The following is a 57,215-nucleotide window of genomic DNA, read 5'->3' as shown; positions in this document are numbered from 1 at the left end:
ATCGCGGCCGAGATCGACAGGAACCGCGCGGAGCAGGACGTCGTCGTCGAGCAGGAGCGCACCCGCATCGCCCGCGACATGCACGACGTCGTCGCGCACTCGCTCGCCGTCGTCATCGCACAGGCCGACGGCGCCCGCTACGCACGCCACGGCGACCCAGAGGCCGTCGACGAGGCGCTGAAGACCATCGCCTCCACCGCCCGCTCCGCCCTCGGTGACGTCCGCGTGCTGCTGGCCGAGCTGCGGCAGTCGCAGCCGGAGGGCCCGCAGCCGAGTCTGGCCGACATCGAGCAGACCGTGGAGCAGATCCGCGCCGCGGGCCTCGACGTCGTGCTCGAGCGCTCCGGCGAGTTCGCCGGCCTCGGCTCCGCCCAGCAGATCGCCGGGTACCGCATCGTGCAGGAGGCGCTCACCAACGCGCTCCGGCACGGGGACACCTCGCTCCCCGCCACCGTCGGCCTGGCCGAGGTGGGCAGGGACGCGGGCGGCCCCGGCATCCACATCACCGTGAGGAACACCATGAAGACCCAGCCCCAAGAACCCTCGTCCACCGGCTCCGTGCCGCGGATCGGGCACGGCCTGCCCGGGATGCGCGAGCGCGCGGCGCTGGCCGGCGGCACGCTCTCCGCCGGGGCGACGGGAGGCGAGTTCCTCGTCTCCGCCTTCCTCCCCGCCGGTGCGGGAGCGGCCGCGTGAGCGGCCCGATCCGCGTCGCGCTCGTCGACGACCAGGCCCTGTTCCGCGCCGGCGTGCGGATGCTCGTCGGCTCGCAGCCCGATCTGGAGTTCGCCGGCGAGGCCGCAGACGGCAGGGAGGGCGTGGAGCTCGCACGCACGGCGCGGCCGGACGTCGTGCTGATGGACATCCGGATGCCCGTGATGGACGGCATCGCCGCCACGAGCACCATCGTCGCGGAGGCCGAGCGCGAGGGGCGAACGCCGCCGCGCATCGTCGTGCTCACCACCTTCGACCTCGACGAGGCCGCGGCGCGGGCGATCCGGGGCGGGGCGAGCGGGTTCGTGCTGAAGGACGCCGAGCCCGAGTTCCTGCTCGCGGCCATCCGCACGGTGCACGCCGGCAACGCGGTCATCGCCGCCGGCGCCACGCGCGAGCTGTTCGAGCACTTCTCCAACGACCACCGGACGAAGCCCGAGCCGCCCGAGTTCGGCACGCTGACGACCCGGGAGCGCGAGATCTTCGTGCTGGCCGCGCGCGGGCTCAGCAACGCCGAGATCGCCGGGTCGGAGTTCCTCAGCGAGGCGACCGTCAAGACGCACATCAGCCGCATCCTGGCGAAGCTCGGGCTGCGGGACCGCGTCCAGATGGTGGTGTACGCGTTCGAGCACGGGCTCACCGGCAACGCCTGACGCCGGGCCCATCGGCGAATCATCCTCCGGAGTGACGCGGGAAGGACCTGAGACCGATTCGCCGGCACCTCCGCGCTTCCTAGCGTTGAGGCATGGAAACTCCTGCGTTCGTGGCCCGCGTCGAGGCCGCCACCAAGACCTACGGAACCGGCGCCGGGCGCGTCAACGCGCTGGACGGGGTGAGCCTCGGGATCGAGGCCGGCCGGTTCACCGCGATCATGGGCCCGAGCGGCTCGGGCAAGTCGACGCTCATGCACGTGATGGCGGGGCTGGACACCGTCACCAGCGGCCGCGTCTTCCTCGGCGACACCGAGATCACCTCGCTCGGCGACGCGGAGCTGACCGTATTGCGCCGCCGGCGGATCGGCTTCGTCTTCCAGTCGTTCAACCTGGTGCCGACGCTCGACGTGCGGGCGAACATCCGGCTGCCGTTCGAGATCGACGGGCGGAAGCCCACGGTCGAGCAGCAGGACTGGATCGACCGGCTCGTCGACTCGCTCGGCCTCGCCGGGCGGCTGACCCACCGGCCGCACGAGCTCTCCGGCGGCCAGCAGCAGCGCGTCGCCATCGCGCGGGCGCTCGCGACGCGTCCCGACCTGATCTTCGCCGACGAGCCGACGGGCAACCTCGACTCGCGGACCGGCCGCGAGGTGCTGACCATCCTGCGGGAGGCCGCCGCCGGATACGGCCAGAGCATCGCGATGGTCACCCACGACCCGGTCGCCGCCAGCTTCGCCGACACCACCGTGTTCCTCGCCGACGGCCGCATCGCCGCGCAGCGCGACCGCGCCAGCGCCGAGGACATCTCCGCGTTCATGCTCGGGATGGAGGCGCACGCGTGATCACCGCGTTCCGCGCCAATGCGCGCGACCACCGCGCCAGCGTCCTGGTCGCCGCGCTCAGCTCCGCGTTCGGGGTCGCGCTGCTGGCGACGACGAACATCCTCTCCGCGTACATCTCGTCCACCGAGCTCGGCGAGAGCACGACGGTGCAGATCGTGCTCGCGATCGTGGCGGGGATCTTCTTCGTGATCGCGGTCTACGTCGGCGCGATCGTCACGACGAACACCTTCGCCACGGTGATCGCCGGCAGGACGCGCACGATCGCGCTGCTGCGCCTGATCGGGTCGAGCGCGACGGCGCAGCGCCGGTCGGTCGCCGGGGAGGGTCTCGCCGTCGGTGCGATCGGCTCGCTCGCGGGAGGCGCATCCGCCGCGGTGCTCGCCCTTGTCGCCGTGCGGGTGTTCACCGCGGTCGGCGTGCTGCCGGACCTGTCGTATCCGGTGCTGACGCCGGGCCTGCTCGTGCCCGTCGTCGCGGTTCTCCTGACCACCTGGCTCGCGTCCTGGATCGGGAGCAGGCGCGTGCTCTCGGTGACGCCGATCCAGGCCCTCGGCGCCGCCCAGGAGCGGCCGGCGGAAGCCGTCCGGAGCCGCGGGCGACTGGCGGTCTCGCTCATCCTGCTGGTGCCGGGGATCGTGCTGCTCGTGGCCGGTGTCCTGCTCGGCCTCGGCGCCTTCAACGGGACAGGCGTCGCGTTCCTCATCGAGCTCGGACCGTACGGCGTGCTGGTGTCGATGGTGGGCGGCATCCTGTCGTTCACCGGGATCATCCAGGCGGCGCCGCTGTTCCTGCCCGCGGTGCTGCGCGCCGTCGGTGCCCTGTTCGGTCGGGACGCCGCAGGCAGGCTCGCGGCGGCGAACGCGGTCCGCAACCCGGAACGCAGCTCCCGGACGGCGATCGGCCTGGTGATCGGCGTCACGCTGGTCACGATGTTCGTCGTGGCCATCCAGTCGTGGCTGGACATGATCCACAGCGCGGCGAAGAAGGAGCCGGGTCTGTACGAAGGCACTGAGAATATCCTCATCGTGACGATGGTGGTCTTCAGCGTGCTCGTCGGCTTCTCCGCCCTGATCGCCGCCGTCGGCGTCGTCAACAGCCTCTCGCTCAGCGTGATGCAGCGCAGGCGCGAACTGGGACTGCTGCGAGCGCTCGGTCTGAGCGCCGCGCAGGTGCGCCGGATGATCCTCGCCGAGAGCGTTCAGCTCACCGTCGCCGCCGTGCTGACGGGGCTGGTGCTCGGCGCCGCCTACGGCTGGATCGGGGCCCAGGCGCTGCTCGGCCAGATCCCGGGAGGCGGCCTCGTGGTCCCGGCGGTGCCGTGGCCGTTCCTGGCGCTCATCGTGGTCGCCGCCGCGGCTCTCGCGGTGACCGCGTCGGTCGCGCCCACCCGCAGGGCCACGCGCGTCTCGCCGGTGGAGGCCCTCGCCGTCGAGTGAGTGCGCTCCAAGTTTCCTGGACGCTCATCAAGCCTCAGCTCTCCGCAGGCTGTGTGACCCATACTGTCTCTCCGGAGGCTAGAGAGAGGACCCGCCCTGAACTGGCTCATGACCCTGAGGATCGACAAGCCGCCGTTCCTCATCGCGGTGTACAGCATCACGGCGGTGCTGGCGCTCTACCTCGTGATCCGACCGACATGGCGCCGCACGCTGGCGGGGCTGATCGCCGCCGTCGCCGGCGGCCTGCTCGGCTGGCTGATCGTCTGGTTCACCGACGACGTCATGAACATCTTCGGGGTCGGGCTCACGCCGGTGACCACGATGTGGGTCGCGCTGGGATTCGCCGGAGTCTGTCTCGCGGTCGCGAACCTGTTCCGTTCGCGCTGGTGGCGGAAGCTGGTCGCGGCGATCAGCATCCCGGTGTTCCTGCTCGCCGCGTTCGCGGGGGTGAACGTCGACTTCGGCGCCTACCGGAACCTCGATGACGCCCTCGGCGTCGTGCCCTACAAGGCGCTGGACCTGCGTGCCGAGCACGGCGAGGTCGTCGCCGGGGTGGACTACCGGGCGACCACTCCGCAGACCGACCCGCCGGCGAAGGGGGAGATCGGCACCGTCCGAATCCCCGCGACGCACTCCGGTTTCCCCGCGCGGCGCGCCGTCGTCTACCTGCCGCCGATCGCGCTCGGCCCCACGCCGCCCGCGCTTCCTGTGCTCTACGCGCTCTCCGGGCAGCCCGGCGCACCGGCGGACATGTTCACCGCGGGCCGCGTCGCCACCGTCATGGACTCCTTCGCCGCGAAGCACGGCGGCTACGCGCCGATCGTGGTCGCCCCCGACCAGCTCGGCGGACCGGGGAGGAACCCGATGTGCGTCGACTCGCGGGCGTACGGGAACTCGGCAACCTACCTGCTCACCGACGTGCGGGACTGGATCACCTCGCACCTCCGGGTCAGCAGCGACCCGCGCGCCTGGGGGATCCTCGGCTACTCGCAGGGGGCGACCTGCGCGACGCAGATCGCCACCGGGCATCCCGAGCTGTTCGGCTCGGCGATCGCCTCCTCCAGCGAGCTCGGACCGACCTTGGGGGATGAGAACCTCACCATCCAGACCGGGTTCGAGGGCTCGAAGGCCGCCTACGAGCGCGCCCAGCCGGCGGCGATGATGGCGGCGCACACGCCATACCGGGACTCCCTGATCGTCTTCGGGGCCGGACAGAACGATGCGAAGTACACCGCCTTCGCGAAGACGCTGCACGGGGAGGCGCTGAAGGCCGGGATGAGGAGCGACCTGCTGATCTCCCCGGGGACGGCCCACGACTGGAACACCGTGCGGCACACGATCGTGGCCGGCCTCCCGGCGATGGCCGCGCAGATGGGACTGCTCCCATGACGAACCCGACCCCGACCCCTTCGACCCCTTCGACCTCTTCCACTCCCGCCACCCCCTCGGATCCCTCCGCCGAAGGGCACGTCGTTGTCGCTTCCGTGCCCGAGAAGCGACAACAACGTGCCCCTCGGCGCCCGAAGGGACTGCTCGTGCGCGCGGGCCGGGTCGTGGCGCGGCACCCGTTCACCACGGGCATCACGCTGCTCGTCCTGGTGCTGGCACTCTCGACCGGTCCGCTGCACGGACCGCACCGGCCGCTGCGCGGCTGGCTGGGCACCGGAGCCGATCAGCTCGTCGCTGGGCACTGGTGGTCTCCGGTCACGGCAGTGCTGTTCACCGACGACCTCGCCGAGCTGATCGTCGCGCTCACGCTCACGGTGGTGCTCGTCGGCGCGGCGGAGCGACTGATGGGCACCTGGCGGACGGCCGTCGCGTTCTTCGGCACCGCCATCGCAGGAATCGTCGTCGGCGCCGGACTCCAGATGCTCGGCTCGCGCGCGGGAGAGCTCTGGTCGCGCAACGTGCACCACCTCGTCGTGCTCGACGTGTTCACGGCGCTCGGCGGCACCATCATGGCCGCCAGTGCCTTCGCGGGGACGCTGTGGCGCCGCCGCATCCGGGTCGTGACGCTGCTCGTCGCGATCATGTACGTGCTCTACTCCGGGCTGCCCTCCGACCTGTACCGGCTGCTGGCCGTCCTCGCCGGTCTCGCGCTCGGCATCCTGCTGCGCCCGAGCGCGCGCGTCGCCGGCTGGCGGCGCAGCTCGCACCACGAGGTCAGGGTGCTGCTGGCCTCCGCCGTCACGATCTCGGCGCTCGGCCCGGTGATCGGCCTGCTCACCAAGTCCCGCTACGGGATGCTCTCGCCGATCGGCCTCCTGTTCACTTCCGGCGCTCCCGACACCGGCAGCGTGCTGGAGCGCTGCCAGGCCTGGGCGGTCACCCGCGACTGCGTGCAGGACCTCACCCTGGTCCGCATCAGCGGGCTCGGGCCGGTGCTGCTCTCGGTGCTCCCGTTGCTGGTGCTCCTCGTCGCCGCCTACGGTCTTCTGCGCGGCCGCCGGTTCGCGGTGTGGCTCGGTGTCGCGGTGAACGGGCTGCTCGCCGTCCTCTCCGCCCTGTACTTCGGCATCCTGCCGCTGGCGAACGCGCATCCCGGCTTCTCGCCGCGCTACTGGGAGGTGACGGCGATGCTCTCGCTGTCTGCGCTGGTGCCGCTGGCGATGGCCGTCCTCCTCGTGGTCTTCCGGCGGCACTTCACGGTGCTGCCCTCGGCGCGTGCGGTTCGCAGGTACGTGCTCACGGTGGTGCTGACGGGCGTCGGGCTCGTCGTCGCGTACGTGCTCATCGGCTGGCTGCAGAAGGACACCGGCTTCACTCGGCCGATCGAGCTCAGCGACCTGTTCGACGACGTGCTGGAGCGATTCGTCCCGGTCAGCTTTCTGCGACGGGAGCCGGTGCAGTACCTGCCGACCACACCGCTCGCCACCTTCGTCTACCACAACATCGGTACGGTCTTCTGGCTGGTCGTGATCGTCGCGGCGATCCCGCTGATGATGGGCGGCGGCGCCGGCCGGCGCGCGACCGGAGACGCCGGACGCGCCAGGGCGCTGCTCGAACGCGGCGGGGGAGACGCGATCTCGTTCATGTCCACCTGGCCGGGCAACAGCTACTGGTTCGACCCGGTCGACGGCCGCGCCATCGCCTACCGCGTGGTCGGCCGCGTCGCGCTGACCACCGGAGGCCCGTTCGGCGGTCCGCCACCGCACGACGCGGCGATCGAGCACTTCGCGCGGTACTGCGACGACCGCGGCTGGATCCCGGTGTTCTACAGCGTGGAGGCGACCTACGAGCCGCTGTTCCACCGGATGGGATGGTCGACGATGACGGTCGCGGAGGAGACCGTCATCCGCCCGCAGCAGTGGGCGACGACGGGGAAGAAGTGGCAGGACGTCCGCAGCTCGATCAACCGGGCGCAGCGGGCGGGCATCCGCGCCGAGTGGACGACGTACGCCGCTCTGCCGTTGAGCGCCGCGGTCCAGCTCTCCGACATCTCCGAGCAGTGGGTCGCGGAGAAGGACCTGCCCGAGATGGGCTTCACCCTCGGCGGCCTCGACGAGTTGCGCGACCCGGCCGTCCGGCTGATGCTGGCCGTCGGCGAGGACGGCCGCATCGAGGGCGTCACCAGCTGGCTGCCGAGCTACCGGGAGGGCATCGTGATCGGCTGGACGCTGGACTTCATGCGCCGGCGCCCGGGCAGCATCAACGGCGTGATGGAGTTCCTGATCGCGGAGGCGGCGACGCGGATGAAGGAGGAGGGCGTCGAGTTCATGAGCCTCTCGGCCGCCCCGCTCGCGCACACAGCGGGTGCCGCCGAGGGCGACCGCAGCGGGATGGACCGCATCCTCGACTACCTGAGCAGCTCGCTGGAGCCGGTGTACGGCTTCCGCTCCCTGCTGAAGTTCAAGCAGAAGTTCCAGCCCGAGCTGCACCCCGTGATCATGGCCTATCCGGACCCGGTCGCGCTCCCGACGATCGGCGTCGCCCTGGTCCGCGCCTACCTGCCGGAGCTCTCCGTGGCCCAGGCCGCGTCGCTGGCGGTGGGGCGCGGGTGATGAACCGCCGTGGTACCGTTGTTTCTGTGTACGGTCTGCTCCTTCTTAGCTGCCGCGACGAGTCCTAGTTCCGGGCCTCCCTCGTCGCGGAGTTCGTCGTCGGCTCTCCACACCACACCGCGAGGAGAAAACAGACCATGAAGAACACCCAGGCGCCGAGCGCCATGCCGATCCACAAGTACCGGCCCTTCCACGAGCAGATCCGCGTCGACCTGCCCGACCGCACCTGGCCCTCCGCCCGCATCACCGAGGCGCCGCGCTGGTGCGCCGTCGATCTGCGTGACGGCAACCAGGCGCTGATCGACCCGATGAGCCCCGAGCGCAAGCGCATCATGTTCGACCTGCTGGTGCGGATGGGCTACAAGGAGATCGAGGTCGGCTTCCCGTCGGCCAGCCAGACCGACTTCGACTTCGTCCGCAGCCTCATCGAGGAGGACGCGATCCCGGACGACGTCACCATCCAGGTGCTGACCCAGTCGCGCGAGCACCTGATCAAGCGCACGTACGAGTCGCTGGTCGGCGCCAAGCAGGCGATCGTCCACCTGTACAACTCCACGAGCATCCTGCAGCGGGAAGTGGTCTTCCGCACCGACAAGCAGGGCATCATCGACATCGCCCTCTCCGGCGCGCGGCTGTGCAAGCAGTTCGAGTCGACCGTTCCCGGCACCGAGATCTACTACGAGTACTCGCCCGAGTCGTACACCGGCACCGAGCTGGAGTTCGCGGCGGACATCTGCAACCAGGTGCTCGAGATCTTCGAGCCGACGCCGGAGCGGAAGGTCATCATCAACCTGCCCGCCACGGTCGAGATGGCGACGCCGAACGTCTACGCCGACTCGATCGAGTGGATGTCGCGGCACCTGAACCACCGTGAGAACGTCATCCTGTCGCTGCACCCGCACAACGACCGCGGCACCGCGGTCGCCGCGGCGGAGCTCGGCTACATGGCCGGCGCCGACCGCATCGAGGGCTGCCTGTTCGGCAACGGTGAGCGCACCGGCAACGTCGACCTGGTCACGCTGGGCGTCAACCTGTTCACGCAGGGCATCGACCCGCAGATCGACTTCAGCGACATCGACCAGATCAAGCGCACCGTCGAGCACTGCAACCAGCTGCCGGTCGGCGAGCGCAGCCCGTGGGGCGGCGACCTGGTCTTCACCGCGTTCAGCGGCTCGCACCAGGACGCCATCAAGAAGGGCTTCGAGGCGATGGCCGCGCAGGCCGAGCGCGAGGGCAAGAGCGTGGACGACCTGGTCTGGGCCGTGCCCTACCTGCCGGTCGACCCGAAAGATCTGGGCCGCAGCTACGAGGCGGTCATCCGCGTCAACTCGCAGTCCGGCAAGGGCGGCGTCGCCTACCTGCTGAAGAACGACCACGCGCTCGACCTGCCGCGGAAGCTGCAGATCGAGTTCTCCGGCGTCGTGCAGGCGAAGACGGACGCGGAGGGCGGCGAGGTCACCAGCGACCAGATCTGGGCGATCTTCCAGGACGAGTACCTGCCGGCTCCCGCCGCGGACGCCGACGCGAAGTGGGGACGCTTCGAGCTCGGCAGCACCAGCACGACCAACGAGTCCGGCGAGCATGTCACCCTCACGGTCACGCTCCGCGACGGCGACTCGGTGGCGAAGGCGACGGGGGAGGGCAACGGCCCGATCGCCGCGTTCTTCGACATCCTGAACGCCCGCGGCATCAACGCCCACCTCTACGACTACTCGCAGCACACGCTCTCGGCGAGCGAGTCGGCATCCGCCGCGGCGTACGTCGAGCTGGATGTGGACGGCGTGCGGCTCTGGGGCGTCGGAATCGACGCGGACACCACGACGGCCTCGTTCAAGGCGGTCGTCTCGGCCGTCAACCGAGCGGTGCGCGCGTCCGCCGAGCAGGCCTCCGAGGCGGAGCTGGTCGGCGCGTAAGCGCCGCGGCCTCGACGCGGCGTCGACCTCGCTTCGACGCGGTTTAAACGCGGCCTAGACGCGGGAAGGGAGGAGTTCCCCGGCCAGCCGGCCCGGAACTCCTCCCTTCCCCGCGTTCTCGGCCGTTTCCGGCCCCGCATCCTCCCGTCCCGGCGCGGTCAGGCGTCCGGCTTGTCGATGCGGTAGCGCGGGATGGCGCCGGTGTCGGTGCGCTCGAACGTCCGCTCGTCGCTCGGGCGGCGGCCGAACGCCATCCACCGGGGCGTGCGGATGCGGCCGAGCTCCCGCTGCTCCGGCAGGCTCCAGCCGAACCGGACAGCCAGCAGCCGGATGATCAGGGTCACCACGACGCAGACGACCGCCGCGATGCTCGCCGGGACGCCGAGGTCGACCAGCACGACGAGCACCACCGTGCCAGCGCCCGCCGCCACCGCGTACAGCGACCCGACGTGCATCAGCGCGATGGGCAGGTTGAGCAGCACGTCGCGGAGGATGGATCCGCCGACAGCGGAGACGACGCCGACGAACACGGCGGGCACCTCCGGCATCCCGAGCGCGAGGGCCTTGGTCGCCCCGATCGCGCCGAACAGGCCGATCGTGAGCGCATCCAGGAAGGTGATGATCGGGTCGAGCCTGCGGAACAGCCGGATCAGCAGCATGCCGATGAGCGCGGAGACGACCGTCGCCGGCAGATACCAGTTGGACTGAAGGGCGACCGGGGTCACGTTCAGCATCAGGTCGCGGAGCAGACCGCCGCCGACCCCGGTCGCGACGCCGATGATCGCGACGCCGAGCAGGTCGAGCCGGCGGTCACGGAAGCCGGAGGCGAACATGGCGCCCTGCAGGCTGCCGACGCCGACGGCCACCAGGTCGCCCCAGAGGGGGATCGAGAAGGCGGCGGTTGTCACCTGACACTTGTATCACGCGGGATACTGGAGTCGTGCCTGTCTACCGTGATGAAGCCGTCGTGCTGCGCACCCACAAGCTGGGGGAAGCCGACCGCATCGTCACCATGCTCAGCAGGCAGCACGGCAAGATCCGCGCGGTCGCCAAGGGCGTGCGGCGCACAGCGTCCAAGTTCGGCTCGCGCCTGGAGCCGTTCATGGTCGCCGACGTGCAGCTGTACGAGGGCCGCAGCCTCGATGTGATCACCCAGGCGGAGTCGCTGGGGGCGTACGGCGCGCTGATCGCCGACGACTACGCGAGTTACACGGCGGCGAACGCCATGGTCGAGGCGGCGGACCGGCTCACCGACGCCGAGGCGTCCCTCCAGCAGTACCTGCTGCTCGTCGGCGCGCTGCGCTCGCTCTCCCGGCGCGAGCACGGGCCCGGGCTGACGCTCGACTCCTACCTGTTGCGCGCGCTCTCGCTCGCCGGCTGGGCGCCGAGCTTCCTCGACTGCTCCCGCTGCGGGACGCCGGGGCCGCACGACCAGGTGGTCGTCCAGCTCGGCGGCGTCGTCTGCCCGGACTGCGCGCCGCAGGGCGCACCGCGGGTGGATGCGCTGACCATCGGCCTGCTCGGCGCCCTCCTCACCGGCGACTGGGAGACGGCGGAGGCGGCCGACGACGCGACCCGTTCGAAGGCGAACGGGATCGTCGCCGCGTACACCCAGTGGCACCTCGAACGCGGACTCCGCTCGTTGCAGCACGTCCAGCACGATCAGAAGGCGAGTGGATGAGCCCCAAGCCGTACACCCACAAGGATGCGGTCGCGTACCGTCCGGTCGACTGGACGGGGGTCTACCCACCCGCGTTCCCGCCGGGCGCCGTCCCCGAGCACGTCGCGATCGTGATGGACGGCAACGGCCGCTGGGCCAACCGGCAGGGTCTGACCCGCATCGAGGGTCACCGGGCCGGGGAGGCGTCGCTGCTCGACGTCGTGGCCGGCGCCATCCAGGTCGGCGTCAAGCACCTCAGCGTGTACGCGTTCTCCACGGAGAACTGGAAGCGCTCGCCCGACGAGGTCCGCTTCCTGATGGGCTTCAACCGGGAGGTGCTGCACCGCCGCCGCGACCAGCTGAACGAGTGGGGCGTGCGTGTGCGCTGGGCCGGGCGCAAGCCGCGGCTGTGGTCGTCGGTCATCAAGGAGCTCCAGTACGCCGAGCGGCTGACCGCGGGCAACGACGTCCTCACTCTCACGATGTGCGTCAACTACGGCGGACGGACCGAGATCGCGGACGCGGTCCGCGGCATCGCCGAGGAGGTGGCGGCGGGCCGCCTCAAGCCGTCGGCGGTGGGCGAGAAGACCATCCAGCGCCATCTGTACCTGCCGGACATGCCCGACGTCGACCTGTTCGTCCGGAGTTCGGGAGAGCAGCGTACAAGCAACTTCCTGCTCTGGCAGAGCGCGTACGCGGAGATGGTCTTCCTCGACCGGCTGTGGCCGGATTTCAGCCGCACAGACCTCTGGGAGGCGATCGACATCTTCGCGCGCCGGAACCGCCGCTTCGGCGGAGCGGTGGATGCGCCGAGCGCGTCGGAATAGTTGCAGCACTGCACGACGTTGTCCCCGTCGTGAGCGAACCCATCAAGATCGACATCTGGTCCGACATCGCCTGCCCCTGGTGCTACATCGGCAAGCGCAAGTTCGAGGCGGGCAGCGGCCTGTTCGCGGGCGCGGGCGACGGCAGGGCCGTCGAGGTCGAGTACCACTCCTTCGAGCTCTCGCCCGACACCCCGGTCGACTTCCAGGGGAGCGAGGTCGACTATCTCGCGGGCCACAAGGGCATCCCGGCAGAGCAGGCGCGTCAGATGATCGAGCGGGTGACCGGCATCGCCTCGTCGGTCGGGCTCGACTACGACTACGACAACCTCCAGCACACCAACACGGTGAAGGCGCACGAGCTGCTGCACTTCGCGAAGGCGCACGGAAAGCAGCTGGAGCTCGCGGAGCGGCTGTTCCGCGCCTACTTCATCGAGGGCGGTCATGTCGGCCGCACCGAGGATCTCGCCGACCTGGCCGCCGAGGTCGGCCTCGATCGTGCCGCCGCACTCGCAGCGCTCGAGTCCGGCGAGTACGTCGACGCCGTGCGCGACGACCAGCGCACCGCGGGGGAGTTCGGCATCAACGGCGTCCCCTTCTTCGTGATCGAGGGCAAGTACGGCGTCTCCGGCGCCCAGGACGCCCAGACCTTCGCCCAGGTGCTGGAGCAGGTCTGGTCCGAGCGCGAGCAGGTGTCAGCATGACCGGCGGCCCCTCCCTGATCCCGCTCGGCGACCCGTCCGCCGTCGTCTGCGACGGCGACACCTGCGAGCTGCCCCCGGCAGCCCCGGCGGAGTAGCCGACGATCGGTCGCGACACGCCGCGTCATCCGCGCAACAACGGCGCGTCGCGACCGCTCGCGCCCAGCGCGGCCCGGATTCGAGCAACCGCGATCGCGAAGTCGTCGGCCGTGTGGGAGCGGTTGACGCGGAGTACGCGCCAGCCGGCGGACTCGAGCTGCCAGAGCCGGTCGACGTCCGAGGATTACTGGCGGGCATCCGCGCGGTGATGGTCGCCGTCGTATTCGATGACGAGCCGAGCCCGCGGGTAGACGAGGTCGCCGTGCAGCGTGCGGCCGGCCGTCTGGATCGGCCGGTTGACGATCGGCTCCGGCAGGCCTGCGCCGACGATAGCGAGCCGCAGCAGCGTTTCCATCGCTGAGTCGGTGCGCTCACGCGCGAGCGGGATCGCCGCTCGCAGACGATCAACACCGCGCCTGCCCCGCCAACGGGCGACCGCGAGACGCAGTTCCCCGAGGGTGCTGAGCGGTCCCGCGCGTCGCAGGCACGAATCCGCTGCGACCACCAGTTCCGCGACGGTGAGTCGAGCGCCGAGTTGGCACCACACTTCGGACGGCGCGAACACGGCAAGTCCGTCCACTGAGGCGATCGAATTCTCGTGCAGGGAGATCGTGTGCCCGATCACTCCCGGCCCGCGCGGCGCCCGGCCTCCGCGAAGGTTCGAGACATGCAGGGCCCGGTCGTCGACCTCCCGCGACGGCAGAACGATCCCGTGCAGTCGCGCCGCGGTCGCGTGGCTGAAGCATCGTGACGGCGGCATGTCGGCAGCGTACGTCCGGCAGCGCGCGAGAAGGCTGCCGTCGAACGAGGCGGCGTGCGCGCGAGTGCCTCGATAGGGCGCGACGAGGTCGCTTCGACGGAGGCGGCTGCGCACGACCGCGGCGGCAGCGGCGTCCGATGTCGAGAAGGGTGCCGAACGGAGACCGGTCGGAAGCGGCAGGGGAGCTTTCATGCCGCCACCCTGACAGTCTCGCGCCGACCGGCCGCGTTATCCACAGCCCGGCTCCCGACGATCGGTCGCGACGTGCCGTCACGAGTCCGGCGAGGCGGCGTGTCGCGACCGATCGAGGCCCGGGCAGGGGGCCGGGCGAGGCGCTACTCGGGGTCGGTGATGTCGGCGACGGTCGCGTCGAAGGCGGCGATGAGGGCGTCTGCGTCGACGAAGAGGGAGTAGCCGTGGGCCCCGGCGCCCATCGAGACCGTGCGGCCGGGGATCGACGCGTCGGCGACGATGGGCCACGCCGTCGTGCTGCCGAACGGGGTGATCGTACCGCGCTCGTAGCCGGTGGCGGCGAGGGCGACGGATGCGTCCGGCAGCTGGAGCTTGTTCACGTGCAGGATGCCGCGCAGCTTGGGCCAGGAGATCTTCCGGCCCCCTGGCACCAGCGCGAAGACGAAGGTGTCGTCGCTGCGCTTGACGACGAGCGTCTTGACGATGTCGGAAGGCTCGATGCCCAGCAGAGCCGCCGCCTCCTGGAGGCTCCGCGCGGCGGGACGCTCGACGACCCGGATCGGCACGCCCCTGGCCTCCGCATCGGCCTCGACACGGGCGCGGCCCGCGCCGCCGTCGGCGTCGGCCGTCGGAGGAATGGGCGCGGTGGAGTCCTCCACCGCCGCGTTCCCGCGGACGTCATCCACAGATTCCGGGCTCTCAGTCATGCTCCAGCACGCTTTCTGGGAGAATCGAATCAGATGTCTACTACCGCCACCCTCACTCCCGGTGCCACTCTAACCGGCGCCACGCCGTCGTCGCGGCTGTCCATCGGACCGCTCCGGCTCGATGTGCCCGTCGTCCTCGCGCCGATGGCGGGCATCACGAACACCGCGTTCCGGCGGCTCTGCCGCGAATTCGGCGCCGGTCTGTACGTCAGCGAGATGATCACCTCGCGGGCGCTGGTCGAGCGCACCCCCGAGTCGCTGCGGCTGATCACCCACCACGAGTCGGAGACGCCGCGCAGCATCCAGCTCTACGGTGTCGACCCGAAGACCGTCCGCGAGGCCGTGACGATGCTCGTCGCCGAGGACCGTGCCGATCACATCGACCTCAACTTCGGCTGCCCCGTGCCCAAGGTCACGCGCAAGGGCGGGGGAGCGGCGTTGCCGTGGAAGCTCACGCACTTCCGCGAGATCGTCGAAGGCGCCGTCGAGGCGGCCGGGAGCATCCCGTTGACCGTCAAGATGCGCAAGGGCATCGACAGCGACCACCTCACCTATCTCGAGGCGGCGAAGGCGGCCGAGGGCGCAGGGGTCGCGTCGATCGCGCTGCACGCCCGCACCGCAGCCGAGTTCTACTCGGGCCACGCCGACTGGTCGGCGATCGCGAAGCTGAAGGAGACCATCACCGGCACGCCGGTGCTCGGCAACGGCGACATCTGGTCGGCGGCGGACGCCATCCGGATGGTCGAGGAGACCGGCTGCGACGGCGTCGTCGTGGGGCGCGGCTGCCTCGGCCGCCCGTGGCTGTTCGGCGACCTGGCCGCCGCGTTCCGCGCCCGGGCGGGCGAGATCAGCGCCGAGGAGGCGCAGCGTGCGCAGGCGCATCCGACGCTCGGCCAGGTGGCCGCCACGTTCCGTCGGCACGCGGAGCTCCTGGTGGAGTTCTTCGAGAGCGAGGAACGCGGCTGCCGCGACATCCGCAAGCACGTCGCGTGGTACTTCAAGGGCTACCCGGTCGGTGGCGACCTGCGCGCGAGCCTCGCGACGGTCGACACCCTCGCCCACCTCGACGACCTGCTGGCGACGCTCGACTGGGACCAGGAGTACCCGGGCGAGGCCGCGGAGGGTCAGCGCGGACGCGCCGGGTCCCCGAAGAAGCCGGCGCTCCCCGAGGGCTGGCTCAACAGTCGCGAGCTGGACGGCGTCGGCCGCGCCGAGGTCGCCGAGGCGGAGGTGCACAACAGTGGCGGATGAGGCGACGGCGGCGGTCGGAACGACCGCCAGGACGGCCAGGGTGCAGGCCGCGCCTTCGCCCGAGTACACCGATCGCGACCGCGAGCGCTGGCTGCCGGAGCAGCACTCGAACCGGCGAAGCGACTTCGCGCGCGATCGCGCCCGGCTGCTGCACTCCAGCGCGCTGCGGCGGCTCGCGGCGAAGACCCAGGTGCTGAGCCCGACCGCGGGGCTCGATTTCGCCCGGAACCGCCTCACGCACTCGCTGGAGGTCGCCCAGGTCGGGCGTGAACTCGCCAACAGCCTCGGGCTGGACCCCGACATCGTCGACACCGCCTGCCTCGCCCACGACATCGGGCATCCACCCTTCGGTCACAACGGCGAACGGGCCCTCAACAGCTGGTCGGAGGACATCGGCGGGTTCGAGGGCAACGCCCAGACGCTGCGACTGCTCACCCGGTTGGAGCCGAAGGTCTTCGGCAGGGACGGTCATCCCTACGGTCTCAACCTGACCAGGGCGAGCCTCGACGCGAGCTGCAAGTACCCCTGGCCGGAGTCCAGCTCGGTCGCCGACCCGAGCGGCCGCGCGAAGTTCGGCTTCTACGCCGACGACAACGCCGTCTTCGAGTGGATGCGCGCCGGCGCCCCCGACCGCCAGCGCTGCATCGAGGCGCAGGTGATGGACCTCTCCGATGACATCGCCTACTCCGTGCACGACTTCGAGGACGCGGTCGTGAACGGCTACATCGACGTGGCGGCCCTCGGCACCCGGGTCGACCACGACGACCTCGTGCGCTCGATGTACGAGTGGGTCGGCGGCGAGTTCAGCCACGACGAGCTGATCGCCGCGTTCGACCGCCTCGACAGCCTCGACATCTGGCTGGACACCTGGGACGGCAGCCGACGCGCCCAGGCCCATCTGAAGAACCTCACGAGCCAACTCATCGGGCGCTTCGCCCACGCGGCCGTGCACGCCACGAAGGAGACCTCCGGCCGTACGGCGCTGCTGCGGTTCGGCGCCGACGTGGTCGTCCCTGCGGAGATCCGTGCGGAGATCGCGGTGCTCAAGGGAATCGTCGCGACCTTCGTGATGTCCAGGAACACCCGGCAGCCGATTTACGCGCAGCAGCGCCAGATCCTGACCACGCTCGCGGACCTGCTGCTCTCGCGAGGGCCGGACGAGCTCGACCCCGGCTTCCAGGAGGACTGGCGGCTCGCCAAGGACGACGCCGCGCGCAAGCGGGTCGTCGTCGACCAGGTCGCGAGCCTCACCGACCAGTCGGCGCTCAGCTGGTACGAGCGGCTCGTGCAGCACTGAGCACGACGGCACGGCGCGGAGCGCGGCGCGCGGGCTTGTATCCCGGGGCCGCGTGCAGAATGCTTGAGGAACGGCATCGGAGGGAGACGCATGAGCACCGCACAGCCACCGTCGGACGGCGACCGGCCCGCTGAGGGTCAGGAGGCTGCACCGGAGACGGCGGCGTCCGAGGCCGCGACCCCACCCGCGCCCAAGCGGGCCCCCGCCAAGCGCGCACCGCGCACGCCTGCGGCGGGTTCCGGTACGGCGGGTGCCGGTACCGGAACCGCGCGCTCCGGCGCCGCGCGGACCGGGACCGCCCGCGCCGGGACAACGCGCAGCGCGGCCGCCAGGAAGCCGGAGGATGCGGAGCTGCCCGCGAAGCGCACCCCCGCGCCGCGCAAGCGTTCCACCGTGAAGACCACGCCGATCTCGCCGGCGGGCGAGGCGCCCGAGATCCTGGACGCGATGCTGGGCAAGACCACGCCGACCGCGGACCCCGCGTCGCCGACCCCGGACACCTCCTCGTCGCCGGCGGAGCCGGTGCAGACCGAGGAAACGGGCGCGGCAGACGCCACGGACGCCGTGGACGCCCCCGACACCGGGGCGGAGACGGCCGTTCTACCGACCGCCAGCGAGTTCTACGCGGCCGGAGCGGCAGCGGAGCAGCCCGCCGAGCCCCCTGCCGCCCCGGTCGACGCGTCCCCGGCGGAGGCCCCGGCGACCTCCACCACGACCGCTGAGACCACGGTCCTCGAGGCTCCGCCCGCCGCAGGGGGCCAGGCCGCAGGAGCGGCCGCCGGTCCCGCGCAGCCCGCGGCCGCGAGCGCGACGCCGAGCGACGACGACGCCGACGGTGCGCACGGTGCCGCCGGATATCGCAGCGTCAACGACATCGCCGACCGGCTCGACGATTCGCGGTTCTTCTCGTCCCTGTTCGACTTCACGTTCACGAGCTATGTGACCCGGAAGCTGGCGGGTCCCGTCTACGTCGTCGGGCTGGTGCTCATCGGCCTGGGCATCGTCGTCGGCTTCGCCAACAGCCTCGGCATCGCCGTTGCCACGAACTCGCCCGTCGGCGCCTTCGTGTTCCTGCTCGGTGTGCTCGTGACGCTCGTGGCGGCGGTCCTCAGCGTCCTGCTGCTGCGGGTCACGATCGAGGTATTCTGCGCGATCATCGAGATCGCGCAGAACACGAGAGGCCGCCGCCGGCCGCCGCGATGATGGACGTCGGCCCGGCTCACTAGAATCGAGTCATGGCCGGCCGGATTCGACAAAGCGACATCGAAGAGGTCAAGGCACGCACTAACATCGCCGACATCATCGGCGACTACGTCAGCCTGAAGCCGGGCGGCGTCGGATCGCTGAAGGGCCTGTGCCCGTTCCACGACGAGAAGAGCCCGAGCTTCAACGTCCGCCCCGGCGTCGGCCGGTACCACTGCTTCGGCTGCGGCGAGGGCGGCGACGTCTACGAATTCCTGGTCAAGCTCGACCACGTCTCCTTCACCGAGGCCGTCGAGCGGCTTGCGGCGCGCATCGGCTACCAGCTGCGCTACGAGGAGGGCGGCGGAGGTCCGAGCGAGTCAAGCGGGAACCGCGCACGCCTCCTCGCCGCCAACTCGGCCGCCGAGGAGTACTTCCGCGACCAGCTGGGCACCGCGGGCGCGGACCCCGGCCGCCGGTTCCTGGGCGAGCGCGGCTTCGATGCTGCGGCCGCCGCCCACTTCGGCGTGGGGTACGCCCCGAAAAGCTGGGATGAGCTCACCAAGCACCTCCGCTCGAAGGGCTTCACGCCCGAAGAGCTGCTCGCCGCCGGACTGGTCTCCCAGCGCGACCGCGGCGTCTACGACCGCTTCCGCGGCCGGCTGGTGTGGCCGATCCGGGACGTGACCGGCCAGACCATCGGGTTCGGCGCGCGCCGGCTGCTGGAGGACGACAACGGCCCCAAGTACCTGAACACCCCGGAGACGCCGGTCTATAAGAAGGCCCAGGTGCTCTACGGTCTCGATCTCGCCAAGCGCGACATCTCCCGCAACGACCAGGTCGTCGTCGTCGAGGGGTACACGGACGTCATGGCCTGCCACCTCGCCGGCATCACCACGGCGGTCGCGACCTGCGGCACCGCCTTCGGCGTCGACCACATCAAGGTGATCCGCCGGATCATGGGTGACGACAGCAGCACCGGCTCGGTGATCTTCACCTTCGACCCGGACGCCGCCGGCCAGAAGGCGGCCGCGCGCGCGTTCGGCGAGGAGCAGCGCTTCTCCGCCCAGACGTACGTGGCCGTCGGCCCGGACGGGCTCGACCCGTGCGACCTGCGGCTCGCGAAGGGCGACGACGCGGTGCGCCGGATGATCGACGCGAAGAAGCCGATGTTCGAGTTCATGCTGCGCCAGGTCGTCGAGCGTTACGACCTCGACTCGGTGGAGGGCCGCACGGCCGCCCTCCGCGCCGGCGCCCCGATCGTCGCGACGATCCGCGACCCGGCATCCCAGAACGGCTACACACGCGAGCTCGCCCGCCTCTCCGGCGCCGACCTGCAGGATGCGACACGGGCCGTGCGGTCCGCCCAGCGCGGCTCGCGGTCGGAGGGTCCTGGACAGGGCCGCGGACAGGGCCAGCGCGGACAGGACCAGGCGCCCTACGGCCGGCCGGGCGGGGACGCCGTCGCACCCGAGGCGGCGGTCGCCCACATCCGCCCCGCCGACCTCACCGACCCGACCCAGCGCACCGAGCGCGAGAGCCTCATGGTGCTGCTTCAGCTCCCGGGTGAGGTCGGCCGGGAGCGGGCGGCCCGCGCCGTCCAGGTGCCCTTCGTGAACCCGACGCACGCCGTGGTCAAGGACGCGATCGCCAGCCAGCTCGCCACGATGGACCAGCCCGGCTGGGTCGACCGCGTGCTGGCCGAGGTGCCCTCCGCCTACGCGCCGACCGTGAACGGCCTCGCGGTTGCGGCGCTGCCGCAGGCGGCGGGGGAGGCAGGGCGATACGCCCGCTCGATCCTCGACGGTCTGATCGATCGCGACCTCTTGCGGGAGAAGGCGGAGCTGACCGGCCGGCTCGCCCGAACCGACCCCGCGGAGACCGACCTGCGCCGCTCGCTGCAGACGGCGCTGGCGTCGATCGACCGCGAGCGGATGCGCCTGCGGGGCGAGTAGCACGCTGCGCCTCCGGAGCACGCCCGCCACGACGGATTTCGCACCGATCTGCGCGGACGAGCGCGGATCTGTTGCGCCGATGTAAAGATCTCGGCTCGATTCGTATCCGAATGCATGTAATACGTGCGTTTCATGCTAGGACAGTTCTACGCGATTCGGCGATGGCGCTTCTCCGTGCGCCCATGCCGGCTCAGTGTCCCCACACCAGGAAGAGGTACTCGGATATGAGATCCGTATCACAAGGCGGACGGCGCCTGCTCGCCGTGTCGGCCGCGTTCGCGGCCGCGGCGCTGGTGCTCGCCGGCTGCTCCGGGAGCAACAACAACTCCGGTGGAGGCGGCGGAGGCACCCTCACCATCGGCACGACAGACAAGATCACCTCGATCGACCCGGCTGGTTCGTACGACAACGGCTCGTTCGCCGTGATGAACCAGGTCTACCCGTTCCTCATGAACAGCCCGTACGGCAGCCCGGACGTGAAGCCGGACATCGCCCAGAGCGCCGACTTCACCTCGCCGACCGAGTACACGGTCAAGCTCAAGCCGAACCTGAAGTTCGCGAACGGTCACCCGCTGACCTCCGAGGACGTGAAGTTCACGTTCGACCGCCAGCTGAAGATCAATGACCCGAACGGTCCCGCGTCGCTGCTCGGCAACCTGGACAGCGTGAGCACGCCGGACAAGACCACCGCCGTCTTCAAGCTGAAGGTGCCGAACGACCAGACCTTCGCGCAGGTGCTCTCCAGCCCCGCCGGCCCGATCGTGGACCACCAGGTCTTCTCGGCCGACAAGGTCACCGACGACAAGACCATCGTCAAGGGTCACCCGTTCGCCGGCCAGTACGACATCACCAGCTACGACTTCAACAACCTCATCGCGTACAAGGCGAACCCGAACTACGAGGGCCTGCTGGGCAAGCCCGCCACCGAGAAGGTCAACGTCAAGTACTACGCCGAGTCGTCGAACCTGAAGCTTGACATCCAGAAGAACGCCATCGACGTCGCCTTCCGCAGCCTCACGGCCACGGACATCGACAGCCTGTCCTCCGACAAGAGCGTCAAGGTCGTCAAGGGCCCGGGCGGTGAGACCCGTTACATCGTCTGGAACTTCAACACGATGCCGTACGGGGCCACCACGCCGCAGGCCGACGCGAAGAAGGCACTCGCCGTGCGCCAGGCCGCGGCCGACCTCGTCGACCGCGCGACCATCGCCAAGCAGGTCTACAAGGACACCTACACCCCGCTGTACTCGTTCGTCCCCGAGGGCCTGACCGGCGCGACCACCGTGCTGAAGGACCTCTACGGCGACGGCAACGGCGGCCCGAGCCTGGACAAGGCGAAGGCCGCGCTGCAGGCCGCCGGCGTCACCACCCCGGTCGCGCTCAACCTGCAGTACAACCCCGACCACTACGGCCCGTCGTCCGGCGACGAGTACGCGCTGGTCAAGGAGCAGCTGGAGAACGGCGGTCTGTTCAAGGTCAACCTGCAGTCCACCGAGTGGGTGCAGTACTCGAAGGACCGCGTGAAGGACCTCTACCCGGCGTACCAGCTGGGCTGGTTCCCCGACTACTCCGACGCGGACAACTACCTGTCGCCGTTCTTCGTCAAGGACAACTTCCTGGCGAACCACTACGACAACCCCCAGGTGCAGCAGCTGATCACCCAGCAGCTCGGCACCACCGACAAGGCCGCCCGAACCAAGCTGATCGAGGAGATCCAGGCGAAGGTGGGCGCGGACCTGTCCACCCTGCCGCTGCTGCAGGGCGCCCAGGTCGCCGTGGTGGGCAAGGACGTCTCCGGCACCGACAAGACGCTGGACGCCTCGTTCAAGTTCCGCTACGCCGCCCTGTCGAAGGGCTAGGCCGCACAGCACGGCCGAACGGGGGCGGTTCGCATCGGCGAGCCGCCCCCTCCCACGAACCACCCACGATTGGCTTCCATGACAGCGACGGTCACCGGGCAGGCGGCGCCGACGGCGCCCGGCCCCGAACGAACCAAGGCGCGACGCTCGGGAGGCGGCCTCGGCCGCTACATCGTCGTCCGCGCCCTCCTCATCATCCCGACGATCTTCATCCTGGTGACGGTCGTCTTCTTCCTGATGCGCTCCACCGGAGACCCCATCACCGCGGCCCTCGGCGGCAAGCTGCCGCCCGCGCAGCTGCAGCAGCGCATCCACGAGGCCGGCTACGACCGGCCGCTCATCGTCCAGTACGTCGAGTACCTCGGTCAGATCCTCCGCGGCGATTTCGGCACCACCTTCACCGACCACCAGCCGGTGACGCAGGTGCTGCTGACCTACGGCGCGGCGACCCTGGAGCTCGCGATCTACGCGCTCATCGTCGCCTTCATCGTCGGCATCCCGCTCGGCATGGTCGCCGCGTACTACCGCGACCGGTTCGGTGACGCCACGCTGCGCGTGTTCGCGATCCTCTGCTACGCAACGCCGGTGTTCTTCGCCGGCATGGTGCTGAAGCTGATCTTCTCGGTCTGGCTGGACTGGCTCCCGGTCGCGGGGCGCGCATCCACCAGCTCCGAGATCGAGATGCAGACGCTGGAGAACAAGACCGGGATCTACCTGATCGACGCCTTCCAGACCGGGGACCCCGCCGTCATCGGCGACGTGCTGCTCCACGCGGTCCTGCCCGCGGTCACCCTCGGCCTCCTCACGGCGGGCATCTTCCTGCGCCTGGTGCGCACGAACGTCATCGGGACTCTGTCCACCGACTACGTGGATGCTGCCCGTTCGCGCGGTGTCCGGGAGAGCCGACTGGTTCGCAAGCACGCGTACCGCCCCGCGCTCATCCCGATCATCACCGTCATCGGACTGCAGATCGCCCTGCTGCTCGGCGGCGCGATCCTCACGGAGACGACGTTCGAGTGGAAGGGCCTGGGCTTCCAGCTCTCGCACTACCTGCAGTCGCGCGACTTCGTCGCCGTGCAGGGACTCGTCGTCCTGCTCGCCGTGATCGTCGCCGTGACGAACTTCATCGTCGACATCATCGCGGCGCTCATCGACCCGAGAGTGAGGTACTGAGATGGCCTCGGGCACACGAAGCTTCTGGCGTCGCCTCCCCGTCGTCCACCAGCTGCGCCAGTCCGTCGGGCTGCAGCGCGGGATGCTGATCGCGGGTCTCGTCCTGACCGGCGTATTCATCCTCGTCGCGGTGTTCGCCCCGCTGATCGCGCCGTACGGCTTCGCTCAGCTGAAGGACGCGAACGGCCAGTTCGGCTCCCAGCAGCCGCCGAGCGCCGCGCACATCTGGGGCACAACGGTCGGCGGCTACGACGTCTTCTCCCGGGTCATCTGGGGCGCGCAGACGGCGATCCTCGTCATCGTCGTCGCGGTGATCCTCTCGATCTTCGCCGGCGTCGTCCTCGGCCTCATCTCCGGCTACTTCGGCGGCTGGGTCGACCGGGTGCTCGTCGTGATCGCGGACGCGATCTACGCGTTCCCGTCGCTGCTGCTGGCGATCGTGATGGCGATCGTCATCTCGGGCGGCCAGTCCAGCCTGTGGGGCGGGATCTTCGCGGCGGCGATCTCGATCACCGTCGTCTTCATCCCGCAGTACTTCCGGGTGATCCGCTCCGAGGTGGTGCGCATCAAGTCGGAGGCGTACGTCGAGGCGGCCAAGGTGATCGGCGCGAGCAACGGACGCATCATGTTCCGGCACGTGCTGCGCAACTCCACCCGCACGCTCCCGCTGATCTTCACGCTGAACTCGTCGGAGGCGATCCTGACGCTCGCGGCGCTGGGCTTCCTCGGCTTCGGCATCGAGCCGACGGCCGCGGCCGAGTGGGGCTACGACCTGAACAAGGCGCTCTCGGACGTCACCAGCGGGATCTGGTGGACGGCCATCTTCCCCGGCCTCGCGATCGTGCTCGTGGTGCTCGGCATCACCCTCGTGGGCGAGAGTCTGAACGACCTGGCGGATCCCCGTCTGCGCGGGCGCCGTCGCGCCGCGGAGGCGTCCGGTGAGGTGGCGGAGACCTCGGTCGTCCCCGGCGGCCCCCTGCTCGCCGGCCCCGGCGGCCTGGACGGCCTGGAGGGCGGAGAGTCCTTCGACGAACACGGAATCGAGGTCAAGCCATGAGCGATGTCGTGCAGATCGACAACCTGTCGGTGTCCTTCGCCACCGACGCCGGGGCAGTCAAGGCCGTCGATGACGTGAGCCTGCGGGTCGCGCCCGGCGAGGTGCTGGCCATCGTCGGCGAGTCCGGGTCCGGCAAGACCGTGACCGCCAAGACCATCCTGGGACTGCTCCCGGAGACCGCGACCGCGTCCGGCGCCGTCGTCCTGCGCAGCAAGGACGGCCAGAGCGAGGCGGATGTCGTCACGCTCTCCAAGAAGCAGCTGCGGGATGTGCGCGGCACCGACGTCGCGATGGTCTTCCAGGAGCCGTCCACCGCGCTGAACCCGGTGTACACCGTCGGCTGGCAGATCGCGGAGGGCCTGCGCGCCCACGGTTCCCTGTCCAAGAAGGAGGCGATGGCCCAGGCTGTCGAGATCCTCGGCCGGGTCGGCATCCCGGAGCCGGAGAAGCGGGTGAAGTACTACCCGCACCAGTTCTCCGGCGGCCAGAAGCAGCGCGTCGTTATCGCGATGGCGCTGGTGCTGAACCCCGGGCTCATCGTCGCCGACGAGCCGACGACCGCACTGGACGTGACGGTCCAGGCGGAGATCCTCGACCTCCTGCGGCGCTGCCGCGACGAGTTCGGCGCGGCGATCGTGCTGATCACCCACAACATGGGCGTCGTCGCCGACCTCGCGGACCGGGTCGCGGTGATGTACCAGGGCAAGCTCGTGGAGGAGGCGGACGCTCGCACGCTGTTCGCCGCCCCGCAGGCGGAGTACACGAAGAAGCTCCTCGCCTCCGTGCCCAAGATCGGGCAGGGCCGCATCGCCACAGAGGAGCGGGCGATCGCCCGCGCCGAGCGCCCGGAGGAGTCCGCGGTCGTGCGGGCACGAGACTTGCGCATCCAGTACCCGGGCCGCCTCGGCCGTCCCGGCTTCGTCGCGGTGGACGGCGTCTCCTTCGACATCCGCCCCGGCGAGGTGCTGGGCCTGGTCGGCGAGTCCGGCTCGGGCAAGACCACCATCGGCCGTGCGATTGCCGGGCTGAACAGGGTCACCGACGGCTCGCTCCAGGTGCTCGGCATCGAGATGAACGGCGTCCGCGAACGCCAGTTCCGGAAGGTGCGCGAGCGGATCGGCTTCGTGTTCCAGGACCCCGCGTCCAGCTTCAACCCGCTGCTGACGATCGCGGACTGCGTCGCGGAGCCGCTGGTCGTGCACGGGAAGGCGTCGTCGCCCTCTGCGGCGCGCTCGCGGGTCGACGAGCTGCTGGAGGCGGTGCAGCTGCCGCGCAGCTACGGCGACAGGTTCCCGCACGAGCTCTCCGGCGGCCAGCGTCAGCGGGCGAGCCTCGCCCGCGCGCTCGCGCTGGAGCCGACGCTGCTCATCGCCGACGAGCCGACCTCGGCGCTGGACGTCTCGGTGCAGGCGCGCGTGCTCGAGCTGTTCGCCGACCTGCAGCGCGAGTTCGGCTTCGCGGCGCTGTTCATCAGCCACGACCTCGCGGTCGTCGACCTGCTGGCGGACCGGATCGCGGTGCTGCACCGCGGGAAGCTGGTCGAGGAGGGGACCGGCGCCGAGGTGCTCGGCAACCCGCGCGAGGCGTACACCCAGCGCCTGCTCGCCTCCCTGCCCGTGCCCGACCCGATCGAGCAGGCCGACCGCCGAGAGGCCCTCCGCGCCATCCAGACGACCTCCGCCTGAAGGCACGCCCTCGGCCCCGGCAGGTCGCGACACGCCGCGTCGTCCGTCGACGCGCGGCGTGTCGCGACCGATCGCCCGCATGGCGCGATCACCCCGTATGGTCGAAGGGTGAGTTCCGAGCCCGCGATCAGCGTCAGCGATCTGTCCGTCGAGTACCCCGCGCGGGGGCCGAGCCCGTCGTGCGTCGCGCTGCGGGGCGTCTCCTTCCGCCTGGAGCCCGGCCAGTCCCTCGGCGTGCTCGGGGAGACCGGCTCGGGAAAGAGCACCCTGGCAGCGGTGCTCGCGGGACGCGCGCTGCCGGTGCGCTCCGGTGAGCCGGGCCCGCGGATCAGCGGGGGAGAGGCGACGGTGCTCGGCCACTCGCTCCGCAAGGCGCGCAAGCGCGACATCGCCGAGGTGACCTTCCACGTCGGCTACCTGCCTCAGGAGGCCGCGGCGACGCTGGAGCCGTCGCTGACCGTGCAGGACAACGTCTCGCTGCCGATCTTCGAACGCGACGAGCACTATCCCCGGCGCGCGGCGGGTGAGCGCGCGGCGCTGATGCTGGACACCGTGCACCTCCCGCTCAGCGTCCTCGGCAAGTACCCCTACGAGCTGAGCGCGGGCCAGCGCCAGCGCGTCGCGCTCGCGCGGGCCCTGGTGCTCGGCCCGCGCATCCTGATCGCCGACGAGCCGACCGCGGGCATCGACGCCACCGTGCGCGACGCCGTCATCGACCTGCTCGGCCAGCTGCGTGCGCACGAGGGCTTCAGCGCCGTGGTCGTCAGCCACGACCTCGCCGTGCTGCGACGCGCCACGGACGCCTCCCTCGTGCTGCAGAACGGCCGGCCGGTCGGCTACGGGCCGATCGAGGAGGTGCTGGCGGATCCCGCGCATCCGTTCGTGAAGGGCCTCGCGGAGGCTCTCGGGCCGACGCAGCGCCGCACGGCCCGCCGTCCCCAGTCCGCCCACTGAACCCCGACAGACACGGGACACACGAGAGGTCCGATATGCCAGAGACTCCCTCCTCCCAGCACCGCGCCGTCCTCGCCGTCGACGCCGAAGCGATCCCGGCCGAACAGCGTCCCGAGCCGGGCCCGATCGCGGTGCTCCCACAGCCGGAACCGGCGTTCGTCGCCGCGGTCCAGGAGGCCGGCGGCACCGTCGAGCCGCTCTCCGACCGCACCCGCGGGGTGGTGTGGCTCTCGTACAAGGATGCGAAGGACTTCCCGCCGGTGCTCGAGGAGCACCCCGGCATCGGCTGGGTGCAGCTCCCGTTCGCCGGGGTCGACGCGTTCGCGGACATCCTCGCCGCTGAGGATCGGCCTGGGCTGGTCTGGACCAGCGCTAAGGGGGCGTACGCGCAGCCCGTCGCCGAGCACGCCCTGGCGCTGACGCTCGCGCTGCTCCGCGTGCTGCCCAAGCGGGTGCGGGCCCGCAGCTGGGCGACCGAGCAGGAGGGCACGTCGCTCTACGGGCTCGACGTGGTGATCGTCGGCGCCGGCGGCATCGCGCTCGAACTGATGCGGTTGCTGGAGCCGTTCGACGCCAGGGTGACGATCGTCCGTCGCTCGGAGGATCCGGTTCCCGGGGCCAGGCGCACGGTCACCGCGGAGCGCCTGCACGAGGTGCTGCCGACCGCGGACGTCGTGGTGATCGCGGCCGCGCTCACCGGCGGCACGCGGCACCTGTTCGGTGCGCCCGAGTTCGCGCTGATGAAGCCGACCGCCCGGCTGGTCAACATCGCGCGCGGCGGCCTGGTCGACACCGACGCGCTCTTGGAGGCGCTGCGCGATGGCTCGATCGCCGGCGCCGGCATCGACGTGACCGACCCGGAGCCGCTGCCGGACGGTCATCCGCTCTGGGACGAGCCGAACTGCCTCATCACGCCGCACCAGGCCGACACACCGGAGATGGTCGCGCCGCTGCTGGCCGAACGCATCCGTCTGAACGTCGCCGCGTTTCTCGGGGACGGCCGGTTCGTCGGCCGCGTCGACCCCGGCGCCGGGTACTGATCGCCGACGCGCGCGGGATGCGCGGCCGATTTCTCGCGGGGCCAGAATCCTTGCTAGAGTAGCTTCGCTGATCAAGCATTCCTCGATAGCTCAATTGGCAGAGCAGCCGGCTGTTAACCGGCAGGTTCTTGGTTCGAGTCCAAGTCGGGGAGCCACGGAAGAGGCCCCGGTCACCGCGAAAGCGGGGCCGGGGCCTCTTCGCGTCGCTCCCATGCCCGCTGCGGAATACATCCGCTGTTCACCTCACGCCGGTGCCAGAGCGGGCCACCATGGGTACCATCCGGCTATGGACGAGAGGGAGCGCGGGCGCGAGGAGCCCGACGAGACCGAGGACGAGTACGAGAACGACACGGACGAGGTGCGGGAGTCGCTGGAGCGGGAGGCCGGACTCACTGCGTTCGGCGGCCCGGCGTTCGGCCGGATCTTCGACAACCCGGACGACGACGGCGGTTTCGACGCCCAGCACAACCCCTGAGCGCCCCGAACAGCTGAGCGCCCCGAACCGCTGAGCGCGCTGAGCGCCCGCTTCGTACTCCCCGGGGAGCAGCCGGAAGACTCCCCGGGGCGCACGAGTCCGCCGTGGGCGCTCGTTAGCATGGGAGGATGCCCCGGAACCCGTCGGACGACAGCCGTCTCCGCGGTGCGCCCTGGCACGCGCAGACCGGCTCTGGGCCGCGCATCCCGGCCTGGTCGGACGGTCGTGCGCCGCGCGGCGCCGGCTGGTTCCCTGCCGCGCTGGCCGCGCTCATCCAACTGCCCGGCGTCGTCATCGCCGCGCACGACGCCGCCACCGACCCGCTGACCATCGCCGCCGTGCTGGTGGCGTTCGCGTCCTCGTTCCTGCTGCTGCTCGGCCGCACGCATCCCGGGGTCACGCTGGTCGCGGTCGCGGTGCTCTGCGCCCCGGCGATCGCCATCACGGTCGGGCCGCCGTTCGCGGCCGTCCCCCTGGCGTTCGCGATCGTCGGCGCGGTGGTCCGCGGTGCACGGGTGTGGGCGTGGTGGACGGTCGCGGGGCTCGCGATCGTCGGGCCCGTCGGCGCGTATCTGCTCGTGGCGCGGCCGGAGGCCGTGATCCGGCCGCTCATCATCGCGCTCGTGCTCACGCTGCTCGTCGGCGTCGGCGAGGCGATCCGCGGGCGCAGGGAGCGCTACCGCGAGCTGTCCCGCCAGATCGCGGCGCGCAGAGAGGCAGCGGCGGAGGCGGAGCGGCTGCGCATCGCGCGCGAGCTGCACGACGTCCTCGCGCACTCGCTGTCGCAGATCAGCGTGCAGGCGGGCGTCGGCCTGCACCTGTTCGACAGCCGACCGGACAAGGCCCGGGAGAGTCTCGAGTCGATCAAGACGGTCAGCAGCCAGGCGCTCGAGGAGGTGCGCGGCGTTCTCGGCTTCCTGCGCGCGGACGGCCCCGCCTCCTCCCGTGCGCCGGAGCCGGACCTCGCCCGCATCCCCGTGCTCGCCGACACCTACCGCAGGGCGGGGCTGGACGTCCGGCTGGAGGACGACCTGCGCAGTGTGCCGTCGGCCGCCAGTCAGCTCGCGCTGTACCGGATCGTGCAGGAGTCTCTGACGAACATCGGCCGGCATGCGCAGGCGCGCACGGTGCGCATCCACCTCGCCGAGGAGGACGGCAGCTACGTGCTCAGCGTCGCCGACGACGGTCGCGGCCTGCCAGGAGACGGTGAGCGCGACGGCAAGGGGATGCTCGGGATGCGCGAGCGCGCGGAGCTGCTCGGCGGCAGCTTCGCGGTGCGCGAGACCGACGGCGGCGGGGTCACGGTGGAGGCGCGCATCCCGGCGCGGACGGCGGAGGCGTCGTGATCCGCGTGCTGCTGGCGGACGACCAGCACCTCGTGCGGGCGGGCTTCCGCGCCCTGCTGGAGGCGGAGCCGGACCTGGAGGTGGTCGGCGAGGCGGCGACCGGCCGGGACGCGCTGGCGCAGGTGCGCGAGACGCGGCCGGACATCGTCCTCATGGACATCCGGATGCCCGACGGCGACGGGCTGTGGGCGACCGGGGAGATCGTCGGCGATCCCGGCCTCGCGGGCACCCGCATCGTGGTCGTCACGACCTTCGAGCTGGACGAATACGTCGCCCAGGCCATCGTTGCCGGCGCGAGCGGGTTCCTCGTGAAGGACACCGAGCCGGTGGAGCTGCTGCGCGCCGTGCGGGTGGTCGCGGCCGGCGACGCGCTGCTGTCTCCGGGCGTCACCCGCCGGCTGATCGAGCGGGTAGCGGGCGGGCTGCGGCCGCCGGAGGACACCGCCGCCCTCGCCGGGCTCACCGAGCGCGAGCGCGAAGTCCTCGCGCTGGTCGGCCACGGGCTCACCAACACCGAGATCGGCGAGCGGCTGTACCTCAGCCCGCTCACCGCCAAGACGCACGTCTCCCGCATCATGACGAAGCTGGATGCGCGCGACCGGGTGCGCCTCGTGGTGATCGCCTACGAGACCGGGCTCGTCCAGCCCGGCTGGCAGTAGCTGATCCCGGGGGAGTAGGGCAGGTGACTCCCGGCGGCGGATTCGCCGCGGAGGCCGCGCGGCGAGGCTGGGTGCATGGCCCGCGAGAGCCGCGGGCGTCATCGACGCGATTGGACTCGTCATGCTCACTGCACTGGCTACGACCGCCGTGCCCTGCGCCGTCACCTGGGGCGGCCCCTGGTTCGGCTGGTGGTGGATCTTCATCCCGATCTTCTGGATCGCCGTCTTCGTCCTGATCTTCGGCTTCGCCGGCCGCCGCTGGCGCCGCGCCGCCGCCGCCCGGGGCGGATACGGTCCCGGCGGATACGGACCAGGCTGGGGCCACTCGGCCACCCGCTCGGCGGAGCAGACGCTCGCGCAGCGCTACGCGAACGGCGACATCGACGAGCAGGAGTACCGGGCGCGACTGGAGGTGCTGCGCGCCAACCGGTCGGACGGCGCCTGAGAACCGGCACCCGACGGCGGTGCGGCGCGGCCCGGATATGATCGTCCGGGCCGCGCCGCGCGGCCGGAAGGACCCGTATGACCCCGCTCCTGACCGTCGTCGCCGCTGTGCTGCTCGCCGCCGCGATCGTGTTCCCCGCGCTCTGGCTTCTCGAGCGCACCCGCCGCAGGCGCCTCGCCGAGACGCGGGACGAGTCGGAATGGGACCGCGTAGACCGGGAGCTGGAGCTGGCCGAACAGGCCGGCCGGTTCCGGATCGTCGGCGAGCTCGCGGACGTCTCCGTGCAGGCGGTCGGGCGGCTCGTCTCCCAGGCGGAGGGCCTGCGCTACGCCGCCTCGTCCGACCCGGCGGCCGCCTCGCGCTCCGCGGCGGCGCTCGAGACCACGGCGCGCGACGCGCTGGCGGATCTGCGCCGACTGCAGAACGTGGTGGGGGAGGGCGCGCAGGCCTCGCAGCCGCATCCCGAGCTGCACTCGGCGCGCGACCTGTTCCGCATCATGCGCGAGGCGGGACTCGTCGTCAGCTTCACCGAGACCGGGGAGCGCTTCGAGCTGCGCCAGGGCGCGGAGCTCGCGATCTTCCGCATCCTGCAGACCAGCCTCGGCAACGCGCTCGAGCACGGCGGCTCGGGCACGAACGTCGCCGTCGGCTTCACATGGACGGCGGACGGGCTCCAGGTGAGCGTGGACGACGACGGGATCCGCGCCGCAGCACGGCGCCAGGGCCTCGACCGCGAGGGCGTCGACCAGGCGACGGCGTACTCGTTCGAGGACGACCTCCGCGCGATCACCGAGCACCTGGAGGGTGCGGGCCTCGCGGAGCTGCGCGAGCGGGCGGCGCTGTTCGGCGGCGTCCTCACCGCGAAGTCCGTGCCCGGGGTGGGCTTCTCGCTCTCGGTGGTGTTCCCGAGCCTGCGGCACCACAACGGTGTGCACGGGGTGCCGCTCAGCCGTTGAACCGCTGAATCGCGGCCGTCCGCTCAGTCCTCCAGGTGGTCCCGGCCGGGCAGCCAGCTGAGGCCGGGGACGCCCCACGAGTTCTTGCGCTGCACCTTCAGCGCGGCCTTCCCATAGGGATGCGCCAGGCGGTCGACGTAGAGCACGCCGTCCAGGTGGTCGTACTCGTGTTGGAAGATGCGGGCGAGCCAGCCCTCCGCGTGCACCTCGAACGGCTGGCCGTCCAGGTCGAGCGCCTGCAGGATGACGCGCTCGGCGCGGCGCAGCGGGAACCGCTCGCCGGGGAACGACAAGCACCCCTCGGACTCGCTCTCCTCGTCCGGCTCGCCGACGGCCAGCGGCGAGAGCCACAGCACCGGGTTGATCGCGACGCCGCGGTGCAGCACGTCGTCGTCGTCCGTCCAGCCGTACACGAACAGCCGCAGCGGAACGCCGACCTGGGGGCCGGCGAGGCCGACGCCGGGCGCCTCGTCCATCGTCTCGAACATGTCGGCGACCAGGGTGCGCAGGTCGTCGTCGATGTCGACGACCTCGGAGGCGCGGGCGTGCAGCACGGGGTCTCCGGTGATCCGGATGGGGAGGACGGCCATTCGGCAAGACTATCGGGATCATCTTCGGTAGGGTCGTGGAGTGGCAACGGAACTGATGGACGCGATCGCGCTGGCCTACCAGCCGAGCCAGCTCCTCGGCATCCCGGTCGCGCTCGTCGGGGCCTGCTTCCTCTCGATCGGCGCGCAGCTGCAGCACCACGGTGTGGCGAAGGTGGAGTCGCAGACGCAGAACGCCTCCGACGGCCTGAACATGAAGCAGCTCGGTCTGCTGCTCGCCCGCCCGTCCTGGGTGGTGGGGACGCTGCTGCTCGGCCTCGCCATCGTCTTCCAGCTGGTCAGCCTCAAGCTCTCGCCGATCATCCTGGTGCAGCCGCTCGGCGTCGTCGGACTGGTGATCACCAGCATCCTGAACGCCCGGCTGAGCGGGGTGAAGCTGAACCGGCCCTCGATCATCGCGATCTGCCTGTGCGTCGGCGGCGTCGGCGCGTTCGTGGTCATCGCGGCCGTCTTCGCCCAGGACCTCCCGGTGACGAATCGGTCGCTCATCATCATCCTCCTCGTCCTCGCGGTCGTACTGGTCCTGTTCGTGCTGGCGTTCCTGTTCCTGCGGCACCGGTTCAAGGCGATCTTCTACATCGTCGGCGCCGGCATCCTCTACGGTTTCGTCGCGACGCTCGCCAAGGTCGCCATCGACCGCATCTCGCACCGCGAGTGGGACTGGCTGCTCGTGCTCTGCATCGTGGCGCTGCTTGCCGCCGCCGTGCTCGGTGCGTACTTCGTGCAGAACGCCTATTCGTCGGGTCCTCCCGACCTCGTGATCGCCGGGCTCACGGTGATCGACCCGCTGGTCGCGGTGACGATCGGCATCGTCGTGCTCGACGAGGCGGCGGGCGCGCCCTGGTGGGCCATGGTCGGCTTCGCCCTGACCGGCGCCGTCGCGATCTGGGGCGTCTTCCAGCTCTCCCGCCACCACCCGCAGGCCAATGGCGAGACGCCCGTGTCCGAGCGTCTTACCGGCCCGCTGGAGGAAAGCAGCCTAGACTAGGCCGTTGAATCGACCGGGCTCACCCAGCCCGTCCACGACCGTAGGGACCTCACCACGTGCCTGATACGAGCGGAACGCACACCACCCCGCCCGCCCCGGCCCCGCAGAAGCCGCTGACCATCCTGATGGGATGCGACACCTTCCCGCCGGACGTCAACGGAGCCGCCCGGTTCGCGGAGCGCCTGGCCGCCGGCCTCGTCGAGCGCGGCCACGACGTCCACATCGTCGCCCCCGCCGCGAGCCGCAAGCACGGCACCTGGGTGGAGGAGCACGAGGGCGCGAAGATGACCGCGCACCGGCTGCGCAGCTGGCGCTGGTACCCGCACGACTGGCTGCGCTTCGCCCTGCCGTGGACGAGCAAGGCGAACGCCAGGCGCGTCCTGGACGAGGTGAAGCCGGACGTCGTCCACTTCCAGTCGCACATCGTCATCGGCCGCGGCCTCGCCTACGAGGCGCAGAAGCGCGGCATCCGCATCGTCGCGACCAACCACGTGATGCCGGAGAACATCATCGAGTTCACCCGGCTGCCCCGCTTCCTCCACCACACCTTCGTGTCCCTGGCCTGGAAGGACGCGCGGAAGAGCTTCGACCGCGCCGAGGCGATCACCACGCCGACCCGGCGGGCGGCGGAGTTCCTGGAGAAGGCGACCGGGCTGCGTGGCGTGCACGCGATCTCGTGCGGCATCGACGCGCAGAACTACACGCCCGACTTCTCCCCGCGCACGGGCAACAGCATCCTCTTCGTCGGCCGGGTCACGGGCGAGAAGCAGATCGACGTGCTGCTGAAGGCGATGACCCTCTTGCCTGCCTCCCTGGACGCGAAGCTGGAGATCGTCGGAGGGGGCGACCAGTTCAAGAACCTGCAGGCGTTGGCCGAGACGCTCGGCATCGCCGACCGGGTCACGTTCCTCGGCTACGTGACGGACGAGGAGCTGCGCGAGGCGTACACGCGCGCCACGGTGTTCGCGATGCCGTCCATCGCCGAGCTGCAGTCGATCGCCACGATGGAGGCGATGGCCTCGGCACTGCCCGTTGTCGCCGCCGACGCGATGGCGCTGCCGCACCTCGTCCACGACGGCGAGAACGGACACCTGTTCCGCCCGGGAGACGCGCAGGACCTCGCCGACAAGCTGGAGAGCGTGCTCACGCTGCCGCAGGACGAGCTGGATGTGCTCAAGAACGCGTCGCTGCGCATCGTGGCCGCCCACGACATCCAGCGCACGATCAGCACCTTCGAGAGCCTGTATCGTGGAGAGCCGGTGGCCGACCCGGTGACGGACGCGGCCCCCGGAGTGCCCGCCCCGGAGTGATCGGGAGGCACACCTCGGGGCGGTAGCTCAGCTGGTTAGAGCATCGGACTCATAATCCGCCGGTCACGGGTTCAAGTCCCGTCCGCCCTACCGAGTCGAGGCCCGGCCCTCCGGACGCCGCTTCACCGTGCGGCGTCCCGGTATCCCGGCATCCCACGGGGACGGTTCCGACCTGCCAGGATCGTGGCATGGACTGGTTCGTGGACCCGGAGCGAGGCCGCTGGCTGCAAGAGCGCATCCCGGAGCTCGGGGAGATGGTGCCGACCGGGATGCCCGCCTACGGCCGCATCCTGCATCCCGCTTACGAGTCGAACGACGACGGCGAAGAGCGCTCCGTGCGCTGGGCCGAGCTGGCGACACGCACCGGCACGACGGTCGACGGCGACACGCAGTGGTGGGACATCAGCCCTGACGGCGGCAGCGGCCAGACCAAGAGCGACGGGTGGTGGTTGAACCCGCCGCAGGACGGGTGGATCGACCCCGCCCTACTGCGCGCCTTCGTCCCGGTGCTGTGGTCGCACACCCGCACGCCGGAGGACATCACCGTCGGGGTCTGGGAGGGCTGGGGCCTGACCGCCGTTTCGACGTCACTGTTCTTCGTCGGTGACGCCGAGAGCGATGCCGGTGCCGACGTCGAGGTCGAACTCGATCGGTTGCGATCGGAGGCTGAGGACCACCAGCGCCGCAGGCTGGAGGCGACCTCCCCGAGACTCCTGCGGATGCAGGAGTTCGACGGGACCGTCTGGGAGCGGGCGGTCGCGGGCGACGTCTCCGAGTTCCCGTACCCGCGTTTCGACCTGCCGGATCGCACGTACGTGCTCGGGGCCACCACCCTCGACGACCTCGCGTCGCCGGACTGGCCGTACCGCTCCGGGCTCGGTTGGCTGCCCGGTGACCGCGACGGCATCATGCCGCAGCTGATCTGGCCGGCCGACCGGTCCTGGTGCCTCTCGATCGAGGTGGATGCTCCATGGACCGTGGTGGCCGGGGCTCCAGAGCTCGTCGCCGAGCTACTGAGCCTGCCGGGCATCGAGGGGCACGCGATCGGCGACCCGTACCGAAGCAGGGCGTAGGACGGGTCGACCCCTAGCCCGCCGCGAGCAGGGGCGTACCGTGTCCGGCATGAACACAACCGGATGGATCGTTCTGATCGTCGTCGTCGTCGTGGTGATCATCGCGATCATCGCCATCGCGATGACCGTGGGGCGACGGCGGAAGCTGGAGCACGACCGCGAGCACGCTCAGGAGCTGCGCGCGGCCGCGCGCGAGGACGACCTCGCGGCGCGCGAGCGCGAGGCCAAGGCGGCCCGCGCCGCCGCGGACGCGAAGCAGGCCGAGGTGGACGCGCAGCGTCGCCGCCAGGAGGCCGACGCCCACGCCGCCGAGGCGGGCGACGCACGCGCGTCGGTGGACGACAAGCTGGCCCGCGCGGACAAGGTGGACCCGGACGTCCGCACCGACCGGCACGGGAACCGCGTGGACGACGGCCGAGCCGCCGACGACACGGCCGCGGCCCGACCCGCGGACGGCAGCACGGACGCGTACAGCGCCACGGACGGCCGCACGGACGTCGACGGGCAGCCGCGCCACGCCGAGCCGCGCATCGACGCGGGCGGCACGACCGGCGACACGGACGTCCCGCCGCCGCGACCCGCGCGTTAGCATCGAGGCGTGCTCCCGCTCGTCGTCCGCTCCCACGAGGCGGCGACGAGCGCGGTCCTGACGCGCCTCTCCGAGGCCGACCGTACGCGGCTGGCAGGACTCTCCGGCAACGCGGCCGCCGCGTTCCTCGCCGGCCGTGACGCGTTGCTGGCGGCGGCCGACGCGGCGGCTCCAGACGGGCGCGGCATCGGGGACGCGCGCATCGACGCGACCTGTCCGGACTGCGGCGGCTCCCACGGCCGTCCGTATCTTCTCGGCCGCCCGGACATCCACCTCTCCTTGACACATGCGGCGGGGTTCGCATTCGCCGTCGTCGCGGCGGGGCCGGTCGGCATCGATGCGGAGCCGCTCGACACGGATCCCGCACGCGTCGCGGCGGCCGCATTCCTCACTCCTGGCCACGGGGACGCCCTCCGCCGCTGGACCGCGATCGAGGCCGTGCTCAAGGCGGACGGACGCGGTCTGCGCGTCGATCCCGCCGCCGTGCGCATCGAGGCCGGCTCGGCCGTGCTCGACGGAACGCGCTACCGCGTCCGCAGCCGGCGCCTGCACGGCTGCCTGGTCACGACCGCTCAGGCGCTGAGCGCGGGCAGCCGGGTCTGACGCAGCCACGCGTCGAAGAACTCCGCCAGCGGTTCGGGCGAGAAGGAGGCGGCGAGCTCCTCGAAGTCCGCGCCGCTCGCCGTCCCGAACCGCTTGGCCGCCGTCCAGGCGCGGAGCAGGTCGAAGAAGCGCTCGTCGCCCAGCCGCAGCCGCAGCGCGTGCAGCAGGCAGCCGCCGCGCTTGTAGACGCGGTCGTCGAACATCGAGTCGACACCAGGATCGCCGAGGACGAGGTCCCGCGGCTTCGCCCGCAGCAGCGCGTGGTGCGTGCGCGCCAGCGTGTTCGCCGACGGCCCGCCGTCGTACTCCGACCAGAGCCACTCCGCGTAGCAGGCGAAGCCCTCGTTCAGCCAAATGTCCCGCCACGTCTCGACGCCGACGCTGTTGCCGAACCACTGGTGCGCGAGCTCGTGCGCGATCAGCCGGGTGGAACCGCCCCTGCCGTCCGCGTGCGAGGAGCCGAAGGTGGCCATCGCCTGCGCCTCGAGCGGGATCTCCAGCGGGTCCTCCGTCACCACGATCGTGTACGAGGGGAACGGGTACGGGCCGAAGCGCTCCTGGAAGCACTCCAGCATCCGGCCGACCGGCGCGAAGTCCGCGAGCACCCGCCGCGCCAGCTCCGCGGGGTAGGCGATCACCCACTCCACTCCGGCCGTCCTCCGCGGCTCGAGCACGTACCGGCCGATCTGCACGGCCGCGAGGTACGTCGCCGTCGGCTCCTCGCGCTCGAACACCCAGGTGCCGCGCCCGGCGCTCACGGAGTGCTCGACGAGCTCGCCGGTCGCGAGCACGGTGTACGGCTGCTCGGTGGTCACCCGGATGCGGTAGGCCGCCTTGTCCGACGGCCGGTCGTTGCAGGGGAACCAGGTCGGGGCTCCGGAGGGCTGGGATGCGACGATCACGCCGTCGCTGAGCTCCTCCCACCCGAGCGTCCCCCAGCGTGTGCGCCGCGGCGACGGAGAGCCGTCGTAGACCACCTCGACGGTGAACTCGGTGCCGCGGGGGATGGGTGAGGACGGCCGGATCCGCAGATGGGTGGGGGACTGGGCGAACTTGACGCGCTTGTCCCCGTCCAGCCGCACCCGCTTGGCCCGCAGGTGCACGAGGTCGAGCACGACGGCGGACAAGTCCACCTCCGCCCGCGCGCGGATGACGGCCGTCGCATCCAGCCGGTTCGTCGCGACGCGGTAGCCGAGGTCGATGTCGTAGGAGAGCACCGAGTAGTCGAACGTCCCCGAGCGCGGGAGGTACAGCCGCGCGGTGGCGTCGCCCGTCGCCAGGCTCATCGGCTCGCCCGGTAGTCGCGCACGACGACCTCGCGCCACGGCCCGATCGGGTTGCCGCTCCACCTGCTGCGCGCCGGCACCGTCTCCCCGCGCATCACCAGCGACGCCGGGCCGACCGTCGCGTCGGCCCCGATCGCCGCAGCGGGCAGGATGACACTGTGCGGGCCGAGCGTCCCGCCCCGCTCGATGCTGACCTCGTCCATGCTCATGATTCGATCATGGAACAGGTGCGTCTGCACGACGCAGCCCCGGTTCACGGTGGATGCGTCGCCCAGCTCGACCAGATCCGCCTCCGGGAGCCAGTAGCTGTCGATCCACACGCCCTGCCCGATGCGGGCGCCGAGGCTGCGCAGCCACCAGACGAGCGCCGGCGTGCCGGCCGCCGCCCAGGCGAACCACGGGGCGGCGACCATCTCGGTGAAGGTGTCCGACACCTCGCTGCGCCAGACGAACGACGACCACAGCGGACGCTCGCCCGCGCGCAGCCGGCCGAGCAGCGCCCACTTGGCGGCGGTGCTGATCGCCGCGGCGACCGCCCCGGCAACCAGCAGGACGGGCCCACTCGCCACGATCGCCCAGCCGACGCCCGTCGACTCCACGATCGCCGCGAGTGCGAACAGCACCGCGATGCCGATCGCGCAGGTGACGATCACCGGCACGATCCGAAGCAGCTCCCACAGCGTCCTGGCCACGCGGAGGCCGGTCGACGGCGCGTAGGTGCGGCCGAGGTCGGCGTCCTGCGGCTGCCGGCGCAGCCGCACCGGCGGCGAGCCGAGCCAGGAGGTCCCCGCCTTCGCCTTGCGGGGCGCGAAGGAGAGCACGGCCACCAGGCCGTCGCGCGGCACCCGGTTGCCGCCGCCCGCCATCCCGGAGTTGCCGAGGAAGGCGCGCGCTCCGATGTCGACGGCCGCGACCCGCACGTAGCCGCCGCCCAGTTCGTAGGACGCCACCAGGGTGTCGTCGGCGAGGAAGGCGCCGTCCCTGATCCGGGTCATCGCCGGGAGCAGCAGCACGGTCGACGCCTCGACGTCCCTGCCGACGCGCGCGCCGAGCATCCGCAGCCAGATCGGCGTGAACAGGCTGGAGTAGAGCGGGAACAGCACGGTCCTGGCGAGGTCGAGCAGCCGCTCGGTGGACCAGACCTGCCAGCCGATGCGGCTGCGCACCGGGAACACGCCCTCGGCGATCCCGAGTCCGAGCAGCCGGACGAGCACCACGACGAGTCCGGCCAGCACCGCACCGGCGAAAAGCGTTCCGGGGACCAGCCCGATCGCCGCACGGCCGGCCGCGTCGTCCAGGCCCGTCGCGCCGCGCACGAAACCGGCGACCACGATCCCGCCCGCGGCGAACGCGATCACGGGGACGAGGGAGACGACAAGGGACGCCCCCGCGTACGCCCACAGCCACCGGGTGCGCCGCTCCGGACGCTCCGCCGGCCACCACTCGTGCGAGCGCCCGACGCGCACCGCGGGGGAGCCGGCCCAGTTCTGGCCCGCCGGCACCCGGCCGAAGACGGCGGACCCTGGCGCGACGGTGGCGTTCCTGCCGATCTTCGCGCCCGGCATCAGCGACGAGCGCGCGCCGACCGAGCTGCCGGCACCGATGCGGATCTCGCCGATGCGCACGAGGTCGCCGTCGATCCAGTAGCCGGCCAGGTCGACCTCCGGTTCGACGGACGCCCCGGCGCCGATGCGCAGCATCCCGGTGACCGGCGGCAGCGCGTGCAGATCGACGCCCGGCCCGATCTGCGCGCCGAGCGCGCGCGCGTAGTAACTGATCCACGGGGCGCCGGCGAGGCTCGCCGCACCGATCTGGTGCGCAACCTGCTCGGCCAGCCAGAGCCGCAGGTGCACGCCGCCGCCGCGCGGGTAGTCGCCCGCCTTCACCCCCGCGAGCAGCAGCCGTGCGGCGAGGACGGCGACCGCCATCCTTCCCCACGGGGTCACGAACACGAGCAGGCCGACGATCAGCCAGGCGAGGTCCACCGGTGGCAGGAAGCCGAAACCGCCGAGCGGGCGGAGCACCGCCGCCGCCGTGAGCAGATAGAGCAGCCAGCGCACCCCGCTCAGGATGAACAGCGGCACGGCGAGCAGGGTCTGCAGCCACTGCATCCGTCGCGGCGTACGCGGCACGACGTGCGTGGAGGCGGCGGAGCCGGAGGTGGCGCTGTCCGCCAAGGCCTCGGCCATCGCGCCGAAGCGCGGGTGCGCGTAGATGTCGGCGACCGTGACGTCGGGATGCCTGCGCCGGATCAGCGAGACGAGCTGGGCCGCAGCCAGCGAGCCGCCGCCGAGGTCGAAGAAGTTGTCGTCGGGGCCGCCGACCGGCAGGCCGAGGACGCTGCGCCAATCGTCGGCGAGCGCGGCCGACACCGGGTCGAGCGCCGGCGTGTCCGCGGCTGCGGCGTCGTCGATCGGCCACGGCAGCGCCGCCCTGTCCACCTTGCCCGAGGTGCGCACCGGCAGCTCGTCCACGACGGCGAGAAGCGGCACCAGGGCGGCGGGCAGCTCCGCGCGCAGGATCGCGAGCGACTCCGCGCGCGAGAACGCCGCCTGCTCCGGGACCGCGAGGTAGCCGACCAGGATGTCGTTGCCGGCGGCACTCCTGCGCACGGCGGCCGCGGCTCCCGAGACGCCGGGCAGCTGCTGCAGCGCCGCCTCCACCTCGCCGAGCTCGATGCGACGGCCGCCCACCTTCACCTGGTCGTCGGCACGCCCGAGGTAGAAGAGGCCGTCCGGGTCGAACCGGACCAGGTCGCCGCTGCGGTAGGCGCGCTCCCAGCCGAGCGAGGGGAGCGGTGCGTACTTCTCCGCGTCCTTCCCCGGATCCAGGTAGCGGGCGAGGCCGACGCCGCCGATGATCAGCTCGCCGGACTGCCCGTCACGCACCGGCGCGCCCGACTCGTCCACGACCGCGAGGTCCCAGCCGTCGAGCGGCAGCCCGATCCGCACCGGTTCCCCGGCGGTGAGCAGGCTCGCGCACGCGACGACCGTCGCCTCGGTCGGCCCGTAGGTGTTCCACACCTCCCGGCCCTCCACCGCCAGGCGGTTCACGAGCTCCGGCGGGCACGCCTCCCCGCCGAAGATCAGCATCCGCACGGTGTCCAGCGCCTCGACGGGCCAGAGCGCCGCGAGCGTCGGCACGGTGGACACGATGGAGATGCGGCGCGCGGCGAGCCACGGCCCCAGATCCATTCCGGTCCGCACGAGCGAGCGCGGCGCAGGGACGAGGCAGGCGCCGTGCCGCCAGGCGAGCCACATCTCCTCGCAGGAGGCGTCGAACGCGACCGAGAGGCCGGCGAGCACGCGATCGCCCGGTCCGATCGGGTCGTCCCGGAGGAACAGCCGGGCCTCGGCGTCCACGAACGCCGCTGCGGAGCGATGGCTCACGGCGACCCCCTTCGGCGTGCCCGTCGAACCGGAGGTGAAGATGATCCAGGCGTCGTCGTCCGGGGTCGGCGGGTCGACGACGGGATGCGCCGACGTGCTCGGGTGGGCGGCCACGCCCGCCAGGGCGATCGGTGCGCCGGGGCCCGCTGTGTGGGCGCGGTAGCCGTCATCGGTGACGATCCCGCGCACGGCCGCCTCGCCGAAGACCAGTTCGGCGCGCTCGTCCGGATCGTCGGCGTCGACGGGGACGTAGGCCGCGCCCGCCGCGAGCACGGAGAGGATCGCGACGTACAGCTCCCTGCTGCCGGAGGTCATCCGCACGCCGACCCGGTCGCCGCGGCGCACGCCGCCCTCGCGGAGCCGCGCGGCCGTGGCGAGCACCCGCGCGACGAGCTCGCGGTAGCTGAGCGCGCCACGGGCGTCTTCGATCGCCGAGGCCTCCGGGTAGCGCAGCGCGGTCTCCCTGAGGATGTCGACGAGCGTCCGGGGTGCGGGCGCGGCTGCGGAACGGGAGAGGATGGCGTCGGGCCCGGCGTCGTCTGTCACGGGCGCCACCGTAGGAGCGACCGGTTACCGGCAGGTGAACATCAGCCCTCGCCGAGGGCGTGCAGCAGCTGTGCCTTGTTCATCCGGGAGTAGCCCTGGATGCCCCGCGCCTTGGCCCGATCGCGCAGGTCGCGGAAGGTCGGGATGCCCGTGCTGGACGGCGTGGCGGCGGCAGCGGCGCGTTCCCTCGCGGCCTGTGCCGCGTGGCGCTGCGTCTTCTCGGTGCGCCGGAGAACCTTCTTCGCATCCTTCTCGGCCTGCGCGAGTGCGGCCGCCAGCTCGTCCGCCTCCTTGCGGGCCTTCTTGTCGAGCTTCTTGACCAGCCGCTGGGCCTCCTCGACCGCGGTCCGCGCCGCGGCGATGGCCTTCTCGGCCTCCTTCTCGGCCTTCTTCTTCGTCGCCACAGCTCCTCCTTCGCGGGCCATCCCGGCGACATCGGCGGGTGTCCGACGCGTCTGCGCCCACGATACGACCCGTGACCGCCGGTTGGGACTAGCCGATTTCAGCGGGCCAGCGTCGCGAGCAGCGCGTCGATCACCGGCTGCTGGCCCTTGGTGAGCTTGCGGCGCGCGTCCTCGACGGGGAACCAGCGCGCCGCATCCACCTCGGGGAACGCCTGCATGCGCCCGGAGCGCGGTGGCCACTCCACCTCGAAGGTGTTGCTCACGATCTCGGCCGGGTCGAACGATGCCTCGGCCGCGAACACCACGATCGTCTTGCCCGAGGCGCGGAACTCGCCGAGCTTCTCGTACGCGGCGTCCGGGGCGGGGGAGCCCATCTCCTCCGCGAACTCGCGGAGGGCTGCGGTCAGCTCGTCCGTCTCGTCCCGCTCGACGAGCCCCTTCGGCAGCGACCACGCGCCGTCGTCCTTGCGCGCCCAGAACGGCCCGCCCATATGGGCGATCCACACCTCGCGGCCGGCACCCGTGTCCCGGTGCAGCAGGATCGCGGCGCTGCGCACCGGCATCAGCGGACTGTGGCGCTGTCGTCTGGCGTCATGCTGACACCCTACGGCGGGCGGGCGGCTAACGTGGAGGAGTGAACTCCGGCGACGCATGGGTGGAAGGTCCGAACGGCGAGCGGTTCTGGGGCAGGTTCGGCGCCGCTGGCCTGCTCGTCCACGATCTGCGCCGCGGCATCCTGCTTCAGCACCGGGCGGACTGGAGTCACTTCGGCGGCACCTGGGGCCTTCCGGGCGGTGCGCGCCACGAGGGCGAGACGGCCGTCGAGGGTGCGCTGCGGGAGGCCGCGGAGGAGGCGGCGGTGCCCGCGGACGCCGTGCAGGTGCTCTTCGAGAGCGTGCTGGACCTCGGCTTCTGGAGCTACACCACCGTCGTCGCGCAGGCGGTGCGGCCGTTCGAGGCGCACATGGCCGACGTGGAGAGCATCGAGCTCCGCTGGGTGCCGGTGGGCGAGGTGGGCGGCCTCCCGCTGCACCCCGGCTTCGGCACCGCCTGGCCGGAGCTGCGGGCGCGACTCACCGCGCTCGCGGGCTGAGCCGCGCGGCTCGCGCGCTTCCTGCTCAGGATGCGAGGCGCGGCCAGAGCAGAGCGCCCGGCACGTCCTCGCAACCGGAAGGAAGGCCGACGTACGCTCCGGCGCCCGGATAGGGCGCAGCGCCGGGGTAGCCGGGCGCGCCGGGATAACCGCGGTCGCCGCGGTATCGGTAGTGCACATCGGAGAACAACCGGTCGCCGTGGACGGTGCCCAGGTAGGCGCCGCCCGGTGTGACGGCGACGGCGTCGTCCCACGGGAACCACCCGATCCAGTCGCCGTCGGGGTTGAACAGGAAGCGGTTCCGCTCGTCCGAGCGGAACGCGATCCACACCCCCTGGCTGTCGTGCAGGTATACGGTCATCGTCGATCGCCTTTCGGGTCGGCATCGTCGTTCGATGAATGTTCCTCACCTTACCGGATCCCGTGCGGACGGCAAGAGTTGTCGGCGGCGAGCCGGAGAATGGATGCGTGCACATCGTCCTCGACCGGACCGCGTCCGGCGGCATCGTCGCCGTGCGCCCGGACGAGCCCGGCGCGGCGCCCACGGAGATGACCGCGCGCGAGCTCCCTGACTTCGTGCGCGAGCAGGAGCAGGGGGAGGGTCGCCCGCGCTGGGTCTGGAGCGACACCCGGTCCTGGTACCCGGCGCTGCTGGCCGCGGATGTCCGCGTCGAGCGCTGCGTCGACCTGCGACTCTGCCACGTGATCCTGCGCACCTCGGCGCTGACCGCCCGCTCCGGGTTGGCGACCGCACCGCCCGGAGTCTGGGAAGCCCCGCTCGGCGTCGAGGTGCAGGAGGCTCCCGTCGCCGCGGCCCTCTTCGACCTGGAGCACTCCGAGCCGGCGCAGCCACCGTCCGCCCTCGCCGAGTTCGCGTCGCAGCAGGACGCCGTCGCCGGCAGCGACGACCCGCGCCGGCTCCGGCTGCTGCTCGCGGCCGAGTCCGCCGGCGCCCTGATCGCCGCGGAGATGCGCTTCGCCGGCCTTCCCTACAGCGCGGAGCGCCACGACGCCCTGCTCTCCGACCTGCTAGGCCCGCGGCCCAGCTACGGGCGTCCCGCCGTGCTGGAGCGGCTCACCGCCGACATTCGCGAGCACCTGGACGCGCCCGAGCTCAACCCGGACAGCCCGCCGGACCTGCTCAAGGCGCTCCAGCGCGCCGGTCTGATGGCGACCTCCACCCGCTCGTGGGAACTGAAGAAGATCGACCACCCGGTTGTCGAGCCGCTGCTGCGCTACAAGAAGCTCGCCAGGCTGCTCACCGCCAACGGCTGGTCGTGGCTCGACGCGTGGGTGCGCGACGGCCGGTTCCGCCCCGACTACCTGCCGGGCGGGGTGGTCACCGGCCGCTGGGCCACGCGCGGCGGCGGCGCGCTTCAGCTGCCGCGCCAGGTGCGCGGCGCCGTCGTCGCCGACCCCGGCTGGAAGCTGGTGGTCGCCGACGCCGCCCAGCTGGAGCCGCGCATCCTCACCGGTCTCGCCGGGGACGAGGCGATGGCGGCCGCCGGGCGCGGAAAGGACCTGTACGCGGGCATCGTCGCCACCGGCGCGCTCGACGAGCGCGCGCACGCGAAGGTCGCGATGCTGGGCGCGATGTACGGGGCGACGACGGGGGAGAGCGGCCGACTGATGCCGCGGCTCACCCGCGCGTTCCCCCGCGCCATCCGGCTCGTCGAGGAGGCCGCCAGGGCCGGGGAGCGCGGCGAGGTCGTCACCTCGCGCCTGGGCCGGAGCTCGCCACGACCGGGCGGCTTGTGGCAGGCGACCCAGGCCGCGGCCTCGTCCGCCGATTCCACGGCGACGGACGAGCGCCGGGCGCGCAGCCAGGCCCGGGACTGGGGCCGGTTCACCCGTAACTTCGTGGTGCAGGCGAGCGCCGCCGAGTGGGCGCTCTGCTGGATGGCCGATCTGCGCAACCGGCTCACCGCCCTGGCGCCGGGACGACCGTTGCGCGAGGGCCCGCACCTGGTCTACTTCCTGCACGACGAGGTGATCGTGCACACCCCGGTCGACCTCGCCGACGCGGCGGCGGAGGCGGTCGAGGCTGCGGCCGAGCAGGCCGGGCGGCTGCTGTTCGGCGGGTTCCCCGTGGAGTTCCCGGTCACCGCGGCGGTCGTCGACTCGTACGCAGAGGCCAAGTGACGGAATTCGCGAGTGTCGGACTTGGTTGCACCCCACGACCTGACCGAGGATGGAGACCATGACCGACACCGCCACCGCCCCCGCCGACCCGCGTGACGTCCTGGCGCGCTACCGCCAGCGCCGCGAGCAGGCCGTCACCGCGCCGAAGGGCAACCTCGCGCTCGTCAACACCCAGTGGATCACGGGCGACCCGGGCGAGGCGCAGCCGATCTGGGGCGTCCCCGGACTCTGGGCGCCGCTGCCCGCAGGCCAGTCGGGCCTGAAGGTCGTCGCCACCGCGGCGGACGGCATCACGGTCGACGGCGTGCTCGTCGACGGCGAGGCGATCGTGCGCGGCAAGGACGACCCCGCGCCGTCGGAGATCGTCTTCAGCGACACGGTCACCGGCTTCGTGATCGCGAGCGAGGAGGGCGACTACGCGCTGCGGGTGTGGGACGCGAACTCCGAGGCGATCCAGGAGTTCGGCTCCATCGACGCGTTCGACTTCAACCCGGAGTGGATCATCCAGGCCACCTTCTCGCCGATCGAGGGCGGCAGGACCATCGGCTTCGAGCACCTGAAGGACGACGGCAAGACCAGGGACATGGTCATCCCGGGCGAGATCACGTTCAGCAAGGACGGCGTCGACTACAACCTGGCCGCGTTCAAGTCCGGCCGCGCCCTGCAGCTGGTGTTCGCCGACGCCACGAACGGGGACAGCACCTACTCTGTCGGCCGCTTCCTCTTCGTCGCGCCGAACCCCGACGGCACCGTCACCCTGGACTTCAACCTGGCCGTGCTCCCGCCGTGTGCGTTCAGCTACAACTTCAACTGCCCGCTGCCGCCGGCGCAGAACCGCTTCGCGGTCCCGATCGAGGCCGGCGAGAAGAACGTCCTCAACAAGCAGGGCGAGCTGCTCCACTGAGCCACGGCGCCGCCGGGGCAGGAGCCGCCGGGCGTCAGGCGCTCGCTGCGGGCTTTCGTCCGCGCCGCGGGCGCTCCGGGCTCCTCGGCTGCAGCAGCGCTCCCGGATGCGTCGCCAGCGCCGCGGCCACCTCGTCCAGCCACTCGATCGCGGCGCGCGCGCCCAGCTCGGCGGCCCGGTTCGCCGCCAGAAGCGCGCGCGAGTCCGCCTCGTGCCGCAGCTCCCGGATCCGCTCCTCGAACGCCGCGCGGTAGTCCGCGACGACGGCCGCGGGGTCCGCTCCGGCGATCGAGACCGCGACGAGCACCTGGTCCTGCATCTCGTCCCAGTCGGGACGGGCGTCCACCGGCCCGCGCGTGAGCCACGCGGTGGCCTCGGCCTCGCCCGCCTCGGTCAGCGCGTAGAGGGGGAGCCCGTCGTCCGTCTCGCCCGCCGAGGCGACGAGTCCCTGCTCCATCATCCGGTCGAGCGTGGAGTACACCTGCCCGGCGTTCAGGCCGCGCCGATGAGCCGCGCGCATCAGGAACTCGTTCTGGAGCTGAGAGCCGTACGCGGCGCCCTGGGTCAGGACCGCGAGGAAACCGTACTGAACCGACATACTCGGTATGCTATTCCGCCCGCGCGCGCTGGTCGTGAAGGAATCGCCGAATCACAATCTTGTAACTTCGGGCGGTTCTCCGGCATAATCGTGGCAGCGCCTGTGAGGCGCCCAATTTCATAGGTCATGGCACACCGTTCCTGGTCGTAGGGGAAGACGCACCAACGAACGGAGGAAACCATGACGGCTCACGCAGCCCGAGGAGTGCTCTACGTGCACTCCTCTCCCGGCGCGCTCTGCCCCCACATCGAGTGGGCGGCGGGTCGCGCTCTCGGTCGCGCCGTCAACTTCACCTGGGAGACCCAGCCGGTGCTGAAGGGGTCCCAGCGCACCGAGTTCTTCTGGGACGGCCCGCAGGGCACCGGCGCGCGCCTCGCCTCCGCGCTGCGCGGCTGGGAGCACCTGCGCTACGAGGTGACGGAGGACGCGGGCCTCGGCACCGACGGCGGCCGCTGGATGCACACCCCCGACCTCGGGATCTTCTTCGCCCAGACCGACACCGCAGGCAACATGGTGATCCCGGAGGACCGCGTGCGCTACGCGATGGAGATCGCCGGAGCGAACGCGCTGGAGCTGCACCGCGAGCTCCGGCTCGCGCTGGGGCAGGCCTGGGACGACGAGCTCGAGCCGTTCCGGCACGCCCACGACGACACGTCGGTCATCTGGCTGCACAAGGTCGGCTGAACTCCCGCGGCGGGCCGGGCCGATGCCGTCCGCTCGCGGTGAAAAGGGAGGAGTCCCGGGTCACGACGACCCGGGACTCCTCCCTTTTTCCCACGCCGGGCAGGGAGGATGCGGGCCGCGACATGCGGCCGGACGCGGGAAAGGGAGGCGTTCAGGGCCGACGCGGCCGAGAACCCCTCCCTTTCCGACGGGGATGCGCCCGGGTCAGACCGAGCGGATCGCGACGACGGCGTTGTGGCCGCCGAAGCCGAACGAGTTGCTGATCGCCAGCTGCGGGCCGTCGCCGAGCGGCTGCGGGGTGCTGGAGACCTTGAGGGGGATCGCCGGGTCCATCTCGGTGATGTTGATGGTCGGCGGTGCGACACGGTCGCGGAGCGCCAGGATGGTGAACACGGCCTCCAGAGCGCCGGTGCCGCCGAGCAGGTGACCGGTGGACGCCTTGGTCGCCGAGACGGGGATGTCGTGGACGCGCTCCCCGAACACCTCGCGGAGCGCCACGTACTCGGACGGGTCGCCGACCGGCGTGCTGGTCGCGTGCGCGTTGATGTGGGTGACCTCGTCGGCGCTCGCGCCGGCCTGCTCGAGGGCGAGCCGCACGGCGCGGCTCGCACCGCGTCCCTCGGGGTCGTTCGCCGTGATGTGGTACGAGTCGGCGGTCACGCCGCCGCCCACGATCTCCGCGTAGATGTGCGCGCCGCGAGCGAGCGCGTGCTCCTCGGTCTCGAGAACCAGGCTGGCGGCGCCCTCGCCCATCACGAAGCCGTCGCGGTCGACGCTGTAGGGGCGGGACGCGGTGGCCGGGTCGTCGTTGCGGCGCGACAGCGCCTGCATCGACGAGAACGACGCGATTGTGATCGGGTGGATCGCGGACTCGGTGCCGCCGGCGATGACGACGTCCGCGAGGCCGGCCTGCAGGTGCTCGTAGGCGTTCGCAAGCGACTCGGTGCTCGACGCGCACGCGGAGGCGACGGTGCGCGCGAAGGCACGGGCCTCGAAGTGCATGGACACCGCGGCGGAGGCGGCGTTCGGCATGAGCATCGGCACGGTCATCGGAAGAACGCGACGGGGTCCGCGGTCGCGCAGGGTGTCCCAAGCGTCCAGCAGCGTCCAGACGCCGCCGATGCCGGTCGCGTAGTCGACGCCGAGGCGCTCGGGAGCGACCTCGGGCGAGCCCGCGTCCTCCCACGCCTCCATCGCGGAGATCAGGGCGAACTGGCTGGAGGGGTCGAGGCGCTTCGCGACGGGTCGCTCGAGGACCTCCTCCGGCCGCACCTTCGCCTCGGCGGCGAAGGTGACGGGCAGCTCGTACTTCGCCACCCACTCGTGGGTGAGGGTGCGCGCACCGGACTCGCCGGCCAGAAGGCCTGCCCAGCTCTCCGGTGCGGTGCCACCGAGCGGGGAGGATGCGCCCACGCCGGTGACGACGATCTTCTTGGTCATAACGGCAACTCCGTGTGATTGGGAACGACGGCGGACGCGAGGCGCGCGTCCACCCGCGCGGGCGGGGCCGATCGGCCACCGCCCGCGCGAAGGAAGTGTGTCGTGCGGTGCTTAGGCGTCCTGCGCCTTGACGATGAACTCGACCGCGTCGCCGACGGTCTTGAGGTTCTTGACCTCCTCGTCGGGGATCTTGACGTCGAACTTGTCCTCGGCGTTGACGACGATGGTCATCATCGAGATGGAGTCGATGTCGAGGTCGTCGGTGAACGACTTGTCCAGCTCAACCGTGTCGGTCGCAATCCCGGTCTCGTCGTTGATGAGCTCGGCCAGGCCGGCAAGAACTTCTTCGGTGGACAATGCCATGGTTTATCTCCTTGAGGGGGTGTCGTTTTGACCGTTGAACAGTCTAGGGCAGCACGACGACCTGGGCGCCGAAGACCAGACCGGCGCCGAAGCCGATCTGCAGCGCCAGGCCGCCGGACAGTTCCGGGCGCTCCTGAAGGAGCCGGTGGGTCGCGAGCGGGATGGAGGCGGCGGAGGTGTTGCCGGTCGTCTCGATGTCGCGCGCGATGGCGACGGTCTCCGGCAGCTTCAGCTGCTTGGCGAACTCGTCGACGATGCGCATGTTCGCCTGGTGCGGGATGAAGGCGGCGAGCTGGTCCGGGGCGACGCCCGCGGCGTCCAGTGCCTCCTTGGCGACCTTGGCCATCTCCCACACGGCCCAGCGGAAGACCGTCTGGCCGTCCTGGCGGAGGGTCGGCCACGGGCTCTCGCCGTCGCGGAACTCGGTGAGCGTGCTGCCCATCCCGACTGCGCCCGCCTTGGAGCCGTCCGAGCCCCACACCGTCTTCGAGATACCGGGGTACTCGCTCGGGCCGACGACCACCGCACCGGCGCCGTCGCCCAGCAGGAACGAGATGGTGCGGTCGGTCGGGTCGACGACGTCGGAGAGCTTCTCGGCGCCGACGACGAGCGCGTAGTGGGCGACGCCGGTGCGGATCAGCGCGTCCGCCTGGGCGATGCCGTACGCGTAGCCGGCGCAGGCTGCGTTCATGTCGTAGGCGGCGGCCGGGTTCGCACCGACGCGGTCCGCCAGCACCGCCGCGAGGGACGGCGTCTGGCGCGAGTTGGAGATCGTTGCCACGATGACGGCGTCGATCAGCTTCGGGTCGACACCCGACTTCTCGATGGCCTCCTTCGACGCCTCCTCGGCGAGGTCCACCGCGAGCACGTCGTGGCTCGCGCGGGTGCGGGTGATGATTCCCGTGCGCTGGCGGATCCACTCGTCGGAGGAATTGATCGGCCCGATCAGGTCGTCGTTCGGGACGACGAGGTCGCCGCGCGCGGCGCCGATCGAGAGGATGCGCGTGTACTGCGGTCCGTGCGACTGCTGGAGGGTGGGCTGGGTCATCGGGCGGTCTCCTGGTCGATGAGGTCGAAGGCGGCGGGCAGGTCGTCCGGCGTCTTGATGGCGACGCTCGGCACGCCCTTGAGACCGCGCTTGGCGAGGCCGACCAGCGCGCCGGCCGGGGCGACCTCGATGATCCCGGTGACGCCCGCGTCCTGGAACGCCTGCATATCGAGGTCCCAGCGCACGGGGGAGGAGACCTGGCCGACGAGCAGGCGCAGGAACTCGGCGCCGTCGGTGACCTCGGAGCCGTCCTTGTTGGTCCAGAGCCGCACGGTGGGGTCGTTCGTGATCAGGGTGGAGGCGAACTCCTCCAGCACCGGGACGGCCGAGGCCATGTAGCGGGTGTGGAACGCTCCTGCCACCTGCAGCGGGATGACGCGGGCGCGGGCGGGCGGCTCCTCGCCGAGCCGCGCGAGCGCGTCCAGGGCGCCGGCGACGACGATCTGGCCGCCGCCGTTGTAGTTGGCGGGGGAGAGGCCGAGCTCGTCGAGCTTGGCGAGCAGTTCGGTCTCGTCGGCGCCGATCACGGCGCTCATACCGGTCGGTGTCTCCGCGGCGGCCTTCGCCATCGCCGCACCGCGCTCGCGCACGAACGCGACGGCATCCGTCTCCGAGAGCACGCCGGCCCCGGCAGCCGCGGTCAGCTCGCCGACCGAGTGACCGGCGATCCCGCCGATCGTGTCGCGGCGGCCGTCGGCGAGCAGTGCCGAGAGCGTGAGGAGGCCGGCCGACACGATCAGGGGCTGGGCGACGGCCGTGTCCCGGATGGTGTCGGCGTCGCTCACGGTGCCGTGCGCGACGAGGTCGATGCCGACGGCGTCGGAGATGCCGGTGAGCTGGTCGCGGAACGACGACTCCGTCAGCCACGGGTCGAGGAAACCGGGGGTCTGAGAGCCCTGGCCCGGGCACACGATCACAATCACGAGTTCAAGTCTGCCAATCTTCCGCGGCGCGGATGTGTCGGATGGGTACGAAGTATCGGGGAATGCTTTGTGGAGTTCTACAACGTCAGCCGCGACGAGGCTGATCGGGCTCGTTGATCGAACCGACGATCAGGGCCGCCTGCAGGATGAGCGCCTCGCGCGCGCCGGTCGCATCCCAGCCGATCACCTCGGAGACGCGCTTGAGCCGGTAGCGCACCGTGTTCGGGTGCACGAACAGCTCGCGCGCCGTCGCCTCCAGGGACCGGCCGTTGTCGAGGTAGCACCAGAGCGTCGTCAGCAGCTCGGCCGAGTACGCCTGCAGCGGGCGGTAGATGCGGCTGATCAGCGTGGCCCTGGCCAGTCCGTCGCCCGCCAGTGCCCGCTCGGGGAGCAGGTCGTCGGCGTGCACGGGACGCGGGCAGTTCCGCCACGCCTTGGCGACCGCGAAGCCCGCGAGGGCCGCCTTCGCGCTCTTGGACGCATCCACGAGGCTCGGCACCTCGTGACCGAGCACCAGGTGGCCCGAGCCGAAGCCGGGCTCGAGCTGCTGGGCGATCTCCATGAAGCTGACGACCGGAGCCGTGCCGATCGCCTCCTCGGGCGCGTTGTTGCTCGGCCACGCGCGGCCGATCACGAGCACGAGGCGACTGCCCTGGACGCCGATCAGCACGTCCGCCGACATGTGCCGTGCCGTGCGTCGCAGCTGGTCCACGTCGAGCATCTTCGGGGCGGTGCCGACGAGGACGCTGACCTCGCCGTGGCCGTGCCAGCCGAGTGCGGCGATGCGGCTGGGCAGCTCGTCGTCGTACTCGCCGGTCAGGATGCTGTCGACGACCAGCGCCTCCAGGCGCGCGTCCCACAGACCGCGCGCCTCCGCGGCGCGGGCGTAGACGTCCGCCGCCGCGAAGGCGATCTCACGCGAGTAGAGGAGGATGGCCTCCTTCAGCGACTCGTTGCCGCCGGTCGTGACCCGCTCCTCCACCACTTCCACGGTGATCTTGATCAGCTGCAGCGTCTGCTGGAGGCTGACGCTCCGGAGCAGCTCACGAGGAGCCGCCCCGAAGACGTCCGCGGCGATCCACGGTGTCGACCGCGGGTCGTCGAACCACGAGATGAACGAGGAGATGCCGGCCTGGGCGACCAGGCCGACGGCGCTGCGGCGGCCGGGGGGCATGTCCCGATACCAGGGGAGCGTGTCCTCCAGCCGCTTCAGCGTCGTCGTGGCGAGTTCGCCGGAGATCTTGCGCAGCCACGCAAGCGTCTCGGCCTTGGTCCTCTCCGGTGTCGTCGGCACGGGCGGGTGCTACGCCTCGCCGCCCGCGGTACCGGTGGTGCCGGCGTTGACGTCGTGCAGCAGGTACTTCTCGATCGCCCAGGCCGGTGCGTTCGGATCCACCTTGCCCTGGGCCGCGAGCAGCTCCAGGGTGCGGACGACGAGCGAGGGGCCGTCGATCTTGAAGAACCGGCGCGCGGCGGCGCGGGTGTCGGAGAAACCGAAGTCGTCCGCTCCGAGCGTGGCGTACTCACCGGGCACGAACTGACGGATCTGGTCCGGCACCGCGTGCATGTAGTCGGTCACGGCGACGAACGGGCCGTCGGCGCCCTGCAGCTTGCGGGTGACGTACGGCACCTGCTTCTCCTGCTGCGGGTAGAGGAAGTTGTGCTCCTCCGCCTTCAGGCCGTCGCGGCGCAGCTCGCCCCACGAGGTGACGCTCCAGACGTCCGCCGACACGCCCCAGTCCTGCGCGAGCAGGTGCTGGGCCTCCAGGGCCCACGGCACCGAGACGCCGGAGGCGAGCAGCTGAGCCTTGGGGCCCTGCTCCTGGCCGTCGCGGAGCTTGTAGATGCCCCGGACGATGCCGTCCACATCCACGCCCTCAGGCTCGGCCGGCTGGACGATCGGCTCGTTGTACACCGTGAGGTAGTACATGACGTTCGGGTCCGGGTGCGAGTCGCCGTACATCCGCTCGAGGCCGGAGCGCACGATGTGCCCGATCTCGTAGCCGTAGGCGGGGTCGTAGGAGACGACGGCCGGGTTGGACGAGGAGAGCAGCAGCGAGTGGCCGTCCGCGTGCTGGAGACCCTCGCCGGTCAGCGTGGTGCGCCCCGCCGTCGCGCCAATGAGGAAGCCGCGGGCCATCTGATCGCCCGCCGCCCACATCGCGTCGCCGGTGCGCTGGAAGCCGAACATCGAGTAGAAGACGTAGACCGGGATGAGCGGCTCGCCCTGCGTCGAGTACGACGTGCCGACGTTCGTGAACGCCGCAAGCGCGCCGGCCTCGTTGATGCCGACGTGGATGATCTGGCCCTGCGGGCTCTCCTTGTAGGCGAGGAGCAGCTCACGGTCGACCGAGGTGTAGTGCTGGCCGTTCGGGTTGTAGATCTTCGCGTTCGGGAAGAACGCGTCCATGCCGAAGGTGCGCGCCTCGTCCGGGATGATCGGCACGATCCGGTGACCGAAGTCCTTCGAGCGGAGCAGGTCCTTCAGCAGCCGGACGAACGCCATGGTGGTGGCGATCTCCTGCGTGCCGGAGCCCTTCTTCGCGATCGCATACGCCGAGTCGTCGGGGAGGTTCAGCTGGGTGTACTTCACGCGGCGCTCCGGCACGTAGCCGCCGAGCGCGCGGCGACGGTCGTGCAGGTACCGGATGGCCTCGTCGTCCGGCCCCGGGTTGTAGTACGGGGGCAGGTACGGGTTCTCCTCGAGCTGGGCGTCGGAGACCGGGATGCGCATGGCGTCGCGGAACGTCTTCAGGTTGTCCAGCGTCATCTTCTTCATCTGGTGGGTCGCGTTGCGGCCCTCGAAGGACGGTCCGAGGCCGTAGCCCTTGATCGTCTTGGCGATGATGACGGTCGGCTGGCCCTTGTGCTCGACGGCCGCCTTGAAGGCCGCGTAGACCTTGCGGTAGTCGTGTCCGCCGCGCTTGAGGTTCCAGACCTCGTCGTCGGTGTAGTCCTTGACGAGCTCCAGGGTGCGCGGGTCCCGACCGAAGAAGTTTTCGCGCACGTAGGCGCCGTTCTCGGTCTTGTAGGTCTGGTAGTCGCCGTCCGGCGTCTGGTTCATCAGGTTGACCAGCGCGCCGTCGGCGTCGCGGGCGAGCAGGTCGTCCCACTCGCGGCCCCAGATCACCTTGATGACGTTCCAGCCCGCGCCGCGGAAGTAGCTCTCCAGCTCCTGGATGATCTTGCCGTTGCCGCGCACAGGGCCGTCGAGGCGCTGCAGGTTCGCGTTGATGACGAAGGTCAGGTTGTCGAGCTTCTCGTTGGCGGCGACCTGGAGCTGGCCACGCGACTCCACCTCGTCCATCTCGCCGTCGCCGAGGAACGCCCAGACGTGCTGGTCGGACGCGTCCTTGATGCCGCGGTTGGTGAGGTACTTGTTGAGCTGCGCCTGGTAGATCGCGTTGATCGGGCCGAGGCCCATCGACACGGTCGGGAACTGCCAGAACTCCGGCATGAGGCGCGGGTGCGGGTACGACGAGAGGCCGCCGCCCGGGTGCGACTTCTCCTGGCGGAAGCCGTCGAGCTGGCCGGCGCTCAGGCGGCCCTCGAGGAAGGCGCGGGCGTAGGTGCCGGGGGAGGCGTGGCCCTGGATGAAGATCTGGTCTCCGCCGCCCGGGTGGTCCTGGCCGCGGAAGAAGTGGTTGAAGCCCACCTCGTAGAGCGCGGCGCTCGACGCGTACGTGGAGATGTGGCCGCCGACGGCGATGCCGGGACGCTGAGCGCGGTGCACGAGGATGGCCGCGTTCCAGCGGATCCAGGCGCGGTAGCGGCGCTCGATCTCCTCGTCGCCGGGGAACTCCGGCTCGTTCTCGGGGGAGATGGTGTTGATGTAGTCCGTGGTGGGCACCATCGGCACGCCGAGGTGCAGATCTTTGGAGCGCTTGAGCAGGCTGAGCATGATCTCGCGAGCGCGCTCATGGCCCTGGGCAGCAACCAGTGCATCGAGGGATTCACGCCACTCGGCGGTCTCCTCCGGGTCCGAATCGATGTTATTCACCGAGTACGGGTCCTGGTCGTTTACAGTCACCCTCGACCTCTTTCTTGTGTCGGATGGATCGTGGAAGGCGCGCATCCGCTGTCGGGTCACGACAAAAGCGGGCACCATCGTTCAGCCTAGCCGCAACCGGAGCATCCTCGTGACCGTCCGGGGAGGGCGCCTTGCCAGCGGGCCCGGCCCGGTCTATGCTCGCTCCTCGTGCGTATCACGGGCACACGCCCGCGCGCGGCGAAAGGACGAACCGATGGCTCTGGAGAACGACACCCAGGCACCCGACTTCGAACTCGTGAACCAGTACGGCCAGGCCGTGCGCCTCAGCGACTTCCGCGGGAGGAAGGCGGTGGCGATCGTGTTCTTCCCGCTCGCCTTCTCCGGCACCTGCACCGGCGAGCTCTGCGCGCTGCGCGACAACCTCGCGCTGTTCGAGGACCACAGGGTCGAGCTGCTGGGCGTCTCCGTCGACTCCAAGTACACGCTGCGCGCGTGGGCGGAGCAGGAGGGCTACGGCTTCAGCCTGCTCGCCGACTTCTGGCCGCACGGCGACATCGCCAAGGAGTACGGCGTGTTCCTCCCCGAGAAAGGCTTCGCGAACCGCGCGACCTTCCTCGTGGACGAGACCGGCATCATCCGAGCCTCGTTCATCACCGCCCCCGGCGAGGCCCGCTCGATCGAGGCCTACCGCGCCGCACTGGAGCTGCTGCCCGCGCGGGTGTGAGCTGGCGGCTAGGCTGGGTCGCCGAGGGCCTTTAGCTCAGCTGGTAGAGCGCCACGTTTACACCGTGGATGTCGTCGGTTCGATCCCGGCAGGGCCCACCATTTCTTCCGTGTGGAGCGCGCGCCACTCCTCGTAGGTGTGGGCGCGCCCGATGCTGCAGCGGCATGCCACAAGGATGCGGTCGCCGTGGCGTTCGCTGAGGTAGACCTCGCGATGGATCTCGTGCTGCTGTGCGGTCGTGAGCGTGGTCATGCCCTCTTCCTCCCTGGCCGGCCCGGACGGGCGTGTACGAATTCTGGGTGCCGCCTCCCGCTCGGCGAGCGTGGACCGTCGCGCATGCGTATCCCATCCGCCCCGGTTCCGTGTCGAGAGCCATCCGTCGCCGGGCGCATGAGTAGGGTGGCGGGGTGGACGGGGGATGGTACTGGTGGCTCGTGGGGGCGGAGCTCGCCCTCGCGGTGGTGACGTTCGTCGCGCTGTGCTTCATCGTGGCGCCCTACGGCGGGCGGCACGGGCGTCCCGGCTGGGGGCCGACGGTTCCCGCGCGCGTCGGCTGGGTTGTCATGGAGGCGCCGGCCTCGCTCGCGTTCCTCGCGTTCTACCTGCTGGGCGCGCACCGGTTCGAGACCGTGCCGCTGCTGTTCCTGCTGCTCTGGCAGGCGCACTACGTGCA

52 protein-coding genes and 3 tRNA genes (2 of these 55 running past the window's edge) are annotated in these 57,215 nt (G+C 71.2%); 39 read left to right on the top strand and 16 right to left on the bottom strand.

Going from position 1 to position 57,215, the window contains the following annotated elements; translation table 11 throughout:
- From AAME72_RS17200 to leuA, 7 genes are all read left to right on the top strand, one after another.
- Positions 1–696, top strand: the 3' portion of a protein-coding gene (locus AAME72_RS17200; protein ID WP_348787751.1) for a histidine kinase. 1,158 nt of this gene lie to the left of the window's left edge; only the last 696 of its 1,854 coding nucleotides appear in the window; its start codon lies beyond the left edge, outside the window; the stop codon is at positions 694–696.
- Positions 693–1,367 (top strand): response regulator transcription factor, encoded by a 675-nt coding sequence (locus tag AAME72_RS17195; protein ID WP_348787750.1) that lies wholly within the window; start codon positions 693–695, stop codon positions 1,365–1,367. Before AAME72_RS17200 ends, AAME72_RS17195 begins: the two co-directional genes overlap by 4 nt.
- Positions 1,368–1,459: 92 nt before the next feature.
- Positions 1,460–2,209, top strand: coding sequence for an ABC transporter ATP-binding protein (locus tag AAME72_RS17190; RefSeq protein ID WP_348787749.1), 750 nt, complete (start codon positions 1,460–1,462; stop codon positions 2,207–2,209).
- Entirely contained in the window at positions 2,206–3,645 is a 1,440-nt protein-coding gene (locus AAME72_RS17185) for an ABC transporter permease (RefSeq protein ID WP_348787748.1), read from the top strand. The genes AAME72_RS17190 and AAME72_RS17185 overlap by 4 nt, the downstream gene beginning before the upstream one ends.
- Positions 3,646–3,753: 108 nt before the next feature.
- Complete coding sequence (locus AAME72_RS17180; RefSeq protein WP_348787747.1) at positions 3,754–5,034, top strand: alpha/beta hydrolase-fold protein; 1,281 nt, start codon at positions 3,754–3,756, stop codon at positions 5,032–5,034.
- Between the two features lie 146 nt (positions 5,035–5,180).
- A complete protein-coding gene (locus AAME72_RS17175) occupies positions 5,181–7,646 on the top strand; it encodes a DUF2156 domain-containing protein (protein ID WP_348787746.1) in 2,466 nt (821 codons plus the stop codon).
- Positions 7,647–7,783: 137 nt separating this feature from the next.
- Complete coding sequence (gene leuA / locus AAME72_RS17170) at positions 7,784–9,559, top strand: 2-isopropylmalate synthase (RefSeq protein WP_348787745.1); 1,776 nt, start codon at positions 7,784–7,786, stop codon at positions 9,557–9,559.
- A gap of 158 nt (positions 9,560–9,717) precedes the next feature.
- Here the strand turns inward: leuA and AAME72_RS17165 are convergent, their stop codons facing one another.
- Positions 9,718–10,467, bottom strand: a complete 750-nt coding sequence (locus AAME72_RS17165) for a TRIC cation channel family protein (RefSeq protein ID WP_348787744.1) — start codon at positions 10,465–10,467, stop codon at positions 9,718–9,720.
- Positions 10,468–10,499: 32 nt separating this feature from the next.
- On the opposite strand from AAME72_RS17165, the gene recO reads away from it, so the two are divergent.
- Genes recO through AAME72_RS17150 form a run of 3 tightly spaced genes read left to right on the top strand, consistent with a single transcriptional unit; the run spans position 10,500 to position 12,747 of the window.
- Positions 10,500–11,240 (top strand): DNA repair protein RecO, encoded by a 741-nt coding sequence (gene recO / locus AAME72_RS17160; protein ID WP_348787743.1) that lies wholly within the window; start codon positions 10,500–10,502, stop codon positions 11,238–11,240.
- Entirely contained in the window at positions 11,237–12,046 is an 810-nt protein-coding gene (locus tag AAME72_RS17155; RefSeq protein ID WP_348787742.1) for an isoprenyl transferase, read from the top strand. The genes recO and AAME72_RS17155 overlap by 4 nt, the downstream gene beginning before the upstream one ends.
- Positions 12,047–12,075: 29 nt before the next feature.
- Complete coding sequence (locus AAME72_RS17150) at positions 12,076–12,747, top strand: DsbA family oxidoreductase (RefSeq protein ID WP_348787741.1); 672 nt, start codon at positions 12,076–12,078, stop codon at positions 12,745–12,747.
- 280 nt (positions 12,748–13,027) lie between these two features.
- Here the strand turns inward: AAME72_RS17150 and AAME72_RS17145 are convergent, their stop codons facing one another.
- Together AAME72_RS17145 and AAME72_RS17140 are read right to left on the bottom strand one after the other, a co-directional pair.
- A complete protein-coding gene (locus tag AAME72_RS17145) occupies positions 13,028–13,795 on the bottom strand; it encodes a hypothetical protein (RefSeq protein ID WP_348787740.1) in 768 nt (255 codons plus the stop codon).
- A gap of 143 nt (positions 13,796–13,938) precedes the next feature.
- Complete coding sequence (locus AAME72_RS17140) at positions 13,939–14,502, bottom strand: YbaK/EbsC family protein (RefSeq protein WP_348787739.1); 564 nt, start codon at positions 14,500–14,502, stop codon at positions 13,939–13,941.
- A 33-nt stretch (positions 14,503–14,535) separates the two neighbouring features.
- On the opposite strand from AAME72_RS17140, the gene dusB reads away from it, so the two are divergent.
- From dusB to AAME72_RS17060, 16 genes are all read left to right on the top strand, one after another.
- A complete protein-coding gene (dusB, locus tag AAME72_RS17135; RefSeq protein ID WP_348787738.1) occupies positions 14,536–15,753 on the top strand; it encodes a tRNA dihydrouridine synthase DusB in 1,218 nt (405 codons plus the stop codon).
- Between the two features lie 40 nt (positions 15,754–15,793).
- Positions 15,794–17,050 (top strand): deoxyguanosinetriphosphate triphosphohydrolase, encoded by a 1,257-nt coding sequence (locus AAME72_RS17130; protein ID WP_348790166.1) that lies wholly within the window; start codon positions 15,794–15,796, stop codon positions 17,048–17,050.
- Between the two features lie 90 nt (positions 17,051–17,140).
- Positions 17,141–18,253, top strand: a complete 1,113-nt coding sequence (locus AAME72_RS17125) for a DUF4282 domain-containing protein (RefSeq protein WP_348787737.1) — start codon at positions 17,141–17,143, stop codon at positions 18,251–18,253.
- A 32-nt stretch (positions 18,254–18,285) separates the two neighbouring features.
- Complete coding sequence (gene dnaG / locus AAME72_RS17120; protein ID WP_348787736.1) at positions 18,286–20,187, top strand: DNA primase; 1,902 nt, start codon at positions 18,286–18,288, stop codon at positions 20,185–20,187.
- A gap of 224 nt (positions 20,188–20,411) precedes the next feature.
- Positions 20,412–22,046 (top strand): ABC transporter substrate-binding protein, encoded by a 1,635-nt coding sequence (locus tag AAME72_RS17115; RefSeq protein ID WP_348787735.1) that lies wholly within the window; start codon positions 20,412–20,414, stop codon positions 22,044–22,046.
- Between the two features lie 78 nt (positions 22,047–22,124).
- The gene (locus AAME72_RS17110) at positions 22,125–23,219 is read left to right on the top strand and encodes an ABC transporter permease (RefSeq protein ID WP_348787734.1); all 1,095 of its coding nucleotides are present in this window, start codon (positions 22,125–22,127) and stop codon (positions 23,217–23,219) included.
- Position 23,220: 1 nt separating this feature from the next.
- Positions 23,221–24,276, top strand: coding sequence for an ABC transporter permease (locus tag AAME72_RS17105; RefSeq protein WP_348787733.1), 1,056 nt, complete (start codon positions 23,221–23,223; stop codon positions 24,274–24,276).
- Positions 24,273–25,961 (top strand): ABC transporter ATP-binding protein, encoded by a 1,689-nt coding sequence (locus AAME72_RS17100; RefSeq protein WP_348787732.1) that lies wholly within the window; start codon positions 24,273–24,275, stop codon positions 25,959–25,961. Before AAME72_RS17105 ends, AAME72_RS17100 begins: the two co-directional genes overlap by 4 nt.
- A gap of 108 nt (positions 25,962–26,069) precedes the next feature.
- Complete coding sequence (locus AAME72_RS17095; RefSeq protein ID WP_348787731.1) at positions 26,070–26,915, top strand: dipeptide/oligopeptide/nickel ABC transporter ATP-binding protein; 846 nt, start codon at positions 26,070–26,072, stop codon at positions 26,913–26,915.
- Positions 26,916–26,950: 35 nt separating this feature from the next.
- Positions 26,951–27,955: a D-isomer specific 2-hydroxyacid dehydrogenase family protein gene (locus AAME72_RS17090; protein ID WP_348787730.1), complete on the top strand. Its 1,005-nt coding sequence runs from the start codon at positions 26,951–26,953 to the stop codon at positions 27,953–27,955.
- A 79-nt stretch (positions 27,956–28,034) separates the two neighbouring features.
- A tRNA-Asn gene (locus AAME72_RS17085) sits at positions 28,035–28,110 on the top strand.
- A gap of 131 nt (positions 28,111–28,241) precedes the next feature.
- Complete coding sequence (locus AAME72_RS17080) at positions 28,242–28,430, top strand: hypothetical protein (protein WP_348787729.1); 189 nt, start codon at positions 28,242–28,244, stop codon at positions 28,428–28,430.
- A gap of 128 nt (positions 28,431–28,558) precedes the next feature.
- Complete coding sequence (locus tag AAME72_RS17075; protein WP_348787728.1) at positions 28,559–29,776, top strand: sensor histidine kinase; 1,218 nt, start codon at positions 28,559–28,561, stop codon at positions 29,774–29,776.
- A complete protein-coding gene (locus AAME72_RS17070) occupies positions 29,773–30,435 on the top strand; it encodes a response regulator transcription factor (RefSeq protein WP_348787727.1) in 663 nt (220 codons plus the stop codon). Before AAME72_RS17075 ends, AAME72_RS17070 begins: the two co-directional genes overlap by 4 nt.
- Positions 30,436–30,556: 121 nt before the next feature.
- The gene (locus AAME72_RS17065) at positions 30,557–30,880 is read left to right on the top strand and encodes an SHOCT domain-containing protein (protein WP_348787726.1); all 324 of its coding nucleotides are present in this window, start codon (positions 30,557–30,559) and stop codon (positions 30,878–30,880) included.
- 77 nt (positions 30,881–30,957) lie between these two features.
- A complete protein-coding gene (locus AAME72_RS17060) occupies positions 30,958–31,836 on the top strand; it encodes an ATP-binding protein (RefSeq protein ID WP_348787725.1) in 879 nt (292 codons plus the stop codon).
- Positions 31,837–31,859: 23 nt separating this feature from the next.
- Here AAME72_RS17060 and def read toward each other — a convergent pair whose 3' ends face one another.
- Positions 31,860–32,426 carry a peptide deformylase gene (gene def / locus AAME72_RS17055; RefSeq protein WP_348787724.1) on the bottom strand — a complete coding sequence of 189 codons (567 nt, stop codon included), beginning with the start codon at positions 32,424–32,426 and terminating at the stop codon, positions 31,860–31,862.
- Positions 32,427–32,466: 40 nt separating this feature from the next.
- Between def and AAME72_RS17050 the strand changes: the two genes are divergently transcribed.
- From AAME72_RS17050 to AAME72_RS17025, 6 genes are all read left to right on the top strand, one after another.
- A complete protein-coding gene (locus AAME72_RS17050; protein WP_348787723.1) occupies positions 32,467–33,432 on the top strand; it encodes a DMT family transporter in 966 nt (321 codons plus the stop codon).
- Between the two features lie 56 nt (positions 33,433–33,488).
- Entirely contained in the window at positions 33,489–34,742 is a 1,254-nt protein-coding gene (locus tag AAME72_RS17045; protein ID WP_348787722.1) for a glycosyltransferase, read from the top strand.
- A 16-nt stretch (positions 34,743–34,758) separates the two neighbouring features.
- Positions 34,759–34,832: transfer RNA gene (locus tag AAME72_RS17040), tRNA-Ile, on the top strand.
- A 98-nt stretch (positions 34,833–34,930) separates the two neighbouring features.
- Positions 34,931–35,815 (top strand): hypothetical protein, encoded by an 885-nt coding sequence (locus AAME72_RS17035; protein WP_348787721.1) that lies wholly within the window; start codon positions 34,931–34,933, stop codon positions 35,813–35,815.
- 49 nt (positions 35,816–35,864) lie between these two features.
- Positions 35,865–36,404, top strand: a complete 540-nt coding sequence (locus AAME72_RS17030; RefSeq protein ID WP_348787720.1) for a hypothetical protein — start codon at positions 35,865–35,867, stop codon at positions 36,402–36,404.
- Positions 36,405–36,413: 9 nt separating this feature from the next.
- A complete protein-coding gene (locus AAME72_RS17025) occupies positions 36,414–37,007 on the top strand; it encodes a hypothetical protein (protein WP_348787719.1) in 594 nt (197 codons plus the stop codon).
- On the opposite strand, the gene AAME72_RS17020 is transcribed toward AAME72_RS17025, so the two are convergent.
- The 4 genes from AAME72_RS17020 to AAME72_RS17005 all read right to left on the bottom strand — a co-directional run bounded on the left by AAME72_RS17020 (position 36,977) and on the right by AAME72_RS17005 (position 43,195).
- On the bottom strand, positions 36,977–38,293 hold the full coding sequence (locus tag AAME72_RS17020; RefSeq protein ID WP_348787718.1) for a M1 family metallopeptidase: 1,317 nt from the start codon (positions 38,291–38,293) through the stop codon (positions 36,977–36,979). The genes AAME72_RS17025 and AAME72_RS17020 overlap by 31 nt on opposite strands.
- On the bottom strand, positions 38,290–42,228 hold the full coding sequence (locus AAME72_RS17015; RefSeq protein WP_348787717.1) for a Pls/PosA family non-ribosomal peptide synthetase: 3,939 nt from the start codon (positions 42,226–42,228) through the stop codon (positions 38,290–38,292). Before AAME72_RS17015 ends, AAME72_RS17020 begins: the two co-directional genes overlap by 4 nt.
- 41 nt (positions 42,229–42,269) lie before the next feature.
- Positions 42,270–42,632, bottom strand: coding sequence for a hypothetical protein (locus tag AAME72_RS17010; RefSeq protein WP_348787716.1), 363 nt, complete (start codon positions 42,630–42,632; stop codon positions 42,270–42,272).
- Between the two features lie 98 nt (positions 42,633–42,730).
- Positions 42,731–43,195, bottom strand: a complete 465-nt coding sequence (locus tag AAME72_RS17005) for an NUDIX domain-containing protein (protein WP_348787715.1) — start codon at positions 43,193–43,195, stop codon at positions 42,731–42,733.
- 71 nt (positions 43,196–43,266) lie between these two features.
- Here AAME72_RS17005 and AAME72_RS17000 point away from each other — a divergent pair, with 71 nt between their 5' ends.
- Positions 43,267–43,725 (top strand): NUDIX domain-containing protein, encoded by a 459-nt coding sequence (locus AAME72_RS17000; RefSeq protein WP_348787714.1) that lies wholly within the window; start codon positions 43,267–43,269, stop codon positions 43,723–43,725.
- Positions 43,726–43,750: 25 nt separating this feature from the next.
- On the opposite strand, the gene AAME72_RS16995 is transcribed toward AAME72_RS17000, so the two are convergent.
- Entirely contained in the window at positions 43,751–44,086 is a 336-nt protein-coding gene (locus AAME72_RS16995) for a hypothetical protein (protein ID WP_348787713.1), read from the bottom strand.
- A gap of 107 nt (positions 44,087–44,193) precedes the next feature.
- Between AAME72_RS16995 and AAME72_RS16990 the strand changes: the two genes are divergently transcribed.
- Both AAME72_RS16990 and AAME72_RS16985 read left to right on the top strand, forming a co-directional pair.
- A complete protein-coding gene (locus AAME72_RS16990; protein ID WP_348787712.1) occupies positions 44,194–45,867 on the top strand; it encodes a bifunctional 3'-5' exonuclease/DNA polymerase in 1,674 nt (557 codons plus the stop codon).
- A gap of 58 nt (positions 45,868–45,925) precedes the next feature.
- On the top strand, positions 45,926–46,771 hold the full coding sequence (locus AAME72_RS16985; RefSeq protein ID WP_348787711.1) for a DUF1684 domain-containing protein: 846 nt from the start codon (positions 45,926–45,928) through the stop codon (positions 46,769–46,771).
- A gap of 34 nt (positions 46,772–46,805) precedes the next feature.
- Here AAME72_RS16985 and AAME72_RS16980 read toward each other — a convergent pair whose 3' ends face one another.
- Positions 46,806–47,369, bottom strand: a complete 564-nt coding sequence (locus AAME72_RS16980) for a PadR family transcriptional regulator (protein WP_348787710.1) — start codon at positions 47,367–47,369, stop codon at positions 46,806–46,808.
- A gap of 180 nt (positions 47,370–47,549) precedes the next feature.
- Here AAME72_RS16980 and AAME72_RS16975 point away from each other — a divergent pair, with 180 nt between their 5' ends.
- Complete coding sequence (locus tag AAME72_RS16975; RefSeq protein WP_348787709.1) at positions 47,550–48,053, top strand: DUF3145 domain-containing protein; 504 nt, start codon at positions 47,550–47,552, stop codon at positions 48,051–48,053.
- Positions 48,054–48,257: 204 nt separating this feature from the next.
- Here the strand turns inward: AAME72_RS16975 and AAME72_RS16970 are convergent, their stop codons facing one another.
- The 6 genes from AAME72_RS16970 to aceE all read right to left on the bottom strand — a co-directional run bounded on the left by AAME72_RS16970 (position 48,258) and on the right by aceE (position 55,857).
- A complete protein-coding gene (locus AAME72_RS16970; protein ID WP_348787708.1) occupies positions 48,258–49,493 on the bottom strand; it encodes a beta-ketoacyl-[acyl-carrier-protein] synthase family protein in 1,236 nt (411 codons plus the stop codon).
- A gap of 111 nt (positions 49,494–49,604) precedes the next feature.
- Positions 49,605–49,856: an acyl carrier protein gene (locus AAME72_RS16965; RefSeq protein ID WP_021765217.1), complete on the bottom strand. Its 252-nt coding sequence runs from the start codon at positions 49,854–49,856 to the stop codon at positions 49,605–49,607.
- Between the two features lie 43 nt (positions 49,857–49,899).
- Positions 49,900–50,904: a beta-ketoacyl-ACP synthase III gene (locus tag AAME72_RS16960; RefSeq protein ID WP_348787707.1), complete on the bottom strand. Its 1,005-nt coding sequence runs from the start codon at positions 50,902–50,904 to the stop codon at positions 49,900–49,902.
- Positions 50,901–51,827, bottom strand: a complete 927-nt coding sequence (locus AAME72_RS16955; RefSeq protein WP_348787706.1) for an ACP S-malonyltransferase — start codon at positions 51,825–51,827, stop codon at positions 50,901–50,903. Before AAME72_RS16955 ends, AAME72_RS16960 begins: the two co-directional genes overlap by 4 nt.
- Before the next feature lie 85 nt (positions 51,828–51,912).
- Positions 51,913–53,121: a helix-turn-helix domain-containing protein gene (locus AAME72_RS16950; RefSeq protein ID WP_348787705.1), complete on the bottom strand. Its 1,209-nt coding sequence runs from the start codon at positions 53,119–53,121 to the stop codon at positions 51,913–51,915.
- Positions 53,122–53,130: 9 nt separating this feature from the next.
- A complete protein-coding gene (gene aceE / locus AAME72_RS16945) occupies positions 53,131–55,857 on the bottom strand; it encodes a pyruvate dehydrogenase (acetyl-transferring), homodimeric type (protein ID WP_348787704.1) in 2,727 nt (908 codons plus the stop codon).
- A 214-nt stretch (positions 55,858–56,071) separates the two neighbouring features.
- Here aceE and AAME72_RS16940 point away from each other — a divergent pair, with 214 nt between their 5' ends.
- The 3 genes from AAME72_RS16940 to AAME72_RS16930 form a co-directional block, all read left to right on the top strand.
- Complete coding sequence (locus tag AAME72_RS16940; RefSeq protein WP_348787703.1) at positions 56,072–56,542, top strand: peroxiredoxin; 471 nt, start codon at positions 56,072–56,074, stop codon at positions 56,540–56,542.
- Between the two features lie 25 nt (positions 56,543–56,567).
- Positions 56,568–56,643, top strand: a tRNA-Val gene (locus AAME72_RS16935).
- 306 nt (positions 56,644–56,949) lie between these two features.
- On the top strand, positions 56,950–57,215 hold the 5' portion of the coding sequence (locus AAME72_RS16930; protein WP_348787702.1) for a 3-oxo-5-alpha-steroid 4-dehydrogenase. The gene runs 487 nt beyond the window's last position; only the first 266 of its 753 coding nucleotides appear in the window; its start codon is at positions 56,950–56,952; its stop codon lies off the right edge, out of view.

Origin of the sequence: Leifsonia sp. NPDC080035 (genome assembly GCF_040050925.1) — a bacterium.
In the GTDB taxonomy this organism is placed as follows: Bacteria; Actinomycetota; Actinomycetes; order Actinomycetales; family Microbacteriaceae; genus Leifsonia.
This window is presented reverse-complemented; position numbering and strand designations above follow the sequence as displayed.

Coding starts and splice junctions, on each gene's coding strand:
- AAME72_RS17060 (WP_348787725.1), top strand. CDS start 30,958: ATGACCCCGCTCCTGACCGTCGTCGCCGCTGTGCTGCTCGCCGCCGCG.
- AAME72_RS17105 (WP_348787733.1), top strand. CDS start 23,221: ATGGCCTCGGGCACACGAAGCTTCTGGCGTCGCCTCCCCGTCGTCCAC.
- AAME72_RS17005 (WP_348787715.1), bottom strand. CDS start 43,195: ATGCCGGTGCGCAGCGCCGCGATCCTGCTGCACCGGGACACGGGTGCC.
- AAME72_RS17100 (WP_348787732.1), top strand. CDS start 24,273: ATGAGCGATGTCGTGCAGATCGACAACCTGTCGGTGTCCTTCGCCACC.
- AAME72_RS16965 (WP_021765217.1), bottom strand. CDS start 49,856: ATGGCATTGTCCACCGAAGAAGTTCTTGCCGGCCTGGCCGAGCTCATC.
- AAME72_RS17190 (WP_348787749.1), top strand. CDS start 1,460: ATGGAAACTCCTGCGTTCGTGGCCCGCGTCGAGGCCGCCACCAAGACC.
- AAME72_RS17035 (WP_348787721.1), top strand. CDS start 34,931: ATGGACTGGTTCGTGGACCCGGAGCGAGGCCGCTGGCTGCAAGAGCGC.
- AAME72_RS17125 (WP_348787737.1), top strand. CDS start 17,141: ATGAGCACCGCACAGCCACCGTCGGACGGCGACCGGCCCGCTGAGGGT.
- AAME72_RS17110 (WP_348787734.1), top strand. CDS start 22,125: ATGACAGCGACGGTCACCGGGCAGGCGGCGCCGACGGCGCCCGGCCCC.
- AAME72_RS17080 (WP_348787729.1), top strand. CDS start 28,242: ATGGACGAGAGGGAGCGCGGGCGCGAGGAGCCCGACGAGACCGAGGAC.
- AAME72_RS16985 (WP_348787711.1), top strand. CDS start 45,926: ATGACCGACACCGCCACCGCCCCCGCCGACCCGCGTGACGTCCTGGCG.
- AAME72_RS17030 (WP_348787720.1), top strand. CDS start 35,865: ATGAACACAACCGGATGGATCGTTCTGATCGTCGTCGTCGTCGTGGTG.
- AAME72_RS16980 (WP_348787710.1), bottom strand. CDS start 47,369: ATGTCGGTTCAGTACGGTTTCCTCGCGGTCCTGACCCAGGGCGCCGCG.
- AAME72_RS17090 (WP_348787730.1), top strand. CDS start 26,951: ATGCCAGAGACTCCCTCCTCCCAGCACCGCGCCGTCCTCGCCGTCGAC.
- AAME72_RS17115 (WP_348787735.1), top strand. CDS start 20,412: ATGAGATCCGTATCACAAGGCGGACGGCGCCTGCTCGCCGTGTCGGCC.
- AAME72_RS16995 (WP_348787713.1), bottom strand. CDS start 44,086: ATGACCGTATACCTGCACGACAGCCAGGGGGTGTGGATCGCGTTCCGC.
- leuA (WP_348787745.1), top strand. CDS start 7,784: ATGAAGAACACCCAGGCGCCGAGCGCCATGCCGATCCACAAGTACCGG.
- AAME72_RS16960 (WP_348787707.1), bottom strand. CDS start 50,904: ATGACCCAGCCCACCCTCCAGCAGTCGCACGGACCGCAGTACACGCGC.
- AAME72_RS17145 (WP_348787740.1), bottom strand. CDS start 13,795: ATGAAAGCTCCCCTGCCGCTTCCGACCGGTCTCCGTTCGGCACCCTTC.
- def (WP_348787724.1), bottom strand. CDS start 32,426: ATGGCCGTCCTCCCCATCCGGATCACCGGAGACCCCGTGCTGCACGCC.
- dusB (WP_348787738.1), top strand. CDS start 14,536: ATGTCTACTACCGCCACCCTCACTCCCGGTGCCACTCTAACCGGCGCC.
- AAME72_RS17140 (WP_348787739.1), bottom strand. CDS start 14,502: ATGACTGAGAGCCCGGAATCTGTGGATGACGTCCGCGGGAACGCGGCG.
- AAME72_RS16970 (WP_348787708.1), bottom strand. CDS start 49,493: ATGACCAAGAAGATCGTCGTCACCGGCGTGGGCGCATCCTCCCCGCTC.
- AAME72_RS16940 (WP_348787703.1), top strand. CDS start 56,072: ATGGCTCTGGAGAACGACACCCAGGCACCCGACTTCGAACTCGTGAAC.
- AAME72_RS17075 (WP_348787728.1), top strand. CDS start 28,559: ATGCCCCGGAACCCGTCGGACGACAGCCGTCTCCGCGGTGCGCCCTGG.
- AAME72_RS17155 (WP_348787742.1), top strand. CDS start 11,237: ATGAGCCCCAAGCCGTACACCCACAAGGATGCGGTCGCGTACCGTCCG.
- AAME72_RS16975 (WP_348787709.1), top strand. CDS start 47,550: ATGACGGCTCACGCAGCCCGAGGAGTGCTCTACGTGCACTCCTCTCCC.
- AAME72_RS17020 (WP_348787718.1), bottom strand. CDS start 38,293: ATGAGCCTGGCGACGGGCGACGCCACCGCGCGGCTGTACCTCCCGCGC.
- AAME72_RS17180 (WP_348787747.1), top strand. CDS start 3,754: ATGACCCTGAGGATCGACAAGCCGCCGTTCCTCATCGCGGTGTACAGC.
- dnaG (WP_348787736.1), top strand. CDS start 18,286: ATGGCCGGCCGGATTCGACAAAGCGACATCGAAGAGGTCAAGGCACGC.
- AAME72_RS17065 (WP_348787726.1), top strand. CDS start 30,557: ATGCTCACTGCACTGGCTACGACCGCCGTGCCCTGCGCCGTCACCTGG.